The organism is Pseudoalteromonas sp. QJM3NY_22 (genome assembly GCF_056173065.1).
This window is the reverse complement of record NZ_CM149655.1, coordinates 1,842,044-1,899,714: the sequence shown is the minus strand read 5'-3', so window position 1 is coordinate 1,899,714 and position 57,671 is coordinate 1,842,044. Positions and strand designations below refer to the sequence as shown.

Sequence of the window (57,671 nt, the reverse complement as noted above, 5' to 3'; positions counted from 1 at the left end):
TAAGCAGTAAATTGATTTTTATAAAAATAAATAGATTTAATAACGCAAATATGAAAACCTAAATTCGGATAATAAGTGCAATTTCTCAGATTAGATGGCCAGCTGTTATAATTCGGCCATTCTCTCGCCAAAGGAAATTGCTTTAATGAAATATAAACAGCTGACACAAGCAGAAAGATACCAGATTTACGCGTTAATAAAAGCAGGAAATAACCAAAAACAGATAGCTGATGAACTCACTCGTTCACCGTCATCTATCTCTAGAGAGTTAAAACGCAATAAAGGGCTTAAAGGCTATCGACCTAACCAAGCCAATAATTTTGCAGAGCAAAGACGCAAGTCATCTTTCAAAGCAAGTAAGTTAACAGATGATGTTACTGACTGGATTAATAAATTGTTGGTTGACGGACTTTCGCCAGAGCAGGTGGCAGGCCGCTTAGCTTTAGAGAAAAAGGTCGTTTTGCATCATGAAACGATTTATCAATATATTTACAGAGACAAGGCTCGTGGTGGTGAACTACATAAGACACTCACTCGTGCATGTAAAAAGTATAAAAAACGCTATGGAAGCTACGATAAACGTGGACAGATAGTTAATCGAGTCAGTATTGATGAACGCCCAAGTATTGTGGATTCAAAGTCTAGGATTGGTGATTGGGAGGGCGATACAGTGATAGGCAAAGGGCGTAAAAATGCCCTTGTTACAATGGTTGAACGTAAAACGTTATATACAGTCGTTCACAGAATTGAAAGCAAGCATGCGAAAATAACAGCCGATGCGCTGATCAAGTGTATGACACCCTATAAAGGTAAGGTTATTACCGTGACTTTAGATAATGGAAAAGAGTTTGCTCACCATGAGCATATTGCACAAAAATTAGAAGCGGATGTGTATTTCGCTCACCCATATTCATCATGGGAGCGGGGCATAAATGAGAATACCAACGGCTTACTTAGACGCTTCTTCCCCAAGGGAACTGACTTTATGTCGCTAAGTGAAGCAGAAATACAGGCGGCAGTTGATAAGCTCAACCATCGGCCAAGAAAAACAAGAGGGTATAAAACCCCTCATGAGTTATTTACGGGGCAATCAGAAGTTCTGGTGGCTGCATAATGATTGCACTTAATACTTGAATTCAAGAAATAAAATATTGCAAGGTAACCAAATAAAAAATACAAGTTACTCACTGATATAATGACAACATAACATGGATACACATATGCAAGGCATAGAAGAAATAGCTAACGTACCCTCCCATCCAAAAGAACAAGATAATAAACTATTTATTATTTTTATTAGGGGCTGTTGATCTTTGTAGTATATATATTAATCAGCCCATATTGGTAGCCACATCATAGTGAATGCTAAAGCGAGCATGGAATGATAATTCCGCTCAAGCTTTTCATACCGTGTGGCTATCCCTCTATATTGTTTGATCCGACCAAAGGCATTCTCAACTAAGTGCCTATATTTGTACATGCACCAGTCAATATCTTCATTACCCACTAAACTGTTATCCTTGCGTGGAATAACGGGTGTAGCGCTATTGTCACGAATAAACTCTCTTAGTTTTTCACTATCGTAGCCTTTATCTGCGACAACAACATTACTCGTTGGGCAATTGGCTACAAGTGACTCTGCATGGACGATATCATGCGTATTTCCACAGGATAATTCATAATAAACAGGCAATCCTCCGCTATCTACTGCAAGATGAATTTTAGTCGAATTACCACCTCGACTCTTACCGATTGATTCATTGTCAGCGGTTCTTGCACCGCAACTATGCTGGTGAGCCCTGACAATACTGCCATCAATAAAGATCCAATCCATATCAGCATAGTGGGATAACACTCGAAATAATTCATTCAAAATATCTTTTTTGGACCATAAATTAAATCGTCTATAAATAGCACTCCACGAGCCGAAATAAGACGGTAAATCTCGCCAAGGAATACCGGTACGCATCCTATAGAGTATGCCTTCGAGCGTTTTTCTATGCTCAGGCTTATTATAAATTCGACCACTTAAGTGCATTACTTTTGATAAGACATTCCATGTCGCGTCTGTTAACATTAATCTTGGCATGAGGGTTCGGTGTAACGTTTTTTAGCGAATTCAATTATACCTTATCCTTATGCTGTTTGTTTTTTATACCGCAAAGATCAACACGCCCTAGTATTGTTGCATCAATTGGTGGGTTTTTATTTGGGTTCGACTCTGGTGTGATTAACGGCACAGTTGATGGTTTACAAGCTGCTTTTAACTCCGACAGCGTAGGTACTGGTTTTAATATTGCCAGCATGTTACTTGGCTGTGCTGTAGGTGCTTTCTTTGCTGGCCGCTTGGCGGATACTTACGGCAGACGAACTATTTTAATTATTGCTGCGATTTTCTTTATCGTTAGCGCTTGGGGCTCTGGTATTTCAATGACCTCCAACGAGTTTATTTTTTATCGCATATTAGGTGGTTTAGCTGTTGGTGCAGCATCCGTTATGACACCAGCTTATATTAGTGAAGTAGCGCCGGCTCGTTATCGTGGAATACTGACAACGGTTCAACAAGTAGCGATAATTTCAGGTTTATTTTCTGCCTTTGTTTCTAATTACTTATTGGCTAAAACCGCAGGAGTATCGACCGCAGATCTTTGGTTAAATATGCAAGCTTGGCGTTGGATGTTTTGGATTGAACTTATTCCTGCCGCACTGTTTTTTATTACATTAATGTTTATTCCTGAAAGCCCCCGCTTTTTAGTTGCTAAAGGTAAAAATGACAAAGCAGGTAAAGTACTTGAACGCCTTTATGGCAACGTTGACGGAAACACTAAACGCACAGAAATAGAAAGTTCACTATCTGGCGATCATGCCCCTTCATTTTCTGATTTATTGGTTTCAACACCTTCGGGCACAAGAAAAGTAAGAAAAATTGTTTGGGTTGGTATTGGCCTTGCTGTTTTTCAGCAGCTAGTTGGGATCAATGTCGCATTTTATTACGGCGCGATACTTTGGCAAGCGGTTGGTTTCTCTGAAAGTGATGCATTACTTATTAACATAATCAGTGGTGCGGTCAGTATTGCAGCCTGTATTGTAACCATGCTTTTTGTAGACAAGATAGGCCGTAAGCCATTATTAAAATGGGGTTCTATTGGTATGGCCGTGACACTTTCCATTGTCGCTTATTCATTTTTTGGTGCTGATATAGACAATAATGGTAACTTAATAATGGGTGATAAAGGTGTCGTGGCCTTAATTGCTGCTAACGCATATGTATTCTTTTTCAATTTTTCTTGGGGGCCAGTCATGTGGGTTATGCTAGGAGAAATGTATCCAAATCAAATGCGTGGTTCAGGTTTAGCGGTTGCAGGTCTGTTCCAATGGAGTGCTAACTTTGCTATTACTATTACTTTTCCTATTTTACTTACATCTGTAGGGTTAGCTGGTGCTTACGGTTTTTATGCAATTTTCGCTGTTTTATCAATCATTTTTGTGATTAAGTTTGTTCACGAAACGAAAGGCACTGAGCTTGAAAGAATGAAGGGCTGAAACAGCCTTAGCTATAAATTATAATTCTATTACCAGTGACTATTTTTAACGTTAATTACATCGAAAATAGCCACTGGTGAAATTAATTACTTTGACTCACCCCTTCTAATAAAGCCTCAAGCACTTTATGGTCAAAAATACGATTTTCTTTGCGATTAAAAATACCTGAACCATTATTACCAAGCTGCCCATTATCCCAATAAAATGGAATTAAGCCATGATTGAGCGCTTGCTTGACAACGTATTTATGATAATAAGCTCGGCTGCTTAAATGTAGCGCTCGATCTTGCCCAGTGAGTTGAGTGCGTCTAATAGCAGAGAATTCTCCGAGGAGTACCGGTATATTATTGTCTACAAACTTTATTTTCATCAGGTTAAATAATTGATCTACTTTATCTTCTTCATTCCCTTTGGCGTTGCGATTCGGCAAAGTTTGAGAATGGTAGTTTTTACCCCAGTAATAAACGGGCTTGCCCCAGTTTTGTTCTTTTTCCATCAGTGCGAAGTCATAAGGGGTATAAAAATGCACTTCAACCATTAACCGATTCGATACCGAGTCATAAGGCATCGTTGTCCATAAATTGCTTGTTTTTTCAATATCAGTAACAGGTCCTTGCACAACCAATACGCGATAAGCATTTCGTCCCCCCGTTTCTCGTACGGTGTTTACAAATGTTTGATGGTAAGACATTAATACAGCCATTTGCTCTGAATTTTCTACGGCGGGTTCATTTCCACTCGCAAATATTAAGTGCTGATCAAAATCACGAAGTTGCGTGGCTATTTGTTGCCAAAATACTTTTTGTTTTTCATTAACGCGTTTTTTACTTTCTGGGTTGATATTATTTTCTAACCACCCTCCATCCCAATGTATATTAATAACAACATACAACCCGTTATCAATACTTTGTTGAACGACCTCTTTAACTCTATTAAGCCACTTATCACTAATCTCATTACTGCTTTGATCCGCATATTGGTCCCATGAAATAGGAATACGCACAGCATCAAATCCGCTTGCTTTAACAAGTTTGAGTAACGCGTTAGAAACTTGCGGATTTCCCCAAGCGGTTTCACCACCGATCGCCTCCATCGTATTTCCGATATTCCAGCCTAGCTTTATTTTTTTGGCCAGTTGCAGAGCATTAAGCGTCATATCCGTTTTATCTGCAGGTATAGGTTTCACATAAATTTTTCTAAATGAATGACTTAACTGGCTTACATTGCTTTCTGTTTGCAAAACATTAGTGGCTGCATTACTACAACATGACAGTACCAAAAAAATGACAATAAATAGATAAGGTATATGTTTCATTGGGTGTTCTCATGATTATTTAAAAGAGTTATATCTGCGCATAATAAAGCGACATATACAGTATGAAATACCGACTAGAAATCCCCCATTATGTTAATTCACATGGGTGATAAAAATACTCATTTCTCGCTATATAATTAACCTGAATCTCGTTTAATAAATTGAACCTTGGATTTAAGTATTAAGTGCATTCATTTGAAGCTCTCTTCTTGATTCTGTGGTTTGTGTGGTAACAACCATTTGATCATGAATTGAGCTTCAACTCAATTTCTTAAAATCTTACCTATGACACGGATGTAGGTAAGGGCCGTGAGCAGGGCGCGAAAGCTTTGCTCGGTGTTTACTTAGCCCAACATACCTCGCGCCGCGATTAAATAGCCCTAGTTTGAACGAATTTTAATCTGCAAAGGTCAATAGACCCTAATATGCACTTTCTAACAGGGTTGACGAGCACGCTATTTGAACAGGACGAGGTGCTTCAACGTTCCCGCTATTTGGTTCGTCTCTGAACTCTCGTGGTGTTTGATTAAAATGCTTTTTAAATATCGCATACATATATTGTAAAGAAGGGTAACCACAAATATTTGCTATTTCAGCAGTCGGTCGTTCTGTATTTTTTAACATAGAACATGCTTTACGAAGCTTTTCATGATGAATTTCGTTATGAATACTATGGCCACGCTCTTCTTTAAAGCGCTGCTCTAAGTTAGAACGAGATATCCCGACATAATCAAGTACTTGATCAACTTTAATACCACGACAAGCTTTTTGACGAATGAAATGCATGGCTTGCATCACTTGTGCATCTTTAATCGCTTTATAGTCAGTAGATTGCCTTTCTATTACTTTAGCCGGAGGAACAAGATAGGGAGTATGTGAGCAATGTTGTCCATCTAATAATCGGTGTAATTTTTTAGCCGCTTGATAACCCATTTCAAAACAGCCTTGCTTTACAGAGCTTAAACTAACACGATTTAAAAAACGGGCAATTTCATCATCATCAATGCCAATGACAGACAACCTATCCGGTATTAATAAACCACTGTGATCACATACTTGTAACAGATGCCGTGCGCGTGAATCTGTCACGGCGATAACCCCTATTGGATTAGGTAAAGAAATAAGCCAATCAGACAATCGTTTTGTCGTATCTTGCCACGTTTCTGGCTTAACAGGATGTCCTCGGTAAACATGGCATTTATAACCATCAGCTTCAGTAATTTCTAATAACGCATTTTCACGTTCTTGTGACCACCGTTGATGCTTATCTAAAGGCGTACCATAAAAAGCAAATTCTTCTATCCCTTTTTGTTTTAAGTGTTGATAAGCCGCATCAACTAAAGCAAAATTATCAGTAGCCACATAAGGAACATCTGGGTATTCTTCAGGATTAGAGTAAGATCCTCCCACTCCTACCACGGGGACTTTGGTTTTTAAAAGTGCGGCCTGAATTTCTGGGTTATCAAAATCAGCAATAATGCCATCGACGCCCCATTCGTCAATATTATCAAAACGAGCTAAAAAATCTTCTTCAAGATAAAGATCCCAATCAACTTTTGAAGTTTGTAAATAGTTACCAACGCCTTCAATTATTTTCCGATCATACATCTTACTGGCGTTCAAAATTAAAGTAATACTGTGCTTATTCTCAAACATAATGGAGCCTTTAATACTTGTGTGTTGAATCAATGCGTCAGTAGAGTAACTAAATAACATAAAAAAAATTATGTTATTTTATTACTAAAATGAATATTCAATTTACTTTATTTAACACAAATAACAACTAAATCTAAAACTTGAATAAGAACAACATGATGAGAACCTAGGCAGGGCAAGAACATATGCACTTTAAAAATAGTCGATATTGCTTTTCTTCATAATCACGAACTAATGCGAGCCTGTAACGGATTTTGTGTAACTACCCGTTTTTAGATTTTAAATATGTTTACTGAGGCGTTCCTCAAATTCAATGATAAAACGACTCATTGCATTACGCCAGTCTCGAATTGGCATCGTCCATTTTTTCGATGGCTCTTTTATTGCCAAATAAATCATTTTTCTTGCAGAATCTTCATTTGGAAATATCTTACGCTTTTTAATCGCTCGGCGAATAACGCTGTTTAGTGATTCAATGGCATTCGTTGTATAAATAGCTTTCCGTATTGCCTCAGGGTAATTAAATAGTGTATTTAGATTGTCCTAACTCATACGCCGTGACCTAGTTAACCTGAACTCTGGTTAAGAGATTTACTAACATATTGAATCATCGTGATATTTAAATTTATTTTCTCTAGCCAGAGATTTTCAGTGAAAACAAGGAGAATTTACGCGTCAATAGCTGGTCTATTGCAAGTAAATTCAACGCAGTTAGCGCTGAAAATAGCTGCTTGAGATAGATTTATTATCCAGAGCTCATATATGGTCTCCTCCAGTATTGCAAGGTGTCATTCAACGATAGCAGGGACAGGTTTGCTGTCATATATACGGCCTTTTAGTGAAAATTATTACTTCTGACCTTGATGTAATCCGCGCATATTGTCCTGATCAGGTTATCGGTATTTACTACCACTGAACTCTATAGGTTTTCAATATGCAGGTTTGACTTGTTATGTCATCGTTTTAGCCACTTACGCAATTCTTTGAAGCGTATTTATACGGGTGAGTAACTCTCACCTGAAGCGCTAATAGCCCAAGCCATTCTCGCCATCTTGTTGGCATAAGCTACACATGCTCGATTATGCCCTCGAGTTTGAACCAGTCGGTTTATCCATTGACTTAATTTATCATTCTTCGTTTTTGCTCTTGAGACAACCGCTTTTGCTCCTTGGATCAACAGGTACCTTAAGTAGCTATTTCCTCGCTTACTTATCCCAAGTAAAGTATCTTTTCCGCCACTACTGTGTTGACCCGGAACGATACCTAAAGACGCTGAAACATCGCGGCCTCTTTTATAGTTACTGCCATTTCCAACTTCATTGAAATAGGCGCTTGATACCATAGGACCAAATCCAGGTATTGTTTGGAGCCGTTGGCAAATATCATTATTTTTTGCTGTTTCAACTATTAATGTACTGTAAGTTTCAATGCAGCTGTCTAAGTTACTCAATTGTGTTTCTAACTGCTTTAGTACCGCTTTAAATGCGCCTGATAATCCGGTATTTTCATCTTCTAAAATTAGGGGGATACTTTTGCGTATTGTGTTTACACCCTGATTTAAAATAATTCCGTATTCAGCAGTTAAGCCTCGGATTTGATTGCATAGTGCCGTTCTTTGTCTGACCGCTAATTCTCTCGCTTTGTGCTGTGCTTGGTTATCTTGTTGCTCAACTGATTTTATACAGACACTCTTAATATGATGTTGTTTTGAAGCAACGCTAATTGCTAAAGCATCGTTATAATCATTTTTATTGCCAACTAAGAAGACTTTCACATGCTGAGGTGGAATAAGCTTTATCTGATGACCACATTTTCTGATTTCTCGAGCCCAAAAATGAGAAGTTGCACAGGCCTCTAAAGCAACTAAACACGTAGTGTGTTGTTGGAAAAAAGATAACACTTGCGCACGCTTTAACATTTTCTTTTTAACTAAGCGCCCTTGTTCATTGCAGCACACCACATGGAGAAATCTTTTTGCTATGTCTAAACCAATTGTTGTAATCTTCATTTTGGTCTTCTCCCTTTGATTATTGTAACCATTTAAATCATGGCACATAGATGCCGTATAGGGAGGAGACCATTACATCAGGTTAGCTATTTGAGGGTATTGACTGTCCCATTTATCTGCCATTACATATTTGGTCGCCAATGCCTGCCAATGGTAATTACTTCATCTACAGTTCTATCGCCTACAACTTCACGCATAACTGATTCAGACACGTATCGTAAAGTGCCTGCAGGGTCGCGCACCTCAAATAAGTACTTTTGGGGATCGGCTATCCGATATTGAATTACCCATTCAATCAGCGCTGTGTTTAAATCACCAGTTACCATTTGGGTTTCTTCGCGTTGATTTGTTGCAGGTGAAATTTTTGGCGCAAATGCGCGAATATTATTTTCAGGATTAATATTTTGATCTGGGTCGGAGGCTCCAGAAGTAGAAAAACCAAACTCCTGCTTTAATTGCCGCTTGGTAGGCACTATTGTGACGTGATCAACACCTAATGGGATTTTTACATGTAAGCCCGCAGGCAGAATTTCTTGAAACTTACCAAACCTTAATACCAAAGCAACTGAATCACTGGGAACGGTATAGACTGCGCTATAGCCTGTAGCAATCAATCCCAAAAACAGTACTACGGTTAAACTTGTGCTAAATTTTCCACTCAGCAACTTCTTATACTTTTGAAGCGCACCGCTCATCACTTTATCGATATCTGGCGGACCGCTTTTACTTTTAGAATTTGGACTATTTTCGTTTTGTGTAGAAATAATATTCTCCTTTTTAAGAAACCAAAAATATGGAGCCTTATTACTACTTTAGATTGTCATAAGCCCTAGCCTAAAGCGCTAGCGTGCTTCGCAATCTAGGTGATAACTTCCTCTGTATAATTTAAGGGTAATAATTTAGGGGTAATGATTTAAGGAATAGTTTTAAGATTTAAATTCATGCACTTATAGATTAATTCAAAGCCAAAAAACCTTAGTAAGACATTAGCGTATTTATTTTAATTGGTCTGTTCGCTACAACACATAGCGTGTTTTAAACAATAGGTTGACGTGGTCAACTAAATTCAGTCACCCTAGTTAAGAAACCATATCTAATGTTTCGATTCGTTCTTCAAAGTCATTTGGGCTTTGATAATTTAAGTACGAATGTAAGCGACGACTGTTGTACCACATACAGATGTAATTCATTACATCCTGTTGAGCCTCATAACGCGTTGGGTAGTTTTTCCAATGCACGCGCTCTTGCTTCAAACTACCGAAGAAGCTTTCTGCAACAGCATTATCCCAGCAACAGCCTTTCTTACTCATGCTACCAATGAAGTCATTTGACTTGAGCAATTTACGATATTGGTGGCTTGCATATTGAACCCCTTGATCTGAATGGATAATTAACCCTGTTTTGGGCTGGCGTTGCCACATCGCCATAGTCAGTGCGTCACAGACAAGCTGCGCTTTCATTCGTGAGCCCATGCTCCAACCAACGACTTTTCGCGAATATAAATCAATCACTACCGCCAGATACAACCAACCTTCTGCAGTCCAAACATAAGTGATATCTTGTACCCAGGCTTGATCAGCTGCTTCAACGTTGAAGTTTTGCTCAAGTACATTGGGATAAATAGGCTTATTATGCTCACTATTCGTTGTCACTTTGTATCTCTTTTTATAACGCACCCAGACATTTGCCTCTTTCATTAGCTGTGCTGTTTTGTAACGACTCACCGGAAAACCGAGTGCATTTAAGACTTTCTGAATACGCCTTTCACCGTAAGTATTATCACTGAAGTGCGCTATGTCCTTGACACAATCAATCATTTCTTGATGTGTTGGATCCTCTGATTTAGTTGAGAATCGCTTTTGATAACTATAGTAATTGTTACTTTTTACACCCAGTATTCGGCACATTGTCGCCACAGGCCAGGTCTTCTTGTATTGGGTTATGAACGAATATTTCACTTCGTTTCTTTGGCAAAGAAGACCGTCGCTTTTTTTAATATTTCACGCTCCATTTCTAGGCGTTTCACTTGCGCTTTTAGCTCTCTGATCTCTTCTTGCTCAGGGGTTAAATTACCGTTCCCTCTAAAAGCATGCCCATCATCATTTTCAGCTTCTTTTATCCAGCGACCAAGCATGTTGGGATTTACCCCTAAATTTCTAGAGGCTTCTGCTTGTGAGTAGTTTTGCTCAACAACTAATGCGATAGCATCAAGTTTAAATTCTTTGGAATACTTTTTACGTTTTGTCATTATCGATCTCCAGTTAAGTTGATTATCTCTTAACTGGGGTAGTCGAATCCATTAAACCACGTCAGGTTTAATTGATAAATAAAGGTTAAGTACAACTAAGGAGTACACATTATTGAATACCCACTAGCCCCTTCACGCCCTATTATGGCGTTGAATTAATTGATTTATTGCTCTTTTTTGAGGCAACCACTCGAATATATAAAACCCCAAGTATTGCAGAAAGAACCGAAGCCACTAAAACCGATGTTTTTGCGTTATGAAGATGCTCGGCTTGCCCATCAAACCCCAACGTAGCAATAAAGGTAGACATGGTGAATCCAATCCCGGCGATAAGTGAAGCACCAATAACATGCTGAAGATTAATGCCCTCAGGCAAGCAACCTATTTTGTAGCGTAAAGCAAGCCAACACGCACCCGAAATACCAATAAACTTACCAACAACAAGACCACTAATAATACCTAAGCCAACGGGATCACTGAGGCTTTCAACAAATGAACTAAAGTTAAAAACCACACCCGCATTAACTAAAGCAAATAGCGGTAAAATAAACAGTGCGACAGGCAGGTGCAGTACATCTTCCCACCGACGCAAAGGTGTACCTGCATTTTCGGCTAAATCACGAATTTCGAGTACCTGTTTATGATCCTGCCTGCTAGCCAGAACATCTACTTTCTCTATTTCTTTTTGCATAGAGGTAATGGTTGTTTTTGCCTTTTCAAGCGACCTTCCTGAGCCCAACATTGAGCATGCAGGAGCCGTTAAAGCAATAGCAACACCTGCTACAGTAGGATGCACACCTGACTGTAGCATCATCCACCAGGTGGCAAGACCAATGATAATGTAAAAAAGCGGTTGCCTTATTCCGGCATAATTGGCGGCTACTAAAAAAGCAAATAGGACAACGGCGCATGACAAATACATCACCGATATTTCTTGGGTATAAAACACAGCAATAACGAGTATTGCCCCCACATCGTCAACAATCGCAAGACCTACAATAAAAGCCAACAAGCTTGTTGGTATATGTTTTCTTACAATTGTAAGCACACCTAATGCAAACGCAGTATCGGTTGCCATGGGTATACCCCAACCAATCAGTGAATCTTGCCCCCAATTAAACAGCGAATAAATACCAGCCAGCACGACCATTCCGCCTATGGCGCAAAAAATGAGTATGTGTCTATTTTTGGGCTCAGCTAAATCTCCAGCAAGTACCTCTCGTTTTATTTCAAGCCCAAGCAATAAGAAAAATATCACCATCAAACCATCATTAATAATGTGTTTAAGCGAGGTTTGTAGTTCAAAGTTTCCTAATGAGATCCCAATAGGCGTATGCACTAAGTTCAGATAGGTAGCTGAATAAGCTGAATTTGCCCACCATAGTGCAATGATCGTAGATACCAGAAGAAACAAACTAGAAGTGGTTTGAGCACGCATAAAATTAGAAAATGGGGTGTGCATATAGTCTAAGCCACGATTTAGTATGTTTTTAGAATCGTTAGGCATATCAGGTAGCCTTATAAATTGTGAGGATTACCGTGGGTGTTCTTTTTATCAAAACTTTTAAGATTTCAGTTCTCCAGTTTTACTATCAGTCAACAAACACTTCGCCTTAAAATTACTAGTATTAAGACGAAGTGCACACCCCTAATGTAAAATTAGATTAGGGATAGATTTAATCATTCCTAAATTCGGATAATAAGTGCAATTTCTCAGATTAGATGGCCAGCTGTTATAATTCGGCCATTCTCTCGCCAAAGGAAATTGCTTTAATGAAATATAAACAGCTGACACAAGCAGAAAGATACCAGATTTACGCGTTAATAAAAGCAGGAAATAACCAAAAACAGATAGCTGATGAACTCACTCGTTCACCGTCATCTATCTCTAGAGAGTTAAAACGCAATAAAGGGCTTAAAGGCTATCGACCTAACCAAGCCAATAATTTTGCAGAGCAAAGACGCAAGTCATCTTTCAAAGCAAGTAAGTTAACAGATGATGTTACTGACTGGATTAATAAATTGTTGGTTGACGGACTTTCGCCAGAGCAGGTGGCAGGCCGCTTAGCTTTAGAGAAAAAGGTCGTTTTGCATCATGAAACGATTTATCAATATATTTACAGAGACAAGGCTCGTGGTGGTGAACTACATAAGACACTCACTCGTGCATGTAAAAAGTATAAAAAACGCTATGGAAGCTACGATAAACGTGGACAGATAGTTAATCGAGTCAGTATTGATGAACGCCCAAGTATTGTGGATTCAAAGTCTAGGATTGGTGATTGGGAGGGCGATACAGTGATAGGCAAAGGGCGTAAAAATGCCCTTGTTACAATGGTTGAACGTAAAACGTTATATACAGTCGTTCACAGAATTGAAAGCAAGCATGCGAAAATAACAGCCGATGCGCTGATCAAGTGTATGACACCCTATAAAGGTAAGGTTATTACCCTAAGGGATCCCCAAAAATAATCATTAAGTTTCAATTACATCACTCACATCCATATTTTTCCAATTGAGTTGCACTACCACTTGTGCGAAATAGGCGAGCCCTTCTAAATAATCTCGCCGTCGCAGTTTAATGGACTGTTTTTTGAAGTATCGCAACCCAACAAATGCCCATGACACTACTCGCCTGCTTTTGGTTGAGTTAGCTTGAAAAGATCCTGTCTTTCCTGCTTTGTCTATCACTGCACCCAGCATCATTGAGAACCAATGCGCCAGTGTTGCGAGCAGTAAAAGTATGTCTAATCGGTAGAGTTTGTTCGTTCTGTGTAGATCTGAGCCTAAGCCGAACCTAACACTTTTTTGATCTCGAAATCCGGCTTCTATTTGCATTCTCATACCATATAATTTGAGCACTTTTTCGAGAAAGTGGTGCCTTTTTGGAAGTGAAGAAACGAGTAGCCAAGGCTCCTTATAACCACGTTTTTTATCTCTTTTTAATAACTTATGCCCCTTGCCAACCAGCACTGCATGCGTTTGATATTTTGCACTTTTGGTCAACTCGGTCGCGCCAAGATACTGGCTCTTACGTTGATTGCTCTTGAATAGTGACTGGCATGGAACAAACTCATCGCTGCCCTGCGTTTTCAAGTGTGCCGTACCTCGAACTCGGCTAATATAATGCCAGCCATTGTTTCGCACGGCTTTGAGCCAAGGAACTTTAAAGCCCGCATCCGTCACAATGACGGGCCGGCAATCACTCGGCAAGATCAGTTTGAGCATCTTCAAGAACCGTTTTTGTACTTTTGGGCAATGATATTGAAAGCTGAGTGCACTTTCCTGATACAGGGTTAAAGAGCGACCTTCACTGACAATGCTGGCACGCAGAATACAATATTTGGTTTGTGTATCGGCATGACTCCAATCAACCAAAATGACGGGATGCTTTTCAGTGACCACAAAACGGCTTAAGTGAACATAAACCGTTGTTGATTCACGTAAAAGCTCGTGGTTACTGAGCAGTCGATCAATACGTTTAATATCATGTTTTTCAGTGGTTTTTGAATTCAAATTGCGACCGATAGACGTCAAGGTGCATTGCTGACAGTGCAAAAGAGATTTAACGGCAGCGACTAGAGTATTAAATCTGGCTTTATGAATTGATTTAGGGGTGACAGCGCGGAGCATATTGTGCAAAATAGTAAAAGCATTCATGGTGTTTAGCTCTGTTGTTTGTAAGTGATTCATAAGATCACAAAACACCATGAATGTTCCCTCGCTTCCCACATTTTTTAATACTGTTAGTTTATTGATATATAAAGGCTAATTCTGGGGATACTTTAGGTTATTACCGTGACTTTAGATAATGGAAAAGAGTTTGCTCACCATGAGCATGTTGCACAAAAATTAGAAGCGGATGTGTATTTCGCTCACCCATATTCATCATGGGAGCGGGGCATAAATGAGAATACCAACGGCTTACTTAGACGCTTCTTCCCCAAGGGAACTGACTTTATGTCGCTAAGTGAAGCAGAAATACAGGCGGCAGTTGATAAGCTCAACCATCGGCCAAGAAAAACAAGAGGGTATAAAACCCCTCATGAGTTATTTACGGGGCAATCAGAAGTTCTGGTGGCTGCATAATGATTGCACTTAATACTTGAATTCAAGATTGTGTTATTACGTTATAAGGATAAATATTTTCGCGGTTTTGGAATGCCAAAATAGCCGTATTTTGAATTATTCCTTGCTCAATGTTTATTGCACGGCGAATGGTTTCATCTTTTTGCCACTGTAAAGCACCTTTGAGTATCGTTTGTAAATATACAATGAGCGCCGCAGAAATTGAACGCGTCGCGCTTTCCCATAAATAGCTCGGTGTATGATCAACGCCATAATAATCCGTGTTGTTATATCGAAATAAAGGGTTTTTAAACGTTGTCGGCTTTGCAAAAAAGAATCCCATCCCCTCATCACAGCTAACATCAATAATTAAGCTGTTTGGTTTTAAGCAGTCGGCTTCTGATTCAATGACAAAGTTAACCGGATGAGCTGTTTCTTGATAAGTCCCGTTCACGATAATATCGGCTTCGCTAATAAGATCGCTAAGTGGTCGATTAGTCCCATCATGCTCAACAACCATCATGCGCGCCTCTCCTTCAATACCCTCTCGTACCTTAACATAATGGCAATCTAATATTTCTTCACGCACTTCGTGATCAGGACGCTGAATACAAATTGTAATATCTCTAAAGCCATGCGCTTTAAGGGCGTAAATAGCGCCTCTACTCACTGCACCAAAACTAAATATAATCGTTTTACGTTGATCGCCATAATGACCATCAATACCCTTAAGTTGCAAAGCATGTATTACAGCGCAATACCCTGCCATTTCATTGTTTTTATAAAAAGTATGGCGCCCTACATTTCCGTTTGGTGACCACACATACATATCTTCAAAAGCAATTAAGGTAAGTTTACGCTCAATTGCCGCTTGTGTTATTTCATGCTGTTGAACGCAGTGGGCATAGCCCCAAATAGTGCCTCCTTCGCGCATTTCTTCTAAGTCAGCAAGTACAGGCTTTGCGATAATGGCAGTGCCAATATGGGTAAGTATTTCGCTGCGCGATGCAATGCCACCCGTTAACGTTGCAATATATTCATCGCTAACATTAAAAGCGGTGCCATAGCCTTGTTCAAACACCATTTGTTTTCTAAGATTTTCGGGAATTCGTAATAAATGCTCTGGGTGAATAGGATACCGTCTTTCATCTGTCTTGCGGGATGTTCCGATAACGCCGATAGTTAATTCACTCATGCTAAGTCCTGTTTATAAAGTAAGTACGCTTGAGTTCATCAACGAATAATCATACTTCGCCAATAAACTTAGGCGGTGTTTGTTCTGTACATTTATGGCTCGGATGAACCAACTCTATTTTACAAAGGTGTAATTTTGACAATAAATAATGAAGAGCAGTGAGTTAACTTGCATTGAGTTGCAAGCTGAAGACTATTACCTTTTGAGTAAAAGTGCTGACTGAGTATATCAGAAATAAGTATTGCTAACTTGGGTATCTCATACTTAAATAAAGGGAGCACTACTCTGTAGAGCAGGTTTAATTCGCTTTGTATTGGGTTAACTGTATGTTCAGCTTTTATATCAACTTCGGCTATGTCCATGAGCGGTTATTACTAATTTTTTGTATGGAATCAAGATTTGGCTGCTTTGGTTTTCTTGTAAAGGCCAACTTATATGTATTCTTTTTTAACCTTTCATGGGGTCCTGTAAGGTGGGTAATGCTCGGCGAGATATTTCCAAATAACATGAGAGGATTAGGCTTAGGAGTTGCAGGGCTTGCTCAATGACTGGCTAATTTTTAATCACTATTACCTTTCCCATATTGCTAGCCGGTGGAGGGCTTGTACTCGCATATTCGCCCTATGCATTTTTCGCATTAATATCGGTGCTTTTTGTTATTTACTTAGTAACAGAAACCAAAGGAACGAAACTAGAAAACGTGTAACTTTATCGTCCTAAATAGCTAAATTTAGGACGATAATTTTTAGTGCCTACCCAACTAATCTATAACCTACCGCTGGCTCAGTTAAGATATGAATAGGACTTGCAGGGTTTACCTCAAGCTTTTGCCTTAGTTGCGCTACATGTACACGAATATACTCAGGTCTATTAATGTATTGCTCCCCCCATACCTGACTTAAAATAGCATTATGAGTAAGCACTTTATCTTTATTTTGAAACAACATAAGTAAAATTTTATATTCTTTATTAGTGAGCTTTACATCGCTGCTGTTAAGCGTAACTGTGTGCTTATGTGGATCTATAATGATGTTACCGCATTGCAGTGACAAACTGGGCTGTGTATTTACTCTTAGTAGCACACGCATTCTTGCCAGAAGTTCGTTTGCACTAAAAGGTTTGGTTATATAATCGTTTGCCCCATTATCAAGGGCTGTAACCTTTTCCACCTCGCCATCGCGAGCCGAAAGCACTAATATTGGTATTTGGCTCCATTGTCGTACTTCAAGTAACCAAGCCTGTCCATCCATATCAAGCAATCCCAAATCAAGTAACACTAAGTCAAAGCTTTGCTCACTCATTAATGAAAAACCATCAAGCCCTTTCGCACTAATTGATACGTTGTAGCCACTGGCACCTAGGGGCTGTTGATCTTTCACATTGGTAGCCAAATCATTGCACATGCCAGCGCTAACATACTCTCAAACTGTAATTTCAATTTATCGTACCTTGTCGCTATAGCACGGAAGTGCTTTAGCCTTGCAAAGGCATTTTCAACTAAATGCCTATATTTATATAAGCACCAATCAATATCACCATTACCTGTTTTTGAATTTTTCTTTCTAGGGATCACTGGGCTTGAGTTTCTCTCTCGAACCTTATTTCTAATGACTTCACTATCATAGCCTTTGTCTGCGATAACAAAATCGCCTTGGGGCAATAATTCAATCAGTTCATTTGCCACTTTACTATCATGAACATCGCCGCCTGTAATAATAAATTCAATTGGTAAGCCATAACTATCAACAGCTAAATGAATTTTACTTGTATTACCGCCACGACTTAATGCTATCGCTTGTTCTTGTTGAGACGCAGCACCTGTACTGTGTTGATGTGCTTTAACATAACTGCCATCAATGAATTCCCACTCAGTGTCACTATTGGCGGATAATGATTTGAACAACCTTATTAATATTCCTTTTTTAGACCAAAGTAGAAATCGGCGGTAAATAGTATTCCATAAACCAAAACACTCAGGGAGGTCACGCCATGGGCAACCAACACGTAAGCGATATAAAATTCCTTCCATCGTTTGTCTGTGTTCAAGCTTGTTATAAACTCTATCTTCAAGCAAAATTGATTTTAGCTTCGACCACAACTTATCAGTGAGCATTAATCGGGGCATGGTAATCTCGTAAGGTTTGTTTTTGGCGAAGTAAATTATACGAAATTACCGCTTACGCACAAAATTCAAACAAAGATCAACAGCCCCTAGTAATGTTTTTAAAAAACTTTGCAGTGCGGGTGAGTCTTCTAGCACCAATACATTAATCATTCTTTGCACTCCAGCTAAGTATTGCTGTGGCTACTTGGGTCAGCTCATCAATAGCTAATACAAATTCGCCTTGATGAAACTGAGCAACTACATCGCAAATTACGCTACCAAGCCCAACTCCTTCATCCGAACTGCTTGGATGAGTAACTATGAGATTGCTTACGGCTATTTTATAGTGTGTTATATTACCAATTCGTTCAGTATTAAAGTCCACTGTCGCCACTCCATCACCGTAACGTGCCGCGTTTTCGAATATATTCGCAAGCGCGATTTCTAAAAGAGTTATATCACCTATACAACAAGTGGCTTTATCAAAGACTAACGCTAAGTTAAAACCACTTAATTGCTGCTGCCTGCGTGCTTTAGCCTCAGTAACAAGTGTATGTACGTTTATAGCTTGCCATGCTAGCTGCTCTCCTATTTTATTTACCCGGCTAAGCTCCATCACTTTATTAAAATGCTGATTTAAGATTTCACTTTGCTCATAAATATTTTTTGCTTGTTCTGTAATTGATGCCTTACTCAGCTCAATATTCTCGTCAGCTAACATGCTTGATGAGCCCATAATAGTAGCCAAAGGCGTGCGTAGATCATGAGATAAACTACGTAGCAATGCATTTTTAGCACGTTCTAACTCTGCTTGTACTTTCATCGATGCCGACTGGTTTCTAAGATTTGAGTTTTCGTGGACCTGAAACAACAAAGACAGTGCCGTGTCTATAAATGCACGGTTTTCAGGACTAAGTTCAACATCTGAACTAAAGCCGCCCCATTGTGTGCTTTGTTCGATATTGAAGTACTCTCCATTATCCATTCTATTATTGTTCCAACGAAGTGTAATACCTAGATGGTTTTTAATCGATGTTGTAAATACCTGGCGCTGAGCGTTTATATCATCAAGCCCATTAAGCGTCTTAGCTAACTCATATAAACATCGTGTATTACTGGCATGTAACTGGGTATCACGAACGTTTTTACTTAGCTCACCCGCCAATTTGCTTATCATCAAGCCAACTATAAGCATGACAGTAAAAGTGACTAAGTATTCAATTTTTTCGATATGAAATGTAAAGTACGGCAGTACAAAAAACCAGTCGGTACATGCCACACTAACTAACGTTGTAATCCCCGCTAAGGCGGCATTTTGACGCACCGCAACCCATGCCACCCAAAGTAATTGCAACATGACAATGTCGGTGGTCGTTAGCCACTCTCGAACTGGAAAAATAGCCAGCACAATAAAAATAGGCGCAATTGTTGTTAATAAAAGCGGCTTAAGCCATTTATTAATACCCATTTTTGCACTCCCATAAAATTCTCTTTTTATAGGTTACTGCTTTTTAATACGTTGTGTATAAAGTTTTTATAAAGATTTTTGGCTGTAGTGTTAAATGTTTATAAAGCTTAATTGATATGGGGTGACTCTTTTTTAAAATTCCATAGTCTTTGCTATGTCGTATTTTTTAATAGGAACACACATGGCACAGTTTGCAGTAATTGGATTAGGTAGTTTTGGTGTTACCGCCTCGCTTGAGCTTGCTAATCAGGGGCATCACGTTTGCGCAGCCGATATAAGCGAAAGCACCATTAACACGTTTGCTAATCAGTTAAATTACACTGTCATTTTAGATGCTAGTGATGAAACACAACTTGCTCGACTCGACTTAACCAGCTGCCAAGCTGTATTAGTTGCAATTGGTGAAAATATAGAAGCGAGTATTTTATGCGTGCTGCATTTAAAAAACCTTGGTGTTAAACAAATATGGGTCAAGGCGTGCTCTAAAAGTCACCATCAAATTTTAAGTAAACTTGGCGTATCCCGTATTATTCACCCCGAAGAAGAAATGGGTATCAGAGTAGCACATGCACTTAACTACCCTATGGTTAACCAATACTTTGCGCTTACACAATCTACATTTATTGTTGAGCTTGCCATAGATTTACATTTATCAGGGCGCAATATTGGCTGGCTTTTAAAAGACCGTAACTCAGATATAAAACCGCTCACCTTACGCCGAGATGATAATTTTAATACAGACCTAACACTCGACACCGAGTTACGCCATGGTGATAGCCTTGTATTACTGGGCTCGAAACATTACCTAACAAAACTCACCAAACGGTTTAAAGCTTTATGATCAACTGGCAAGCACACGTACTTCCAAAGCAATTTAATCGCCGTTTAAAAAATTTCAAAAGGCCTGTTAACCCAGGGCAAGAGCATGAAAAAAGTCTATGCGTTCAGTACCTTTTCAAGGTAGGCTGTACTGCGCATAGCTTTTTTCTGTTTTGCGGGCATGCCTTTACTAAAACTTTTTTCTGCTTTTAGCTGATTAAATGCGATGTGTCTCAGCCCCGCAAATACAGGTGCTGCACCTTCGCGCCTAATTCGACACTCATCTTCTTTAAATCCTACATCTAAACGCCAATGTAATCCATTTTCTATTTGCCAATGTTGTCGTGCTCCTCTCGCGAGTTCTTCCGCTGTTAAATTCGCTGAACTAATATAGTATCTATAGCATAACTCATTGCTTAATTTACCTTTTTCTTTTCTATAAGAAACAATAACACCCACTGTTTTTACACCTTCCCAGTGTATCGTTTCTGATAAACCGCTCACGTTATGGCTCACTGCACAGCACCTAAATTCTTCTCTATTTTTTTGATAATCGACTTCGTTAAACAAGAGCCCATCAGATGCTTGTCGTGCTACCTCAGGTAATAACACATCTTCTATTTGTGACAGTAGCCTTTTATGGTTTGCTTTTACCGCAAGTAAGTAATCGGCTTCTTTACCAACTATTTTTTTTGCAATTGATTTTTGACACCCCATAGCGTCAATCGTTACTAAGCAGCCTTTTATCTCTAATAATTCAAGCAGCTCTGGCAACGCTTTTATTTCATTCGACTTTTTATCAACAGGGCATTGTGCCAAAACAACACCATTTTCGCATGCAAATGCACTGATCATATAAAGCGCATCGCGTCTATCTGACTGATTAAATGAACCTTTCAATCGTTTACCGTCAATAGCAACTACACCGCCTTGAGTTAATTTGGAGCAGGCTTTCATCCAAGAAGAAAAGGAATCTTGGAATTGCGTCATGTCAATACGGCTCATTACACGAGCAATTGTGTCATGGCGAGGGATCCCTTGTTCAAGAAGAACATATTTTCTGAGCCAATCTAGTCTATCATGACCAAAATCTTCAATCTCTTCCCAGCCCTGACAGCCTGAAACAACAGCGCTAACAGCTAAGAATATGATATCAAATAGTTTATGAACAACTTTACCTTGTTGGCGAGGGTCGTCGATTGATTCGAAATATTTAAATAGCTGAATGTTAGACATGGGGATGCTCCTTAAAAAAGGAGTATAAGATCATACTTTTAAGTCAAGGTAAAGTTCGTGATCTTGCCCTGCCTGTTAACCCCCCTTTAATTTTAACTGCTGGTTTTTTTGCTCTCATTATTTTAGGCACTTGCTTATTACTATTACCTTTTGCAAGTGTTGAATCGCTTAGCTTTATTCAAGCTTTTTTTACTGCATCCTCTGCGGTTACAGTTACAGGCTTAGTTGTTATTGATACAGGCACTGCGCTAACCACATTTGGGCAATGTGTTGTTATGGTACTTATTCAAATTGGAGGAATCGGTTTTATGACCGTGGCCGTTATTTCATTTTTAAGTATTGGTAAAAATTTAGGATTAAAACAACGTTTACTTGCAAGCCAAGCATTCGATACAAGCGATTTAAATGGAGTGATCCATGTAGCTAGATGTGTAATAACTTACTCGCTAATAATTCAGACTATAGCATTTTGCTTACTTTTTATTAGCTGGGTAGATGACTATGGTATTTCGGGTAGCGCCTATCAAAGTCTATTTTATACTATTTCGGCTTTTAACAATGCCGGGTTTGCACTCGATAGTAATAGCTTAATGGCTTTTAAAAGTGATGTATCTGTTAATCTTATTATCAGTGCATTATTTATAATCGGTGGCTTAGGGTTTACCGTTTTAATAGATATATATCAACAACGTCGCTGGCATAAATTAGCAACTAATACACGTATTGTATTAATTGCAAGTGCTGTAATAAATTGCAGTGCATTTTTGCTTATTTTTTTATTTGAATATTCAAATCCAGCCACACTTGCCAACCTACCTATTAACGAGCAAGTAATTGCTGCTTGGTTTCAAGCAGTTACACCACGTACTGCAGGCTTTAATACTTTACCTATTAGCCAGCTCAGTTCCGACTCGACATTGCTTACATTATTATTAATGGTAATCGGTGGCGGTTCGGTAAGTACAGCAAGCGGCATTAAAATAGGAACTTTTGTTATTTTACTACTTGCTATGTATAGTTATTTACGCCAAAAACCACAGGTAACCATATTTAACAGAGAGCTAAGCGACAAACTTATGATAAAAGCATTGAGTGTTGTAATTTTGTACTTATTTACGGCTTTTTTAAGCATCATGATTATGAGTAAAATCGAGCAAGCGTCTCTTTTAGATATTACTTTTGAAGTAATTTCGGCATTGAGCACTGTAGGGCTATCTCGTGATTTTACTAGTAATTTAAGTATGCCAAGCCAGCTAATAATAATTTTACTTATGCTGATTGGCAGAGTAGGTCCATTGACATTTGCTTATTGTTTTGCAAAACCTAAATTACAACCTCTTAAATTTGCTAAAACAACCATACAAATAGGGTAACTATTATTAAGACCACTTAGCCAGCATAATTTATGTAAGGTATTATTGCGGTGCAAGATAGAAAATTAATGACTCCTAAATATAACTTTATCTATTAGGAGTCTTTTATAGAAAAATAAAAATGAATATAAGCACTCTTTTTCATGGTAGGTATGAAAATAAATAAAATAAGCGCCAAACCATTACAGTAGTTTTGGCGCTTATTAAAGGGGTAATATTTACCCTTTCATTTGTTCAAGCTCTTTGCCTTTGGTTTCGTGTAAAAACTTAAATACAAATATAACTGAAACAAACGCGCAAAATGCGTAAAAACCATACGCCCCAGCTAAACCAATGCCTGTGAGCATAACAGGGAACGACCATGTAATTAAAAAGTTAGCTATCCACTGGGCAAAGCCAGTAACTGCAAGGCCAGAGCCACGAATTTGGTTAGGGAACATTTCACCTAACATAACCCACATTACAGGGCCCCACGATAAGTTAAAAAAGAACACATACGCATTAGCGGCTATTAAAGCAACTATGCCCTGCTCTCCTAATTCTAAGTTGCCTGTTGAGCCAATATCTGCATTTAAAAAGGCATAAACAATAACCGAAAGCGTCACCGTCATACCAATTGAGCCGGTTAACAAAAAAGGTTTTCTGCCAATTTTGTCTATAAAATACATGGTAATAAACACCGCTAAAATACTTACAAAGCCGCTTATTATATTAATGAGTAACGCGTCAGATTCAGTAAAACCAGCGGCTTGCCAAAGTACCGCGCCGTAGTAAAAAACAACGTTAATGCCTACTAATTGCTGAAATGTAGCTAAGCCAATTCCTATCCAAACAATGGGGCGTAAACGTTTTTCAGATTTATCAATAAGATCAGATAATTTAGGTTGGTGTTTATCGTCAGCAAGCGACTGTGCTATTTCATTTAATTTATGAGCGGCTGTTTCATCACCATATAATTTAGATAAAACACGTGCAGCAGCGTCTTTTTTACCAGCCATAATTAAGTATCGCGGGCTTTCGGGGATAAAAAACAAAGCAATTAAAAACAAGCATGCAGGTAATAACTCAACCCAAAACATCCAACGCCATGTTTCAAAGTCGAGCCAAAATAACGCCGTAGAGCCTCCAGCTGTATTGGCTAAAAGGTAGTTACTGACAAATGCGCTAAACAAACCAAAAATAATAGCCACTTGTTGCAGTGTGGAGAGCGTGCCTCTGTATCGCGCGGGGGCAATTTCGCTAATATAAGCTGGGGTCATAACCGATGCAGCCCCTACAGCTAAACCGCCTAAAATGCGATAAATCACAAATTCAAACGATGTGACTGACACACCCGAGCCCCAAGCACTTATAATAAATAAAGCAGCGGCAAAAAGTAAAATTGGACGCCGACCAAATTTATCAGCCAATCGACCTGCGCAAAACGCACCAATGGCACAGCCAATCAGCATACTCGATACGTTAAACCCCGTACCCGCACTACTGGAGTCAAACGCCGTTTGAAGCCCATCAACAGTGCCGTTAATTACACCGCTGTCAAAGCCAAATAAAAACCCGCCAATGGTCGCAACAAAGCAAACCAGTACTATTAAAAGTACATTTTCTTTCTCGTTCATAAGTATCCATATTGTGTGTTGTTGTTATTTTATATAGATTTTGAAGCTCAAAAGAGTATGCGTTTTAGCTTATACCAACCTGCATAAATTTTTGATCAATTTAACGAATTAAATTTCACTATAACGTCGTTAAAAATTTTTGATTTAGAACAACTAGATACAAAAACTTTTGCCTAGTTCTAGCGTAATTTTCTTAACGTTAAATAGACCCCATATATAAGCAGATTGGTATTATTTAGTTATTTTTATTGGTTGAGCTTGATTCTCTTTCTATTAATTCAAAATCTAAAATATATCTTAAGCCTAAGCTTTTTACATTACTTAAATCGTTATACTGACCCGATGCGAGCATGGTGATCGCAAGCTCAGCCATCTCATTTATAGGCTGTTTTACCGTTGAAATATTTGGCCAAACTATGGTTGCAAGTTGCGTGTCATCAAAGCCCACAACCGACAGGTCGCTTGGAATATTAATACCTTGTTTTTGAGCTATTGAGATTACAGCGGCAGCCATATCATCGTTAGCTGCAAAAATAGCCGTTGGTTTATCATCAAGCGAAAGTAATTTTATTGCCGCTTCCATGCCCGATTGATAAGTAAAACTGCCCTGCTCTATATACTCAGGTGGCGTTATTATTTTATTAGAGCGCAGCGCATCTAAATAACCTTGGTAACGTAAACGGCTTACACCCTGTTTAGTGTCGCCAATAATATGTGCAATTTTGCTATGCCCTTGATTTATTAAATGCTCTGTCACATCAAAGGCCGCTTGGTAATCGTCCATGCATATATAAGGGGAGCGATTTAATTTTGTGTCTGGCGTTATTCTTACAAATGGTACTTGAGCTTTAGTAAGCACATCTAAAACCTGTTCGTTGTCGCACATAGGAGGCAGTAAAATCATGCCATCAACCTGTGTAACATCAATAAGTTGCTTTACCGATTCAATTGTTTTGTCAATATCGGTGTGCGCTTCATCAACAACAAGGTGGTAGCCTAATGCGCGGCATTTTTTAAGCGCTGCCAACAAAAACTGGCTTATGTAAGAGTCACTTGGGTTATCGTATAAAAGTCCTAAAAAGAATGACTTAGTGCTTGCAAGGCGCCTAGCAGACACATTTGGCCGGTAGTTTAATTGCTCAACAACTGCCATTACTTTTTCGCGGGTTTTGTCGCTCACTTTTTTGTCTTGGTTGAGTACGCGCGAAACTGTCATCATTGATACACCAGCCTGCTCAGCTACATCTTGTATTCTTGCTCTTTTAGGATTGGCCATTACTGTTATTACCTACTCACAATCAGTGGATTGTTATAATTAACTTTCTTAATTTTCATTATACATAATTGTAAAGCTTGATATTGTTTACAGCGCGTTTTAAATGATTACTTATTGACAAAGTTATATACTACAACAAAAATGTTAGCGCTAACAGCGATTTTATACATGAAAAATAAAATACACAAAAGGCCTATATTATAAGCATGCTGCAAAACCCAATTCTGAGAGGCTTTAACCCAGACCCAAATATTGTCAAGGTTAATAACGATTACTACATAGCTACCTCAACTTTTGAATAGTTTGGCGGTGTGCAAATTCACCACTCTAACGATTTAGTTAATTGGCGAGTTATAGGCCAAGCGCTTAACACCGTAGAGCAACTCGATATGCGAGGAGTGCCCGACTCTTGCGGCGTATGGACACCGCAACTTAGCTACAACAATGGGCGTTTTTATTTGGTGTACACCAACATAAAAAGCTTTGATGGCCCCTACAAAGACAAGCCAAACTATTTTGTATCAACCACTGATATTACCGGTAACTGGTCACAAGCGAATTACTTAAACTCTAGCGGTTTTGAACCGTCTATTTTTCACGATGATGACGGTAAAAGCTATTTGCTAAACATGTTGGTTGATCACCGTAATAACGCACTCTTTGGCGGCATAGTAATGCAAGAGCTTTGCCTAAAAGCCAATAAGTTAATAGGCGATGTTAAACCTATACTTTCAGGCACAGAACTTGGTTGCACTGAAGGCCCACATATTTTAAAACGCGGTGATTACTACTAATAAACATCCCCGGGGCAAGCCCTTCTGCTAACGCAGAACTCACTTCGTGAGCGGGGTATTTGGTTAGAACATAGTTAATTGATGATCCGAATGAAGTTGGTCATAATTATTTCCTTGGTTTTTCACATACTTTCTTATCATTGATTCGTCACCATGTTTTCCTACCGTACTTGCAAAATAACCATCAGACCAAAACTCTCCACCCCATAACTGCTTTTTAACATGAGGGCACTTTTTAAAAACCTCTCTTGCCGTTAAACTTTTAATCATCGTTACCAACTTTGTAATGCTGTAGTTGGAACTGACTGAACTAAAAAATGAATATGCTCTTCATCTTCATCCGTCCCAATTTCTAAAGATTTGATTTCGTAACGTTTTTCTATTTCGACACAAATTTCTGTGATTGCCCTATCAACTCCCACATCAAGAACTGCTCTTCTCTATTTTGCTGGGAAAACTAAGTGATAAAGTAAAACTGTCACATTATGGCTTTTATGTATAAATTCGCTCATTACTCAATACTACGCCGCAAGCGGCGGGGAATAAACCCGAAGAGATTTAATTACCGCTGAAGGTGGCACTGGGTATGAACACTGCATTAGTGTTGCGCGCTCTAAAAACGTATTTGGCCCTTACCAAGTGCACCCACATAACCCCGTAATAACAACAGTTCATGCACCGAGTAATGCGCTGCAAAAATGCGGCCATGGGGATTTTTTCAAACGCAAAACGGTGATTGGTACACGGTATTTTTAACATCAAGGCCACTGACTGAGCGCGGCCGCTGTATTACAGGGCGTGAAACAGGGATTGAGCAAATAATCTGGAAAGACGATGACTGGCCTTATGCAAAACACACAAATAAAGCCCCGAGAATACACGTACCCGTTGCAGGTTTAACGCTAAACCCACAGCCGCAACCCTCAACAAATATTAATTTTAGTAAAGATGATCTGACTGTTGATTTTCAGTCATTGCGTATACCTATGTGCAAAAGTTGGGTGTATAAAAATACTCAAAAAGCATCGCTCACCCTAGTAGGAAAAGAGTCTTTAAGCTCATTGCATCAGCAAAGTTTTATTGCACGGCGTGTACAAGCTCATCATACGGTTAGCAGCACATGCGTTGATTTTGCGCCAAGCAGTTTTCAACAAATGGTGGGGTAGTATGTTATTACAACACCGCGCATTACTACTATTTGCATATAAGCGGCGGCGATGTAGGCGATGAAACCACACCGCATTATTTAAATATAATAAGCTGCGATAAATACCAAACAAGCACGCCTGTTGCACCGCTTTTGCTTAAAACAAACCTGTTTACTTAAAAGCTTATTTTAATGGCGCTCAGCTGCAGTTTTACTACGCCACCGAGAAAAACTTCTGGATAAAGTTTGGCCCAGTGCTCGATGGGAGCATTTTATCTGATGATTATGTGCAGCAATCACCGCAAGGGTATCGCCCGTGTTTTACCGGTGCTTTTGTGGGTATGGCGTGCCAAGATTTATCGGGGCAAAATAAAGAAGCTCACTTTTCATTTTTTAATTATGATGAACCTAGCGGCGAATAAATCGCCGCTAGTTAAGTTTATTAGTTGATTTAGAGCTGATATAAAAATTTTTAAAGCTCTTTTAAAGTTCTCTTAAAACAGGGCTTTAATACGTTCCATTGGCGATTGTAAAAGTAAACTTTGAGAGTGGCTCATAATGTCACTCTCTCGTTTGTTTTCGCTCAGTAAGCGCCCTATTTCTTGCGCTTCATAGCTGTAACCTTGTGACTGCCTGCCATCTTAAAATGCTCAATTAATTCATCAAGCTCATACAAAGAGCACTCATAAGCTCTAAATGCATCGGGTATTTTATATAGCCTTTGTCGCCAATAATATACGCGCCATTCCCTAATCGACATTGAAATGACGTGGCCAAGCTCACCATGACATCGCCACAATTAGCAGTAATAAGTACATCGTCTTCCACGCCTTTGTAGCGAATATTTGCTCTTACATGTAAATTTTCTAGGTCGTTATTTAAAAAGTAATTAGCGATAGCCAGCGATAAATCCCCATATCAAGTAAACAACCGCCCGCTAAATCTGGGTTGTATTCACGCCCGTCGGGCTGACGAATCCCCAAAACGTGACAGGCACAGCAATTTATGATCTTATGTAAATCACCACAACCCACATAAGTCACAACTGCTATGCCTGACACATCAGTTTGCCATAAGTACTTTAAACATGCATTAGCGCCATTCAATAATGCCAGAGTAAAAACATTACTAAGCTGCAGTAATGCATTAATTTCGGGCAATAAACTTACCTTAACTGAAATCGGCAGAAATTTGTCTGGCGCTGTGGATGTAAAACATAAAATAAAACGCGTTGATCGCTTCTTAAAAAATACTCACCTCTACAATGAAAGGGTCGCTATCTATAAAGCATTAGCTCATCCTATTATCGACTCTTTACCAATGCTTGCAATTGCCGTTGACTGGAGCCGTGCCTGTGGTCACGACTATCACTTACTGCGAGCAAGCTTACTTGTGGATGGGCGCTCTATCGTGATTTATAACATGATTGTTGAGCAGAAGAATTTTGATAGCCCAGCAACCAACAGCCTGTTTTTAGATGAACTTTATGAAGTGCTTGGACGACATCCTAGTGTCTATATTGTAACAGACGGCGGCTTTCTTACGCCTTGGTATAGTAAAGTACGCGAACTTGGTTGGCATATGATAGGTCGATTAAGAGGCTCAATGAAGTGTAAACTAGCCATGCAATCACAATGGCATACATTAAAACAACTTAGGGCTGGTGCCAGCGATATACCAAAGGCGTTAGGTCAAGCACGACTAACTCAGTCCAGCCCGATAGCATGCGATGCATTTTTACACGTATATCATGGAAAAAATAAAGGAAGAAAAGGAAAAAGCAGATTTACGAAAGATACAAAAATGTATCAAAACTTAGCGAAAGAGCCATGGTTACTCGCGACATCAGACAATACAATGACGAGTAAGCGAGTAGTTGGTTTATATAGTAAAAGAATGCAAATAGAGCAAAATTTCCGCGATGACAAAAGTTTGAGATATGGTTTTTCGTGGCGTTTTAGTAAAAGCACCGGCATAAATAGAATAGGAATATTATGCTTGATAGCCACAATAGCGAGCACTGCGTTATGGTTTATAGGGTGTGAAGCAGAAAAAAGAAAGTGGCATATAAAATTTCAAGCAAATAGTGTTAAGAATCGCCGAGTTCTTTCATTTTTAACCTTAGCCAAGCAAGTCATAAAGCTATGTAAGAGACGTATTACACAAAGCTATATAGAAAAAAGTTTAAAAAACTTTATTTTTAATTATCAAAAAGAGGCCGCTGGATAAAGTGGGGATCCCTCAGCCCGTCGGGATTAAAAGGCACAGGGTAACCAAAGTCAGCTTTAACATGTTTAATAGTGCCAATTCGCCCTTGCCTACCCATTGTTTTGCTTTTTGTATTGCAGGTAGAAAATACATCCACATGGCTTCCATTAAAAATACGTCGTGCTTTTTAGCTAGTAAATACAACTACTTACACTCTTCAACCGAAACCGTAATGGGCTTTTCGCACAATACATGCTTACCTACTTTAATAGCATCGCTGGCATTTTAAAGTGAAAGTTATGCGGGGTCGCAATGTAAACCACATCAACGTTTTTATCATCAAATAGTGCCTGATACCCTTCGTAGGCATTGGCCGCACCATACTTAATAGCAAAAGCGGTTGCATCATCCCCACTTCTAGCTGCAACCGCGTACGCTACACCATTATTTGTATGTACTAAGTCTTCACAAAATTGTGCAGTAATTCGGCCACAATCAACAATACCCCAATTTATTTTTTAATTGTGTTTCCTTATGATCTTAAAAAGAAATTTAAGTGACCTCCAACAATCAAGCAAAAAACTTGCAAATTAATTGCTAAACATAGCTTAAAACTAGCTTGACTTAACAATATCAAATCACTAGTGTTAGCGCTAACACTAAAACAACATTAAGTATCACATTCATGTTTCTTGGTATCGATTTAGGCACTTCAGGTGTAAAAGTAATTATTTTAGACGAGCAAGACCAGTTGCTTGCTCAAGCAACTGGATCTTTAAGCGTTTCACGCCCAGCCCCTCTTTTTTCAGAGCAAAACCCTGAAGATTGGTGGCTTGCTACCTGTAGTGCAATCGAGGAGCTTAAAAATACTCACCCTGCATTATTAAAATCGATAAAGGCAGTGGGCCTTTCTGGGCAAATGCATGGCGCAACGCTGCTTGATAAAAACAATAATATTATTCGCCCAGTCATTTTATGGAATGACGGGCGCAGTGCAGCACAATGCGTAGAGCTTGAAAAACGCGAACCAAATTCTCGTAACATTACCGGCAACATAGCAATGCCAGGTTTTACTGCGCCTAAATTGGTGTGGCTAAAAGAGTTTGAACCAGAAAATTTTGCAAAAGTAGCCAAAGTATTACTACCAAAAGACTACCTACGCTTTTTAATGACCGGCGATTTTGCATCAGACATGTCTGACTCTGCAGGCACACTGTGGCTAGACGTAGAAAAAAGAGCATGGTCGCAAAAAATGCTTAGCGCCTGCGACTTAACAGAGCAACACATGCCTACCCTTTTTGAGGGCACACAAATTACTGGCAAATTAACAGCCCTAGTTGCTGCTAAATGGGGAATGGAGCAAGTACCCGTTGTGGCAGGTGGTGGCGATAATGCCGCAGGCGCTGCCGGTGTTGGCGTAGTAAGGCCTAAACAAGCGTTTTTGTCATTAGGTACTTCGGGCGTTTACTTTGTTGCTAACGAAAAATACCTGCCTAACCCAGAAGGTGCAGTACATACTTTTTGTCATTGTATTGAAAACACCTGGCACCAAATGTCAGTGGTGTTAAGCGCAGCAAGCTGTTTAACCTGGGTTACTCAATTAACCGGTTTTGAAAACGAAGGTGCACTCCTTGAACAAGTAAGTAAATGCGACTTTAGCAAACCAAGCTCAGTGATATTTTTGCCTTATTTAACCGGTGAGCGCACGCCGCACAATAACCCCAACGCAAAAGGCGTGTTTTTTGGTTTAGACAGCGACACCGACGCAGCAACCCTTGGCCGTGCAGTACTCGAGGGCGTTGCCTTTGCTTTTGCCGATGGCCAACAAGTACTACTTGATGCTGGCGCACAAATTGACGATGTAACCGTTATTGGTGGTGGCGCTAAAAGCTCACTGTGGGGAGAAATCCTCGCAAGTGTACTCAACCGCCCCCTAATTTACAGAGAAGGCTCAGAAGTTGGCCCTGCATTTGGCGCAGCACGATTGGCCAGAGTAGCCACAGAGCAATGCCCAGCACAACAGGTATGCGTTAACGGTAAAGCTACGCAAACCATTGAACCAAATCCAGTTATGCAAGATTTTTACGCACAGCAATACACAACATACAAAGCACTTTATCAAAGTGTAAAAACATACTTTTAAAACACTATTATAAAATTAATGGAGCACAATATGAGCGAGCAATTTTTTACAAACGTTGAAAAAATCAAATTTGAGGGTGAAGACTCTAAAAACCCATTTGCATTTCGTTACTACGACGAAAACCAAGTAGTGTTTGGCAAAACAATGAAAGAACATTTACGTTTTGCAGCCTGTTACTGGCATAACTTTTGTTCTACAGGGTTTGATATTTTTGGTGAAGGTACGTTTGACCGCCCTTGGATCCAACCTGTAGGCAATCAATTAGAACTTGCTGAACAAAAAGTAAAAGTAGCCTTTGAATTTTATGAAAAATTAGGCGTTCCTTACTTTTGTTTTCATGATGTTGATATTGCCCCCGAAGGCAAAACACTACAAGAAAGCCACGATAACGTAACGCACATAGCTAACATTATCGAAAAAGAAATGCAGCGCACAGGTGTAAAACTACTGTGGGGTACTGCTAACTTATTCTCAAATCAGCGTTTTTGTGCCGGTGGTGCAACAAACCCTAATCCTAATACGTATGCATATGCAGCAGCACAAGTTAAACATGCAATGGAAATTACGCATCGTTTAGGCGGAGAAAACTACGTACTTTGGGGTGGTCGTGAAGGTTACGACACGCTACTAAATACAGACCTTGCACAAGAAAGCGAACAGTACGCACGCTTTTTGAAAATGGTTGTAGAGCACAAGAAAAAAATTGGTTTTAAAGGCACATTATTAATTGAGCCAAAACCACAAGAGCCAACTAAGCACCAGTACGATTACGATACAGCAACAGTTGCAGGCTTTTTACACAAGCACGACTTACAAGACGAAATTAAAGTAAACATTGAAGCAAACCACGCAACACTTGCAGGTCATAGCTTCCACCACGAAATTGCCGTTGCTTGCGCTGAAGGTATTATGGGTAGTATTGATGCTAACCGTGGTGATATGCAAAACGGATGGGATACAGATCAATTCCCTAACGATGTAGCTGAGTGCACACTTGTCGTTTACGAAATTTTAAAGAATGGCGGTTTTACAACCGGTGGCTTTAACTTTGATACTAAACTTCGCCGTCAATCGTGTGAACGCGATGATTTATTCATCGGTCACATTGGTGGTATGGATACGATGGCAAAAGCATTACTCAATGCAGCAGCAATGATTGAAGGCGGCGAGCTTTCTGACTTTGTAGAAAAACGTTACGCAGGTTGGAAAGAAGACCTAGGCCGAAGCATTTTAAAAGGTGAACAATCACTTGAGAGCCTTGCCGCGTTAGTACACGAAAACAACATCGATCCTAAGCAAGTTTCTGGCCGCCAAGAGCTGCTTGAGAATATTGTTAACCGCTACGTATAAGGGCATCGCCTCGGTTTTAAAGCCGAGGCGTACATCATTATGAACTTGTTAACCACGGTCGTTGCCGACAGTGGCGATGTAGAGTCAATCAAGGCCCTACAACCGGTTGATGCAACAACCAACCCTTCATTAATTTTACAAGCTGCAAAATTACCTCAATATAAACATTTAAATAAGTTTTTCACATATATAAGATTGTTATATCTGATAGTTTTTAAATTGCTCCCACACAGCCTCTGCTACAGGCCCCAACACTTCTCCCCTTTTCTTAATAATGTAATATTTTAGAGGCGTTATATTTTGCACATCACTAAGTGACAGCATTTGCAGAGTATTATTTGCAATACCTTCATCAGCTAAATAGCCTGGTAATTTGCCCCAACCCATTGCACTTTCGATAAGCATTTTTTTAGTTGGAAAGTCATTTACATACCATCGTCGCTGACCTTGCTGTACACCCCACTCTATGTTTTTTGAACCAGTGCCTGAGTCCTGCACAATTATTTGGTATTCGTTCAACAAATCACTGGCTTGCCTAAGGTTTGGATTTCGCTTTAACAACACTGGGGAAGCTACATTGATTAATGAGCCGCTATTTAACAAATGCTTTTCAATTTTCTCTTCTTGTGCAGAAAATTCCATTGTTGGTGTTATACACAGATCAGCACCGCCATCAAGTAAGGCTTCAATTGCACCTGTTATGTACTCTTGCCTGATTATTATTTGAGTTTCAGGGAACTGATTTTGCATATTTTTTAGTAATGGTAAAATACCTTTTAAATTAAATGATGCTTCAATTGCAATCGTTATACTTACCTCGTTCCCTTGTGCTATGTGGTGTGCAACTTGTTTAAGTTGTGCTGCATCATCTAACAATTTCATAGCCTTATGAAACATAGTTTTTCCTGCACTGGTAAGCTCTAACCGATAACCATTTCGACTAAATAAGGAAAAGTTAAGGGTATTTTCTAGTTGCTTAATACCTTGGCTTATAGCTGGTTGAGTTTTGTGTAAAAGAGCACTTGCTTCACTCAATGATCCAACCTGAGCAACAGTAACAAACATACTAAGCTGTTCTAATTTCATAATTTTCGCCAAACATGTAAAGCTAAAGTTTATATCTTATAAAAAAACATTCAATATTAATTAATAAGAAATGTGGTTATTCTAACGTCAAAAGCTAAGCATCTGCTTAAATCACTCTTATTAAAGTTGGGAATAACATGAGCACAAAAGTAAAAAGAATTTTTATGTATACATCACTAGGATTAACAACACTTGCGTTTATAGCTGCAGGCTCTGCAAAACTAGCAGGAGTTGAGCAAATGCACTTATCGTTTGCACTCATGGGTTTACCTGCTTGGTTTGGCTATTTTATTGGTGCAAGTGAACTTGCAGGTGCTATTGCTATTTGGATAAAAAAAATAAGCATTTTAGCTGCAAGTGGTTTGTTAGTTATTATGGCTGGTGCAATATTTTTTCATGTAGTTTACGACAGTGTTGCCAATGCAATACCTGCCGTTATTTTATGTGCTTTTTTAATTAATATCATAATTAACCGAGTCAATGATATAAAGGCCTTGGATAATAAGTAACCTAGAGCTATTTTCAATACAATGAATAACGATATATTCGCTTCTATCGTTATTCAAACCCTCTTTTACAAAATGACTAATGCTTTCGCATCTCTAATTTAGCCTAAAGATAACAAACTCGATCTCTAAACAAACAAAGCCTAAAGTTGTTTTATCCATTAAATTTTAATTTTGAGTTCATACCCTGTATTTAATAATTGAATAAACGACGTATTAAAGTTTATTACTTGGGCTTTTAATATGCCTAATTAACTAAGGTGTAAAATATGAAAAAAACATTTTTAGGCATTTTCTCTATTACAGTAATAACTTACTTACTGAGCGGCTGCACAACATCAAATAATGGCAATATTACAAAGTTAAGTGAAGATAAAATAAATACTAGATTAAATAAATTACCTTCCTCGCTAACCTCTAGTGATTTGTTCAATACCACTGTTCTTGAACCCACTCAGCTATTTGATAACCTTTATTTTGTAGGATATGTCAGCGTAGGCAGTTTTGTTATCATTACAACTGAGGGCATTATTTTAATCGATACCATGTGGACCCCGCACGACGCCAAACATGTAATTGTTCCTGGACTGAGAGAGTTAGGCTTAAATCCTGAAGATATTAAATACGTGATAGTTACTCACGGCCACAGCGACCATTATGGTGGCGCTCACTACTTTGAATCACGTTATGGCGCTAAAATTTTAATGAGAAAAAATGAGTGGGACTACATCCATAATCCAAATGCACCTGTATTAACTGATCCTTTCGGTAACTTTTCTACCGAAATACCATTACCTAGCACTTACACTCAAGTTATCGATGGTGAAAAAATAAGTTTAGGTAAAACTAATTTAACGGTACTTGCTACACCTGGACATACGCCTGGTGGGTTGTCATTAATAATACCTGTTACAGATAATGGCATACCTCATACAGTTGCACTTTGGGGAGGTACCGGTTTACCGGATACTAAAGAAGCAAATCAAACTTATTTGCACTCTTTAAATTATTTTCAAAAAATTGCGTAACTATTCACCATGGTAAATTATTTTCAAAGGAACTTTTTTAACTATTGACCGATCCCGCCAGTATGCCAAGATAGGGCTATGACCTAATAGCCCTAGCTTCAATGAATTTAAACAGCATCAACATCGACGAAATCGTTGAGAAAACCAAAGCTCAATTACAAGAAGGTAAAACTCTCACGCCTGCGCTGAAGATGTCTATTGAACTCATTCTGGTTGTCGTTGTTATGTTGGCAAGTAAATTAGGACTTAACAGTAACAATAGCAGTATCCCGCCATCAAAAGACATCAACCGAAAAAAACAAGACAAAGAGAAATCAGCCAACTCAGCGGGTGGTCAAAAAGGCCGAGCAGGTAAAACACTAACCCAAACACAGACGCCTGATGAGATCAAAGTCATCCTAGTTGAACGTGATTTTTTACCGAAAGGTCACTACCGTGAAATTGGCTTTCAAAAACGACAGGTTGTCGATATAGATATCAGAAAAGTGGTCACTGAATACCAAGCACAAATTCTGGAAAATGAGCAAGGTAAGCGTTTTATTGGTGAATTTCCAGAAGACGTTAACAGTCCTATTCAATATGGGGTTGGTGTAAAAGCCCATGCAGTTTACCTATCCCAATATCAATTACTCCCTTACAACCGCATTGAAGAATATTTTTGTGATCAACTCGGTATTCCAATCAGTGCGGGTAGTTTATTTAACTTTAATGAACAAGCAGCGGCCTTGGTAAAGTCCTCCGGCGCAGAAGCCGCGCTCAAGAAAGCCCTGAAAACGACTTATCAAGCCTTACACGTTGATGAAACGGGGATTAATATAGGTGGTAAACGACGATGGCTTCATGGTGCATCAACGACGTGGTGGACGTATTTTTACCCGCATGAGAAAAGAGGGAAAATAGCGATGGATGACGCCGATATTTTACCTCACTTTACTGGGGTACTATGCCACGACCACTGGAAACCGTATTATCAATATACACAGTGCCAACATGCCTTGTGTAATGCACATCATATCCGAGAGTTAGAAAGGGCATGGGAGCAAGACGGTATGCAATGGGCAAAGGATTTGCAAACCCTACTGACTGAAATCAATAAACATCAAATAGATAACCCCGAGCTAGATGCAGACACAAAAGCTCACTATATAGAGAAATATCAACAAATATTGGCTCAAGGTGACATTAAATGCCCTCCACCGGATAAAAACAGCCGAGTAAAAGGCCAGCGAGGCAGATTGAAACGAACAAAGTCTAGAGCGTTGTTAGAGCGGTTAAGAGATTATCAAGATGATGTCTTACGGTTCATGACGGAAACGGCGGTGCCTTTTAGCAACAACCAGGGTGAGAATGATATTAGGATGACCAAGGTTCATCAAAAGATATCTGGGTGCTTCAGAAGCATGCAAGGTGCAGAGATGTTTTGTTTAATCAGAAGCTACCTCTCGACTTGCAGAAAACAGCATGTATCAGCAAGCCTAGCCCTTGAGTTACTCTTCAAAAATCAGTTACCTGATATATTTATTGAAAATGTGGCTGAATAGTTACAAAATTGCAAACAAAAACGATGTTGATGGAAGTATCTCAAACCACCCATTTTCACATGATCTGATTAATCAAATTAATACATTAAAAAATCGTAAATCTGATCAGCTAAACCCCGTGGTAACCGGTAATAAGGCTTTTAATGAGTACATAGACGATGTATTACGAAATAACGTTCAAAAGAAACTTTCGTCATTTGAGTCAAACTAATATAGCTTTCACGCACCGGCGTTATCGCGCTAATGCATTTATAATGACGGTATATGTCGCTTTAAGGCGATACCTATTACTAATATAAAAGCATAGTGCACTTCTTTTTGTGAAAGCCCTCAAAAAAATAGTTGTATAAAAATACAGACTATCAAATGTGGGGTTAATTACTTTCAGTTTGGTTTACTGTTCTACCAAAGTGACCGATACGTCGTCTACATAAAAATCAGCAGTCAGTTCGTTTGACTCCACATAAAGTAAAGCCGCACTTTCCTCGATTATTATTGAATGGGTATAAGTGCCCGAAAGCTTTACCCAATCGCCTGCTACTACAGTGCCCGAAGGGCTGACGAATCCCCAAAACGTGACAGGCACAGCAATTTATGATCTTATGTAAATCACCACAACCCACATAAGTCACAACTGCTATGCCTGACACATCAGTTTGCCATAAGTACTTTAAACATGCATTAGCGCCATTCAATAATGCCAGAGTAAAAACATTACTAAGCTGCAGTAATGCATTAATTTCGGGCAATAAACTTACCTTAACTGAAATCGGCAGAAATTTGTCTGGCGCTGTGGATGTAAAACATAAAATAAAACGCGTTGATCGCTTCTTAAAAAATACTCACCTCTACAATGAAAGGGTCGCTATCTATAAAGCATTAGCTCATCCTATTATCGACTCTTTACCAATGCTTGCAATTGCCGTTGACTGGAGCCGTGCCTGTGGTCACGACTATCACTTACTGCGAGCAAGCTTACTTGTGGATGGGCGCTCTATCGTGATTTATAACATGATTGTTGAGCAGAAGAATTTTGATAGCCCAGCAACCAACAGCCTGTTTTTAGATGAACTTTATGAAGTGCTTGGACGACATCCTAGTGTCTATATTGTAACAGACGGCGGCTTTCTTACGCCTTGGTATAGTAAAGTACGCGAACTTGGTTGGCATATGATAGGTCGATTAAGAGGCTCAATGAAGTGTAAACTAGCCATGCAATCACAATGGCATACATTAAAACAACTTAGGGCTGGTGCCAGCGATATACCAAAGGCGTTAGGTCAAGCAAGACTAACTCAGTCCAGCCCGACAGCATGCGATGCATTTTTACACGTATATCATGGAAAAAATAAAGGAAGAAAAGGAAAAAGCAGATTTACGAAAGATACAAAAATGTATCAAAACTTAGCGAAAGAGCCATGGTTACTCGCGACATCAGACAATACAATGAGGAGTAAGCGAGTAGTTGGTTTATATAGTAAAAGAATGCAAATAGAGCAAAATTTCCGCGATGACAAAAGTTTGAGATATGGTTTTTCGTGGCGTTTTAGTAAAAGCACCGGCATAAATAGAATAGGAATATTATGCTTGATAGCCACAATAGCGAGCACTGCGTTATGGTTTATAGGGAGTGAAGCAGAAAAAAGAAAGTGGCATATAAAATTTCAAGCAAATAGTGTTAAGAATCGCCGAGTTCTTTCATTTTTAACCTTAGCCAAGCAAGTCATAAAGCTATGTAAGAGACGTATTACACAAAGCTATATAGAAAAAAGTTTAAAAAACTTTATTTTTAATTATCAAAAAGAGGCCGCTGGATAAAGTGGGGATCCCTCAGCCCGAAGGGTTCTGCCTAGGTGCAATTTACTCTGTGTTACCTAAATGGATTTAGGTAAGGGGCGTGAGCAGGACACGGAAGCTTTGCTCGGTTCTTACATAGATGTAAGTCATTAGGGTAACGCAGGAGCAGTTACCGAGCCCACTAGGTTACAAACCTCACGCCGCGATTAAATCGCCCCTAGATTGAACACCTTCCATACCTATATTTGAATGACTCTGTATTGTAGTTTTTCTCATCAAAATGCATTGCACTTTGCAAAAAAGAGCAATAACAACCGGACTCTTTTCTTTTAGAACTCATTAAATAATTATAAATCAATAGATTATAAATTTATGTGTCTTGGAATAATTCCTGCTATATCAAGTTAGGAAAATAAAACACAAAGGCATAACAATGAAAATAGTGTGTATAGGCGGCGGTCATGGATTAGCGCAGGTTTTAAGCGCAATTAAACCAATGTGTAATAATTTAACAGCAATTGTCGCAACAACTGATAACGGGGGAAGTACGGGAAAAATAAGGGAATCTCAAGAATGCATTGCTCTGGGTGATATTAGGCGCTGTTGTCTGCAACTTGCAGAAAATAGAAAGGCACTTAACTCAATTTATGAACACCGGTTTTCAGAAGGTGTGTTAGATGGCCATTGTTTAGGCAACTTAACGTTGTTGGGCTTAACTGAGCTCACCAAATCTCCCACCAAAGCTGTTGCTTACTTTAATGCAATACTTGGTAATTCAGAAACTGTTTTGCCTATGACAGAGATCCCTACAGATCTAATCGCCACCCTTAAAAATAATAAAGAGGTCTTTGGTGAGTGTGCTATTGATGCGTTAGACACATTACCAACAAAAGTGCATTTGTCCAAAAATGTGCCCGCAGCGCCAGGGTGCGTAAGTGCTATTTTGGAAGCCGATTTAATCATAATTGGTCCAGGCAGTATTATTACAAGTGTTATGCCTGCCTTTTTAGTAGAAGAGATCTCTTTAGCTATTCAAGAAACATCTGCCTGTCGTATTTTCATTGAGAACACAACACTAGAAAATAGCGTCATGAAACACACGTCAACTACTGGGATCGACTGGCTACAAGAGCACCTAGGTTTTAAAATATACGATTTAAGTATTTCACCTTCTGCAATTGAAGAGATTTTTAATGACAATAAAAATGCACTACAGTCCAGAGAACATTTGCATGATATTGACGAACTAAAAAACATATTCTCGGAGTTACTTAAAGTACCAATTCAGCTTTGTGAGCAATCTTGATTGCTTGCAATAATAAATGCCATTTTGTTGAATGTTTGCTTGCTTTGCACTTCGACTATTTCTAGAAGATTATGTAAATCCTTTTTTGAGTGCTCGGTTTTTATAAGTTCCTCAATATATTTACATGTATCACCTAGCGCTATCGCACCAAAGCTATAACAACTACTTTTGAGACTATGTGCGTTAATTTCTATCTCATCACGCTCATTTGAATTAAGTATTATCGCCATTGTTTTTTTTGATTCGTTGACAAAAAATTTTAGTAGTTCAACAGCTGTGTCGTCGCCAATATCATTCTTGAGCTGTTCTATTACCGCTAAATCTATCATATCTACCTTTTGGAGTTTATTATGAATTACCAAGTTATTTTGTTTGTTGACTCTTCCATGTTGGGGGGGATTGAAACCCACATCGTTGAATTATCAAAACTACTGAGTAAAAATAATGTTCGTAGCTCAATTTTATTTTATAAAAATCATGGCAATCAAAAATTTTATGATTTATTGATTAAAGAAAACATAAGGTATGACTTTTTACAAGGGAAAATTAAAAACCTCGCTAATAAACTACTCAGTTATGATAACAACACTGTCGTTCATACGCATGGCTATAAGGCAGGTATATTAGGCCGATTAGTATGTAACATTATGAACAAACGCTGTATTAGCACATACCATGCTGGCGAAGTTGGGAATGGAAAAGTTAAATTTTATAATAAACTAGATCAATGGCTTTCATCGTTATCTATAAATTTTGCGGTCTCAAACAAAATAAAAAATACAATTAGCAATGTAAAATTACTTGAAAATTTTATCTCTTTACCAGCGCCTTCAAAACCGGTTATTCATACATCAACTATCAAGATTGGGTTTGTTGGCAGGCTTTCTTATGAAAAAGGACCAGATATATTTTTTCAATTAGCTGAAAACATGAAACAGTCTAACAATGTTGAATTTCACATTTTTGGTGACGGTCCTCTAAAAAATAAAATACCTGTTATAAATAACCTACATTATCATGGCTTAACTGAACGCAATAATATATGGAATCAAATAGATGTCTTACTTATTTGTTCTAGAGAAGAAGGCTTGCCTATGACATTATTAGAAGCAATGTCTCAGCATAAACTGGTTATAAGCAGTGCTGTTGGCGCTATACCAAGTATCATTAAAAATAACAAAACTGGTTTTTTAATGAGTGTTGGTGATGCTAAAGATTGTCAAAAAAGCATAGAGCAATTAATTGATTTCCCTCCCCAAGCAAAAGTTAACTTATTAAATGACGCATATAACATGCTAGAGGAGCGTTTCTCTGGTAAAAAACAATTTTTATTGCTTCACCAAGCGTATACAGGAAAATAAACTATTCATTTTCTTCCCAGCTTTTAATCTTTCGATAAAGTGTCGATGGGCTAACATCAAGTAGTGAAGCGGCTTTAGGTATATTTGATGAACATATTTTTATTACACGTTCAATATATTCTTTTTCAGCTAACCATAATGCTTTAACATCATTTTGTGTATTTGGTAAATCGTCAATTAATATATTCGCAGGTTTAGTTTGAATACTCATTGGCGCTGGTTCAATCGCTTTTTTTGAATTTTCAGGTAAAGCGGGAAGCATATCAATATCTATAAATGCCTCAGGATGGAGTACCAATACATTACGAATCACATTTTCTAACTGCCTTACATTACCAGGCCAACTATATTGCATAAGTAATTGCTTAACCCCCCCTGCCATGCCTTTATATGGATGACCTTCGTCTTTCGCTATTTTAACAAATAAAGCTTCAGCAATTTCTATAATATCTTGGCCGCGCTCTCTTAGTGGCGGTAATTCAATAGGTATAACATGTAATCTATAATATAAATCTTCTCTAAACCGGCCACTTTCCACTTCAACTAATGGATCTCTATTTGTTGCACACACAAATCTAACATCTACTTTTACAACTTTCTCACTGCCAACTTGTTGATAGCTACCTGTTTGTATAAAGCGAAGTAATTTACTTTGTAGGTTAATGTCCATTTCACAAAGTTCATCTAAAAATAATGTTCCACCATCGGCTTGACCTGCAGCGCCAACGCGATTCGCAATTGCCCCCGTAAAAGCACCTTTTAAATGACCAAAAATTTCACTCTCAATTAAATCTTTAGGGATAGCCGCGCAGTTTAGTGCAACAAAAGGTTTATCAGCGCGATTTGAAGCTTGATGAACTGCACGAGCACATAGCTCTTTTCCCGTACCACTTTCACCTGTAATAAATGCAGTGGCTTTACTGGCGGAAGCAGAACTTATAATTTGATAAACAGATTGCATCTGTTTTGAACTACCAATCAAATCAAAGTATTTTCCGTTTTCGTATTTGTTTTTGTATTGGCTAACCGTTTGTTTTAAGTTTTTAATTTTTAACGCATTATTAACTGTAATCCGAAAACGGTCGGCTTCTATTGGTTTTTCTAGGAAGTCACATGCACCTAGCTTTATTGACTGAATCGCTATTTCTTTTGTAGCATGCCCTGTTAATACAACAACTTGTGGACAGTTTTCTGGATCAAATGTAGCAAGGATGTCTAATCCATTCATATCCGGTAGCATTACGTCGAGCACGATTAGATCAGGCTGAACCTTATTAATAATCGCTATTGCAGTTGCACCATCACTTGCCACGAGTGTATTTACTCCTGTCGGTAATAAATATGATTGGTACATCATTGCAAGAGATTGAGTATCTTCGACAATTAACACTGTTGGTGGCATAGTTAATTCCTTGTTAGCAAGCCAAAAAGAAGCGGTGAATCTGTAATGATTTAACTATAAAAGGTTAATTAAAGCAAATTCAATTAATTACAATAAGCGAAGCATCATCAATTTCTTTTGAAAGCGTAACCTGTGAGTTTTCCCATAACGTGTTAGCAAACTCAGCATGAGCGTGTTTATCTAACGGTATAATTTTAGTTAATTCACATATTTCATCTTTATCGGTAAAGCGGTTTTCAGTCCAGCCATCCGTGTATAGTAAAATATGTTCAACGTTATCAAGCGCTGCTTCATAAAGTGTATAATTATGATCTTGAGCGAGACCAAGCAGCGGACCGGTGCCTTTTAATTGACAGATTTCGCCTGTTTTTCGCAAAACGACAGGTGGTGGATGACCTGCATTTAACCAATATATTTTATTATTTTTTAAAAAAAATATGACAAGCGTAACTAAACTAGATTTACATAGCTGTTGTTTATATATCGCGTTATTTAAAGCCACTAACATTTTTTGATAAGGAAGACCGGTTGCCAAAAAGCCACTTATAAAACCCTTAATAGCAAAGCTTTCTTTTAATGCTTGTAATCCGTGTCCCATCATATCACCTAGAATAAAAGCACTGCATTCATCATTAATGGGCATAAAAAAATCGCCGCCGTTACCCAAACTAATTGAACCAAAAATATGAGCGGTTTTCTCATCTTGTAAATGAATTTTAGAAGGCGCTGACTCAAAAGTAGTTTGATAAGACAAGTAAGCAAAACGATGAGTTACACGTTCGATGCTTTGTAGTAACTTATTTTTTTTAATCGGTTTAATTAAATAATCGTCAACACCTAAGCGGTTTATTTTATGTATCACTTCATCACTGTCATCGCCAGTTAACATAACAACTGATAGTTGCGACTTTAAATTAGACTTATTAAGTTTTTCTAATAAAGGCTCACATGTCCCATTTTTTAATTTATGATCCAGTAATAAAATACTTGCGTCAGCGGTTAAAATTGCCTGCCATCCTGATTCTATACTTTCACAGGCGATCACTTGAAATTTATCATTTAGATAAGCGCTCATGAGGGTAAGCTGAGTGACATCATCATCAACGTAGATAATGGTTGGACGCCTATCTATTTGCTCTAAAGGGAATGAAAAAAAGTTTTTGCTATTTTTTGTTATATAATCTGCGTCCTTAAAATAATAACGAATTAACTCAACTCCCATTCCTCCTTCAACGAGTTTTCCAGAGTCTATTTTCCACGATGAATTGTTGTTTTTAAAAAGGTTATATGGGGCTAGCTCATCAATGAATGTTAATATGTAGCTGTCGCTACTAGGCTGGCTAATACGCAATAAGATTTGATGCTCAGAACCTTGGTTGTGTCTAATTAGATTTGTTAAGTACTCTGTAGTAACTAAGCCCGCAGCATCCACCTCATCCTTTTTTACATTGAGCGCTCTTAAAACGTGCTTTAGAATGAGGCGAATCTCAGTCAATGTTGGCCATAGTAGTTCAAAGCGTCTTTCAAATAATATATCCATTGCACCCTCAATGATGTTCAAACAACCATCTTTGTTTATTAATTCTTGCTTTAAGAGTAGTACATATCTTTGGCCATTTTGTCGTATGCTTTTCTAAAAGTTTAACTATACGCTCACCTAATGGCGCAAAATTATGTTGGCTTATCAATATTTTGATATTGCTATGCCCTGCTTGCTTTAATTCTCTCACACCTTTGCAAAGCGACTCTTCATCGTTAACCCCTAGCCCCACGGTAACGAAGGTTAATTCACTACATAAACTTAAGGAATGCAGTGGCACATTATTTCTGTTCAATTTTAACACCGGTGACATGTCAATTAATATATAATCGTATTCCTGCTTTAGCCGAACAACTGCGTCATTTAGTACATGTTTGTTCTTCGCTGGTTCAATCCTAGCTAGGTTTTTGATGGTTAATAAACTGATACCTTCATAATTAGTCACACCTAATTGACAAGAAATATCATCAAAGCACCATGGTTTAGAAATTGTTGGTAACTTATCATCTGAGCAAAATGTATTTATTGGGTTTAAATCAATTATTAGTACTGATTTAAGTTGGCTTTGTAATCGCTTAGCAACACTAACACATGCACTAGATGACCCTTCTGAACCTGATAAAGAGATAAAAGTGATACAACGAGCTGAATTATCAATCATCATGTTACATATAACTTCCAGCTCATAATACTGTTTTGGTATTAATTTCATAAGCCCACCACTAATGCAAGAATAGTAATAACATCTAGGAAGTTATCTTTAAATTGACTAAGTAAATCCTGCCCTTTCTCAGGTATGTAAAGCGTATCACCCGCTCTTAATACAGGAATATTTACTGAGTTTGGTGATTTAATAAACGCCTCTAAATCAAATACACGAGACTGTTCTTTACAACATGAATGATTAACAACAACTATTTTATCTATCAATGCTGAGTTAGAAGGGCCGCCTGCTTCAGCTAATACATCTAAAATAGACATTGTATCGTCAAAATTATATCGACCCGGTTTTTGCACAGCCCCCATTATACGTACTACCCGTTCTTTAGGTGTACGGAGCCAATCTTTGTCTTTTTCAGGTACAAAAATGGTGTCTCCTGGTAATACATTAGGAAACAAAGTTTCATCGCCTGTTTCAAAGTACATGGCGAGATCTAATTTACTTACTTTAGCTCGATTACCATTACGATGAGTGATTCTAATATTACGGATATCTGCTGTCGCTGTTGGGCCGTCTGCTGCAGCTAAAATATCAATGAAGTGCATGTTTTCGTTAAATGAATAACGACCTGGCGAACCTATTTGCCCCATAATATAAATAGACTTACTCGACTCTTGGCGGATCCATTGGGATTTATTATCAGACGGATCAACTGGTAGCTCTTCAAATATAACTGTATCACCCGCAACTAAATTTGGCAGCGGTGTGTCACCATTAGTAATAGTGTACTTTTCAAGATCAAAACGTTGTGTAACATCACCATTACGCAGTATTTTTATATCATTGATATTAGCGCTTTTTGTAGGCCCCCCTGCATGAGCTATTAAGTCTGTAAAATCCATTTCATTACTCCATTCGTATCGACCTGGAGAATGTATGGCACCAATTATTTTGATAGCTCGTTTAGTTGGAATTTTAAGCCAGCTTTTTTCGTTAACATCTGTTTTTTCAGGTACAAAGATTACATCGCCAGGGTTTAAATCTGGTACTTTGGTCGCTACACTGCCTTCGCTATACCGCTGTAAATCAAATAAAATACTGTCACCTTCTGGTGTTAATATTTTGATATGGCGAGTTTCAGCAAATCGTGTAGGTCCGCCTGCATTGGCTAAAATATCTAAAAAGTTTGTACTATCGGCCGCTTCGTACGCGCCTGGCTTTTGAACTTCTCCCATAATATAAACCGTACGTGACGTTGTGTTTACGTCATCAACCATAATAGGCACATACACAGTAGAACCAGGTTGTAGCAGTTGCATAGTGCTATTTGAGGGTTTATCTAGGTACCCTTTCAAATCAAAAATAATAGGTGTTTTATCAACAATGACTCTTATTTTAGTCACATCCGCATAACGAGTGACTCCTTCTGCGCGCATAAGTGCATCTAAAATACTCATATTTTCTTTAAAGGAAAAACTCCCTGGATTATGTACTTCACCTAAAATAGTTATCGCGCTGCTATCACTGGCATCCCCTGTTGCACTGAGTGTTTGCGCATCAAAGTCTATTTGCACATTACCAAGCAAAGGTGATACCGGCACAAACACAGTATCTTTGCTTTTTAGAGAAGGTAACAAGCTAATATTTCCTGTATCTAAATATGATTTATAATCAAATTCAATTACCTCATTTCCACGCCTTATCTGTATTCTATCTAGCTGAGCACCGGGTTTTAAACCGTTTGCTTTAGAAATAACCATTTGAATATTGCCATCATCAGGAATACTCACTTGCGATGGTGTCACTACATAACCGAGTACATTAATAAGAATATCTCTGCTGTGGATCGCTACATAAAAATCATCCATTGCAACAAATAGTTCAGCAAGTACAGGGGTTAACTCACTTTCAATTTGCATAATCGTTTTGTCAGCCACATTAAATTGGCCTATTTCAGGGAGGTTAATTTGTCCTCTTTTATCCACTTCAAACGTTGTATCAAATTCTGCTTCACCTGGAATATATAGAAAAAGCTTATTTCCCACTTGCACTATGGCATTACTTTCATCAGAAGCTGAGTAAACATTGAATGATAAAATAAACACCGCAATCGCGAATATATATTTCATAGTTTACTCCTCTTTGCTTTTAATAATTTTTGTCCAATTAACAAGTGCTTTAGCGTTATCATCTTGCATATTATTATTGCTTGCATTGAGAACTATCGCTTCAACTCGCCTATCGGAATGACGGACACTTTCCGTTGGGGATTGCTTGCTATAGGGCTTTAAGCTTCCTTGTGTAAGTGTTGTGATACTTTGAGTTTTAACACCATAAACGACGAGCCAATATTTTACTGTTTCAGCTCTTTTTAATGCAAGCTCATAATTACTATTCCCTTCACCAATTGAATCAGTATGACCCACTAACAAAATTGAAATACTATCTAGTTGCTTAGCTAAATCAGCCGCTTGAGCAAGCCTTGCTCCATATTTAGGGGTTATTTCAAACGCATTAAATGCAAATTGATTATCACTATTTAGTAAATCCGCTACTTGTTTTTTAACACTAGACACCGTCGTTTCTGAAGCGGTATTAACTGCACAATGAGTGAGTTTTTGAACCGTGTCAAAATGGTTCGTTAGTTGATTGAGCCCATGGTAGTGAATCAGTAAGTCATGCTCTGCATCTTCCCACATTTGCGCAGCTATAAGCCTTCGAATACGGTTTTCGTAAATTTGAGCTTTTAAAAGCTGTGCTGGCATACATGCTTTTATATCTTGTGACTTTAAAAGTTCTAATTTGAAAACAAGGTGTTCAAATTCACTTCTCACTACATCTTCGGGTTGTGTAAAGTTATTATCTGTTTGCTCATCATTTAATGGATAGTTTTGATATTTTTCGGCCCAACCCCCTTGCCCCTCATCAGGCCAAGAAGCACACCCACTTAAAAGCAAGGTTATGATAAAAAAAATGTGTGCTTTCATATCGCTCTCCTTATCGTTAAAGCGAATCAATAAATGGAATGGTTTTATCTACTCTTAGAAGATTCATTAGCTTAAACGGCTGCCCTGTTACATTGAGTAATGACAATTTATGGCTTCTTTTTTCTATTCTTTTATAAAGAAAGACAATCGCGCCAATACCCGAAGAGTCAATAAACTCAGTCTTTGAAAAATCCAAGATAATAAAGTCTGTACCTGTATCAACTAGCTCTTCAAATTCATCTTTAAATCCATCGACAGTAAAACCTGAAAAGTCATTTGGAAGCGATACTATTTTATGTTCATTTTCATTGGTTAAATTTATCATCGTAGTTACCTATTAAATATTAAATTCAATATAACTATTACAAGAAACGAACCAACTTTAAGGTATTGATAATTAATGATTTTTAATTTTGCAGTGGGATTACTTGAGGATAGTAAAGCATAATGCAATTTCCTTTTAAAAGTAGGATTGCATTATGCAAAAATAATTATTGCCCTTTTCCAGTAAATATAACAACGAGTGTTTTCAAAAAAATAGTCAATTCCATATAAAACCAACTACGTGGAGATGATGTACTTAACATATAAGCATAATCCCAACCTATTTTTTTTCTTGCATCATCAATACTTTCATCATATCCATTCATTACTTGAGCAAGCCCCGATATACCTGGTTTTATACCGTAGGTACGCTGAGAGAAATAAGGAATATCTTTTTCAAGCTTGGAGTAAAATACAGGTCGCTCTGGCCGAGGACCAATGAGTGACATATCGCCTACCAGCACATTCCATAATTGAGGTAATTCATCTAAACGCGTTTTACGAATGAAACGCCCTATAGGTGTTATTCTAGGGTCGTCCTTACTTGCCCATACCGCGCCACTTGCTACTTCAGCATCAACCACCATCGAGCGAAATTTAAGAACATTAAAAAGGGCAACAAAGTTATCATTACTCTCTCCCACTCTAAGTTGATTAAACAGTACCGGTCCACGTGAACTTACTTTAATTGTTGCAGCCACTAAAAGCATGATCGGAGACAGTAAAGTTAGTCCTACCACAGAGCCAACAATATCAATTATGCGTTTTATAACTTTAATGCTGACGTTTGGTTCAGCTTCTCTATCATGAACCCTTTCCCAGTGTTTTTTATAATCACCACGTTCAAATTTAATAATGCCCCATAACGCTAAAAAATAAGCATTAAGAATATAATTAACTTTATCAACGATAGGGATCTTGGCCTTAATGTTGAGGGTACTTTTAATCACAAAGAGACTATGGACGGCTACAATCACGCAACACAACAACTTAACTAGCAATAAGTTCGAGAAAAATGCCATTGAAAACAGTAAAATATAAATTAAAGCAAGCAATATTGGCATTACGCCACGCAAAACTTTATGTGAAATGAAGTTAAAACTAACCCACCCTAATCTAGGATTGAATAGCTCAAATAATATTTTAATTTGTTGCCAATTGCCTGCTCCTAATCTCACTCTTCTAGCATAGTCATGGTTTTGCTCATCGCACTCTCTTTCAATAATGTTAATATCGCTATTTACGACCGCTTTGCCGCCATTTTTTAAGGCTTTCATAGACAATATAAAATCATCATTTATTGTATTTTCATCCAATATATCTGTGTATTTTGAACGAATAGCAAACATGGCTCCTGGCACACCAATCACCGCACCAAGTGATGATTCCATGCTTTTTACATTATTTTGATATTGCCAATAGTGCTGTTGCTCTGGGGTTGCCTGTTCATCTAGAACATAAACACCTGTAATGACCTTAATATCAGGATCTTTAAAATCAGTATCAATTTTATTTAATACATCAATACTTAATAAGGCACTCACATCGGTAAACAGCAACACGTCATAATTTGATTTAGTTAGTGTAATTAACTCGTTAATACCATGTGCTTTGCCTTGGTTTTGTTTATTATAATGCAAGTGGCACACTACGTTTTGCTTAGCAAGATGTGATTGAGCCAACATCGCTTCTTCGTATGTGTTATCTGTACATCCATCTAAATAAACATGAATGGCATAAAGCTCAGTGTCATAGAGCATAGCGCCGAGGTTATGTAATTTTTCTTTAATGTGCTCTTGCTCATTAAAAGCACACACCAAAATACCAAATCGATTATTTTTCCTTGTATCCCCCTCTGGGAATATACGTTTATGAGCCCGTCAACTAACCAATTTTAACAGCGCTAAATAACCAACGTGGTGGTACAAAACGGTTACAATCAACACCATGAGAACAATTATTAAATAAGTCATGATTTTCCCCTTACGATGGTAAGCCATTATAAAAATGGTCGTACTCTTTACTCATTTTATTAGCATCAGCGATTGAAAAAATATGCTCTCTTATACATTCTCCCTGTTTCATATTAATCGCTTTAATAACCGCAAGTTTAAGCCCCATTTCATCGCCTGGTTTAACCAATACACCTTGCTTATGGGTTAATACTTCGCTGATCCCCCCCACATCAGTGGCAACAATAGCTTTACCACACGCCATAGATTCCAAAATTGATAGCGGTAATCCCTCTCTTTGTGAGTAAAGACACATTACATTAATTGCAGAGTAAAATAATTGCATGCTTTGTACATTGCCTAAAAAATGTACGCGCTCTGAAATACCCAATGAGCTAGCATAATCAACAAGTTTGCTGTGTAAGCTACCACTGCCAGCAAACACTAATTCGATGTTTGCAGGCAATGAAGATAAAACCCTTATAAGCGGAAAATGCCCTTTCCCAGGCTCTAAACGAGCAGAACAACCAATCAAACTCACCTTTTTAGGTAAATTTAATTCATGCCGAGCGTCCAACTCATTGGTACTAAAAAACTGTTTAAAATCGACTCCATTTAGGATTGTTCTATCGGTTCTAATTGCTGTCTCGTTATAAAAATCCTTCGCCACAACTTGTGCATCCGCGACCCAGTGTATTTTTGTTAGCTTATTTAATAATTTAGTCATTAAACGTTGCTTAAAACTTTTTAAATACCACGCGTCATGGATAGTCGAAACGTGCTTTATCTGGCGATTTTTTAAACATGCAATACTTGCATAAAGCATTGGCCCTATATGATGGCTATGGATAACATCTATATTATGTTTTTTTAAAAGAGCTGACAGTTTTCGAACTGTATTTAAATCAAATTTTTCAGCCTTATTTAGACAAATTAATCTGTGCTCAAACGCAGCTAGCTGCGGCCAGTCTTTAACTGCTTCACTAAAACTTCCTTCGAGTGAAACAAAAACACTCGTATTAGAAAATTGACTTTTTTGCATTAGTGTCGCGGCCATTTTCTCAAGGCCACCTATTTTGAAATGTTGAACCAAATGTAATACATTCATGTTATTTCCTCTGATCAATAGAGTTCACTGATGAATTGAAAACCAAATCCACAGGAGTATTTCTAACAATGGGTAAAATAGTCACGACCTCAAGAGCTGAGAGCTTCTCTATGGTTTGAATATCCTTAAGGTGGCTATCGAATAAAGTCGCAACAAACACTATTGTGCTACTTGTAAAGATACCTAAAATGATGCCTACAATAATTGATACGGCAAAAGATGTGTTGATAGGTTGTGTCGGGCTATATGCACGCTCGATGTTTTTTACTTTATCTGGGCCTTCATATTTAACTAACTTTCCTGTTACCTTCGCCATTTCGTAACGGCTTAACATATCTTTATATAATGATTGCTTAACATCGTAATCACGTTCTAATTTTCTTAATTGCTTTTCAATATCACTTGTCACTAAAAGTCTTTCACTTACTGTATTAACTTGCTGTTCGAGCATGCTGTATTCTTGCTGGTGCTGAGTAACTGAGTTTTTTGCTTCTTCTAAATTAAGAATTTGAGAGACAAGTACACTGCTGTCGTTATCCCCGCCACTGGGTAAGGTATTGGCCATCTGCCAAAGCTGATCAAGGTTAGTAAGATCAAGCTCCTTGCTACTTTCAATTAATGACTGTTGACGATTTCTTATACTTTGCATCTCTCTTTTTTTTGAAATTACCTTACTGTGCTTTTCTGTATAACGTGTTTTTAAAAAGCTAAGTTCAGACTCTACTGCAATAATTTTTTCTTCAATACGTCCTAGGATTGGATTGGCTTGTCCCATTTTTGTTGTCAGAGCTTTAAGTTTGGCTTGCGCACCCGATAAAACGATAGATTTTTTCTGTTGGTCACTCAATAACTTATCGAATGTTTGTCGGTTACTGTGTAAAACGGCAGGCAGAGTATTACTATTTTTAGCTTTGAACATAGCCAGTGATTCTTCCGATACCTCAAGCTCATCCCGAAGACTGACTAGTTGCTGATAAAAAAACTGTTCCGATGTATCAAGTGATGCTCTTGTTGGGGCTAATAAACTTTCAATAAATTTTTCGACCACTTTCTCCAACACCATCTTCATTTTTGTCTGGTCATGCCATATGAAGTTCACACGAACAAGTTCGTCGCCAACAAGTGATAAAGAAAGTGCTTGAGAAAGCTCTTGATGGATTTTTTCTATCTCAGCTGAGGTAGCCGTTTCAGAAATTAAGCCTGTTTCTTTTGCTACAGCTATTAGTACTTTTCGGCTAATTACAAGTGTTCTAAGTGCCGCCATTCGATTTGATAAATCGAAAGAAAAAGATAAATCATCTAGATATGGATTAAGTAACGAAGACTCTTCAATTAAAATAGTTGCATGGTTTGTGTATTTTTTTTGCGCAGTCACAGCCAAGATAATCACGACTGAAGGAACAATCAAAAGTGGTAAAATGAATAGCTTTGCCCTTGTATAAACACTATACAAGGTTAAATAAAGTAACCTTTTTATTTGCTCTCTTACTAACATAAACCCTACCTATACATTTGCATATTGCTATGCGAAATTTAGCTGCTATTTGCATAATAAAAATTTAAGCTGCAAATAGCGTACTTTAATAAGGTAGTTGCACAGGCTGCGCCAAGATTATCGTTTACTGCCTAAGGCGCTTTATTTAACATTAAAATATCATGTTGAACGAGCAATGCTTTTGACTCCCAACTATGATCTTTAGCGATGTCCTGTTGCGCTGACTTAAGAGAGCTTAACTGTTCTTTATCTAAGGCAATTGCCTGATCTATTTTATTTATAAAATCGAATTGATTTTTTGCTATGTAAATATTCGACTTATAACGTGTTACGGCTGGAAAGTCCGTGGCTACAATCGGGCTTCCTGCGGCTAAATACTCTTTTAACTTTAACGGATCACATGCTCTAATTTGCTCATTATTTACAAATGGTAAAATAGACACATCCCAATGTGCCGAAAACTCCACTAAACGCTCGTGATCAACAGCTGGCACATGTGTAACGTTTTTAAACTGCATAAGCTCAGATGTGCAAGCAACAATATCTCCTACCAAAACCAGTTGATAATTTGGTCGCTCCGTAACAAGTGCTGTTAATAAACTGATATCTAACCACTGATTAATACTTCCATAAAACCCAATTACTGGTCCATTTAAAACATCTATTTCTGGGGCTCTCTTTACATCAGACGTAAATAAATCATAACTCACACCATGGGGAAGTAGCTTTGTTTTATGAGCCGGCATTTTATTGTTTAAAAAATCACTCACAACATAAATTAGGTCGGCTTTCTTGATTAAATTTTTCTCAAAGGATGACACTAGATTAGGATCGACACCTGCCAATGCATTAAAATCGTCACCACAGTAGTAAATAAGGGGGTCTTGTGCTTTTTTAGTGAAAAAGTATTCTGCGGTAGGCACACTTAACCAATACGTTAACGGGCCATTACTTTGAATATCTTTAAAATAAAAATAAAAAACCCATCTATTATAACGCCTCACAAAGCGATTATCGTGCCATGGCAAGACTGGTAATCGGTAAACTTGCATCGTCGAAGGTGTTTTAATTGCCGTGTTTTCAGGTTTACTAAAAAGCTGCTTAAACTTTCCCAAAACTCGTTTTATATCGTGTAATTTAAAGCGAGGTTTTCGCATACCTATTGAGTTAATCCAATGTATTTCATGATTTTTAGCCAATTGAGAAAATAAATGTTGGGTACTACTCGGGTGGCTTGCCCAATCTTCGCCAAAAACGATAAATTTCATATTATTATTCCTTGATGTGTTTGACCACTTTAGCCGGATTACCTGCTGCAATAGTAAAAGGAGGAATGTTTTTCGTAACAACGCTTCCTGCGCCTATAATTGCCCCCTCGCCTATAGTAACGCCAGCAAGAACAGTTACTCCAGTACCAAGCCACGCACCACGTTTAATCGTAATGTCGCCAATTTGAGACTCATCATCACTCTCCCCAAGTGCTCTTCGTTCACAATCAACTGGATGGCCAGGAAAACCGGCTAAAAAAATACGTCCCGCAAGCCGCACATCATCTTCTAACGTAATATTTCGACCTACCGAAAATGCATTCTGCCAACCTATATCTACATTATTACCAATAACTAAAGTGGGCGTGGTAACGCTACCCACCCGCCCACAAAAAGTCGATATACCCGACATCCGTACATTATCGCTGCACTCAATTTTAAGCTCCCCCAAAACTTGTGGCATACCTGAGTAAAGAAACAACTGTTTTTTACTCCCTTTTATCTGACTTTTAAACAGTGGGGTGTAATAAAGTATTCTTAGTAATTCGTGGGAAAATGTTTTTAAAAATTGATGTAGGTAATAGAATCCAGAGTGAAATAACGGAATAACCACCATTTGTGGATTGCGAAGATAAGTTGCAAAATAAAACAGCGATTTCGCAACAGGGTGAGGGCTATTCTTAAGCCAGTATTTAAAATGTATTAACATACTACGATTCCTTATTGCTTTGTATTGTGAGCTTTTCTAGCGCAATTGTTAGTGCCAGAATAATATATAAAGGCCAAGTAAATGCTTGTGTTAGGAATGTACCAGCAACCATAAACCCAATAATGCCAGCCTTTAATGCATTAGCATTAACAACAACTTGGTGGTTGTAGTTAAGTTTATTAATGCAATAAACTCTCGAAAGACTTCGGTAAATACTGGCAATTAAAACCAGAAATATACATATTCCAACAAAACCTGTTTCACCTAAAACCTGAAACCAGGTGCTATGTACTGCATGATTCTTGCCATCCCAATGAGGACTGTAAAAGTAATAATTTACAAAAAAGTTATCTACACCAACGCCTGTTAAGGGGTTCGACAGCGCCATATTAATTGCCGCTTGCCACGCGTATATTCGACCCATTGCAGATTCATCAACCCCATCTTCTGCAGCTCCACCGCTTTGCCTATCGCTTATACCAGCAAAAACCATCATAGCTAACATCGCAACACCTGCACACATTGCAACAACGACAGGATTTTTTACTTTTTGATATAAAAAGAAGCTTAAGATAGCCGCAATTCCGAGTACCCCACCGCGACTTTGCGTAGCAATAACACCGGAAATAGTAAAAATTAAACCGATTCCTGCAAATATTCGACGGTATTTATTAACTTGTGAATTGAATAACTCAGCGGCTAAAAAAGAAACGGGAAACATTAACACTAAAGATAAATCGTTTGGATCACCCAGTTGTGAGCGATACTCACGAGAAATAGTCACCCGAGTACCTTCAATTAGACCAATGCCATTAATTTTGTTGTTTAAAGCAACCAATGCAACAGCAACACCAGAGATCATGATCCCCATGCGAACAAAACTAAAATGAGAGAACCGTGTTAGCCACCAGCTGATAGCAAACACCATAATAAATACCTTAACCAGTACCCCTATCCAATACTCTATTGCCAGCCCTTTGTTTGTTGCACTAAACACACACACCGTAAGCCAAGCAAACCAAATAACAAAAATCAGATGTGTTGAGCTCCAATGCGGCTTTAAGGTTTTTGAAATAAACAAATGCCATGTAATTCCTAACAGCGAGGCGAGCGCCAACATTTTAGGTATTTTGAGGGGCATTAAAAAAACAAAGGCTTCGTGTAATCTAAAATAACTAAATAGAATAAAAAAAATAATAAATACAGTACTTATCTTAACCGCTAAGTATCCTGCAAATGGCAGCAGTAATAATGCAAATGCAGCAATAGGACCAAATAAAATATACAGCACAAGCGTTAGCGCTGTAATAAGCATCCCATTTATAATTAAACAATGTTTTTTATACCAATTAATCATGCACTCTGCCCTTCAATATGTGATGAATGACATTGCTAATTATTTGATTATATTTATGACAAAGGATCATTAAAAAACAGATAAATGTGATGAGTTGGCAGATTACATATTGTGGAAAGTCAAAAGCACTCATCATATAAATGACTAAAAAACATCCCCAGCTCGGCACAAGGTTTTTTACACTCAACGATAAATATTCAAGCTTTTGACTTATAACAAAAAAAAGTATTGCTTTTAATAACTGGGCTGCCATTAAAGCAATAACAGCACCCAGTACAGCTAATTCAGACACCAAAAAGAAAAGCAGTATCAGTGCTGTTAAAGCACTAATAACATTCACTACAGTGACAAAAAAACCGTTGAATTTGATATAACAACCAATATTTAATAAATCACTGTGGTGTCTTAGTACTACAATCACAATTAAACTCGGTAACAGCCATATATTTAATTGATAGCTATCGGGTAATACTACGGCTAAAAGATGAGGCGCCACTATCGTCATAAACGCACAAAGTAATATGCCAATATCCAAACTAAGTTCGCATAAAAACACATAACGAGTACGATCTTGTGCTAACTCATTAAAACGACGAGAAAACCACCACATTCTAATCGGTTCAAAAGTAAACGACGCCATTAATGCAAACTGCACTGCAACGTAGTATTGAGCTAG

Annotated in this window: 45 protein-coding genes and 10 pseudogenes (1 of these 55 cut by a window edge); 20 read left to right on the top strand and 35 right to left on the bottom strand. The window is 38.2% G+C overall.

What is annotated here, in order from left to right; all coding sequences use genetic code 11:
* Nucleotides 1-145 precede the first annotated feature (145 nt).
* A complete protein-coding gene (locus AC0VZ4_RS08445; protein ID WP_475441477.1) occupies nucleotides 146-1,114 on the top strand; it encodes an IS30 family transposase in 969 nt (322 codons plus the stop codon).
* A gap of 213 nt (nucleotides 1,115-1,327) precedes the next feature.
* Here AC0VZ4_RS08445 and AC0VZ4_RS08440 read toward each other — a convergent pair whose 3' ends face one another.
* Nucleotides 1,328-2,089, bottom strand: coding sequence for an IS5 family transposase (locus tag AC0VZ4_RS08440; protein WP_475439680.1), 762 nt, complete (start codon nucleotides 2,087-2,089; stop codon nucleotides 1,328-1,330).
* 56 nt (nucleotides 2,090-2,145) lie between these two features.
* Here AC0VZ4_RS08440 and AC0VZ4_RS08435 point away from each other — a divergent pair, with 56 nt between their 5' ends.
* Nucleotides 2,146-3,543, top strand: a complete 1,398-nt coding sequence (locus AC0VZ4_RS08435) for a sugar porter family MFS transporter (RefSeq protein ID WP_475441444.1) — start codon at nucleotides 2,146-2,148, stop codon at nucleotides 3,541-3,543.
* A gap of 82 nt (nucleotides 3,544-3,625) precedes the next feature.
* Here AC0VZ4_RS08435 and AC0VZ4_RS08430 read toward each other — a convergent pair whose 3' ends face one another.
* From AC0VZ4_RS08430 to nhaA, 7 genes and pseudogenes are all read right to left on the bottom strand, one after another.
* On the bottom strand, nucleotides 3,626-4,858 hold the full coding sequence (locus tag AC0VZ4_RS08430) for a glycoside hydrolase family 5 protein (RefSeq protein WP_475441443.1): 1,233 nt from the start codon (nucleotides 4,856-4,858) through the stop codon (nucleotides 3,626-3,628).
* A gap of 420 nt (nucleotides 4,859-5,278) precedes the next feature.
* Nucleotides 5,279-6,514 (bottom strand): XylR family transcriptional regulator, encoded by a 1,236-nt coding sequence (locus AC0VZ4_RS08425; RefSeq protein WP_475441442.1) that lies wholly within the window; start codon nucleotides 6,512-6,514, stop codon nucleotides 5,279-5,281.
* A 279-nt stretch (nucleotides 6,515-6,793) separates the two neighbouring features.
* Nucleotides 6,794-7,057: pseudogene (locus AC0VZ4_RS08420) on the bottom strand (transposase); the annotation flags it as partial.
* Nucleotides 7,058-7,508: 451 nt separating this feature from the next.
* Entirely contained in the window at nucleotides 7,509-8,522 is a 1,014-nt protein-coding gene (locus AC0VZ4_RS08415) for an IS110 family RNA-guided transposase (RefSeq protein WP_475441441.1), read from the bottom strand.
* A gap of 143 nt (nucleotides 8,523-8,665) precedes the next feature.
* Nucleotides 8,666-9,136: pseudogene (locus AC0VZ4_RS08410) on the bottom strand (SPFH domain-containing protein); the annotation flags it as partial.
* A gap of 465 nt (nucleotides 9,137-9,601) precedes the next feature.
* A protein-coding gene (locus tag AC0VZ4_RS08405) for an IS3 family transposase (protein ID WP_420713787.1) occupies nucleotides 9,602-10,770 on the bottom strand; the annotation gives its coding sequence in 2 pieces (ribosomal slippage) (nucleotides 9,602-10,524 and nucleotides 10,524-10,770; 1,170 coding nt in all).
* Nucleotides 10,771-10,912: 142 nt separating this feature from the next.
* Nucleotides 10,913-12,277 (bottom strand): Na+/H+ antiporter NhaA, encoded by a 1,365-nt coding sequence (nhaA, locus tag AC0VZ4_RS08400; RefSeq protein ID WP_475441440.1) that lies wholly within the window; start codon nucleotides 12,275-12,277, stop codon nucleotides 10,913-10,915.
* Nucleotides 12,278-12,492: 215 nt separating this feature from the next.
* Here nhaA and AC0VZ4_RS08395 point away from each other — a divergent pair, with 215 nt between their 5' ends.
* Nucleotides 12,493-13,242: an IS30 family transposase gene (locus AC0VZ4_RS08395; protein ID WP_475441439.1), complete on the top strand. Its 750-nt coding sequence runs from the start codon at nucleotides 12,493-12,495 to the stop codon at nucleotides 13,240-13,242.
* A gap of 3 nt (nucleotides 13,243-13,245) precedes the next feature.
* Here the strand turns inward: AC0VZ4_RS08395 and AC0VZ4_RS08390 are convergent, their stop codons facing one another.
* Nucleotides 13,246-14,463 (bottom strand): IS4 family transposase, encoded by a 1,218-nt coding sequence (locus tag AC0VZ4_RS08390; protein WP_475439682.1) that lies wholly within the window; start codon nucleotides 14,461-14,463, stop codon nucleotides 13,246-13,248.
* A gap of 96 nt (nucleotides 14,464-14,559) precedes the next feature.
* On the opposite strand from AC0VZ4_RS08390, the pseudogene AC0VZ4_RS08385 reads away from it, so the two are divergent.
* A pseudogene (locus AC0VZ4_RS08385) lies at nucleotides 14,560-14,859 on the top strand (IS30 family transposase); the annotation flags it as partial.
* 22 nt (nucleotides 14,860-14,881) lie between these two features.
* Here the strand turns inward: AC0VZ4_RS08385 and AC0VZ4_RS08380 are convergent.
* Nucleotides 14,882-16,033 carry a N(5)-(carboxyethyl)ornithine synthase gene (locus AC0VZ4_RS08380; protein WP_475441438.1) on the bottom strand — a complete coding sequence of 384 codons (1,152 nt, stop codon included), beginning with the start codon at nucleotides 16,031-16,033 and terminating at the stop codon, nucleotides 14,882-14,884.
* 416 nt (nucleotides 16,034-16,449) lie between these two features.
* Between AC0VZ4_RS08380 and AC0VZ4_RS08375 the strand changes: the two are divergent.
* Nucleotides 16,450-16,739 (top strand): annotated as a pseudogene (locus tag AC0VZ4_RS08375) (MFS transporter); the annotation flags it as partial.
* Between the two features lie 46 nt (nucleotides 16,740-16,785).
* On the opposite strand, the gene AC0VZ4_RS08370 reads toward AC0VZ4_RS08375, so the two are convergent.
* The 3 genes from AC0VZ4_RS08370 to AC0VZ4_RS08360 all read right to left on the bottom strand — a co-directional run bounded on the left by AC0VZ4_RS08370 (nucleotide 16,786) and on the right by AC0VZ4_RS08360 (nucleotide 19,605).
* A complete protein-coding gene (locus tag AC0VZ4_RS08370; RefSeq protein ID WP_475441437.1) occupies nucleotides 16,786-17,412 on the bottom strand; it encodes a winged helix-turn-helix domain-containing protein in 627 nt (208 codons plus the stop codon).
* Complete coding sequence (locus AC0VZ4_RS08365) at nucleotides 17,409-18,158, bottom strand: IS5 family transposase (RefSeq protein WP_475439649.1); 750 nt, start codon at nucleotides 18,156-18,158, stop codon at nucleotides 17,409-17,411. Before AC0VZ4_RS08365 ends, AC0VZ4_RS08370 begins: the two co-directional genes overlap by 4 nt.
* A gap of 142 nt (nucleotides 18,159-18,300) precedes the next feature.
* Nucleotides 18,301-19,605, bottom strand: a complete 1,305-nt coding sequence (locus AC0VZ4_RS08360) for a DUF4118 domain-containing protein (protein WP_475441436.1) — start codon at nucleotides 19,603-19,605, stop codon at nucleotides 18,301-18,303.
* A gap of 181 nt (nucleotides 19,606-19,786) precedes the next feature.
* Here AC0VZ4_RS08360 and AC0VZ4_RS08355 point away from each other — a divergent pair, with 181 nt between their 5' ends.
* The gene (locus AC0VZ4_RS08355) at nucleotides 19,787-20,446 is read left to right on the top strand and encodes a potassium channel family protein (RefSeq protein WP_182672167.1); all 660 of its coding nucleotides are present in this window, start codon (nucleotides 19,787-19,789) and stop codon (nucleotides 20,444-20,446) included.
* Nucleotides 20,447-20,541: 95 nt separating this feature from the next.
* Here AC0VZ4_RS08355 and AC0VZ4_RS08350 read toward each other — a convergent pair whose 3' ends face one another.
* Nucleotides 20,542-21,660, bottom strand: a complete 1,119-nt coding sequence (locus tag AC0VZ4_RS08350) for an ISAs1 family transposase (RefSeq protein WP_475441435.1) — start codon at nucleotides 21,658-21,660, stop codon at nucleotides 20,542-20,544.
* 29 nt (nucleotides 21,661-21,689) lie between these two features.
* Here AC0VZ4_RS08350 and AC0VZ4_RS08345 point away from each other — a divergent pair, with 29 nt between their 5' ends.
* The gene (locus AC0VZ4_RS08345) at nucleotides 21,690-23,033 is read left to right on the top strand and encodes a TrkH family potassium uptake protein (RefSeq protein ID WP_475441632.1); all 1,344 of its coding nucleotides are present in this window, start codon (nucleotides 21,690-21,692) and stop codon (nucleotides 23,031-23,033) included.
* Between the two features lie 218 nt (nucleotides 23,034-23,251).
* On the opposite strand, the gene AC0VZ4_RS08340 is transcribed toward AC0VZ4_RS08345, so the two are convergent.
* Nucleotides 23,252-24,655 (bottom strand): sugar porter family MFS transporter, encoded by a 1,404-nt coding sequence (locus AC0VZ4_RS08340; protein WP_475441631.1) that lies wholly within the window; start codon nucleotides 24,653-24,655, stop codon nucleotides 23,252-23,254.
* 229 nt (nucleotides 24,656-24,884) lie between these two features.
* The gene (locus AC0VZ4_RS08335; protein WP_475441434.1) at nucleotides 24,885-25,925 is read right to left on the bottom strand and encodes a LacI family DNA-binding transcriptional regulator; all 1,041 of its coding nucleotides are present in this window, start codon (nucleotides 25,923-25,925) and stop codon (nucleotides 24,885-24,887) included.
* A gap of 206 nt (nucleotides 25,926-26,131) precedes the next feature.
* On the opposite strand from AC0VZ4_RS08335, the pseudogene AC0VZ4_RS08330 reads away from it, so the two are divergent.
* A pseudogene (locus tag AC0VZ4_RS08330) lies at nucleotides 26,132-26,719 on the top strand (family 43 glycosylhydrolase).
* A 63-nt stretch (nucleotides 26,720-26,782) separates the two neighbouring features.
* Here AC0VZ4_RS08330 and tnpA read toward each other — a convergent pair.
* A pseudogene (gene tnpA, locus AC0VZ4_RS08325) lies at nucleotides 26,783-27,141 on the bottom strand (IS200/IS605 family transposase).
* Nucleotides 27,142-27,280: 139 nt separating this feature from the next.
* On the opposite strand from tnpA, the pseudogene AC0VZ4_RS08320 reads away from it, so the two are divergent.
* Nucleotides 27,281-28,046 (top strand): annotated as a pseudogene (locus AC0VZ4_RS08320) (family 43 glycosylhydrolase).
* Nucleotides 28,043-28,288, top strand: a pseudogene (locus tag AC0VZ4_RS08315) (beta-xylosidase family glycoside hydrolase); the annotation flags it as partial. The pseudogenes AC0VZ4_RS08320 and AC0VZ4_RS08315, both read left to right, overlap by 4 nt.
* Before the next feature lie 232 nt (nucleotides 28,289-28,520).
* Here the strand turns inward: AC0VZ4_RS08315 and AC0VZ4_RS08310 are convergent.
* A complete protein-coding gene (locus tag AC0VZ4_RS08310; RefSeq protein WP_475441433.1) occupies nucleotides 28,521-28,694 on the bottom strand; it encodes a hypothetical protein in 174 nt (57 codons plus the stop codon).
* A gap of 50 nt (nucleotides 28,695-28,744) precedes the next feature.
* On the bottom strand, nucleotides 28,745-28,927 hold the full coding sequence (locus AC0VZ4_RS08305) for a hypothetical protein (protein WP_475441432.1): 183 nt from the start codon (nucleotides 28,925-28,927) through the stop codon (nucleotides 28,745-28,747).
* On the opposite strand from AC0VZ4_RS08305, the gene AC0VZ4_RS08300 reads away from it, so the two are divergent.
* Complete coding sequence (locus AC0VZ4_RS08300; protein ID WP_475441431.1) at nucleotides 28,917-30,095, top strand: IS4 family transposase; 1,179 nt, start codon at nucleotides 28,917-28,919, stop codon at nucleotides 30,093-30,095. The two genes, AC0VZ4_RS08305 and AC0VZ4_RS08300, sit on opposite strands and share 11 nt — an antisense overlap.
* Before the next feature lie 183 nt (nucleotides 30,096-30,278).
* On the opposite strand, the pseudogene AC0VZ4_RS08295 reads toward AC0VZ4_RS08300, so the two are convergent.
* Nucleotides 30,279-30,559: pseudogene (locus AC0VZ4_RS08295) on the bottom strand (Gfo/Idh/MocA family protein).
* A gap of 200 nt (nucleotides 30,560-30,759) precedes the next feature.
* Between AC0VZ4_RS08295 and xylB the strand changes: the two are divergent.
* The 3 genes and pseudogenes from xylB to AC0VZ4_RS08280 form a co-directional block, all read left to right on the top strand.
* Nucleotides 30,760-32,217 carry a xylulokinase gene (gene xylB / locus AC0VZ4_RS08290; RefSeq protein WP_475441429.1) on the top strand — a complete coding sequence of 486 codons (1,458 nt, stop codon included), beginning with the start codon at nucleotides 30,760-30,762 and terminating at the stop codon, nucleotides 32,215-32,217.
* A 30-nt stretch (nucleotides 32,218-32,247) separates the two neighbouring features.
* A complete protein-coding gene (gene xylA / locus AC0VZ4_RS08285) occupies nucleotides 32,248-33,567 on the top strand; it encodes a xylose isomerase (protein WP_475441427.1) in 1,320 nt (439 codons plus the stop codon).
* A gap of 39 nt (nucleotides 33,568-33,606) precedes the next feature.
* Nucleotides 33,607-33,744: pseudogene (locus AC0VZ4_RS08280) on the top strand (transaldolase family protein); the annotation flags it as partial.
* Nucleotides 33,745-33,765: 21 nt separating this feature from the next.
* Here the strand turns inward: AC0VZ4_RS08280 and AC0VZ4_RS08275 are convergent.
* A complete protein-coding gene (locus AC0VZ4_RS08275; protein ID WP_475441426.1) occupies nucleotides 33,766-34,653 on the bottom strand; it encodes a LysR family transcriptional regulator in 888 nt (295 codons plus the stop codon).
* Nucleotides 34,654-34,790: 137 nt separating this feature from the next.
* Between AC0VZ4_RS08275 and AC0VZ4_RS08270 the strand changes: the two genes are divergently transcribed.
* The 5 genes from AC0VZ4_RS08270 (at nucleotide 34,791) to AC0VZ4_RS08250 (ending at nucleotide 40,831) form a co-directional block, all read left to right on the top strand.
* Nucleotides 34,791-35,162 (top strand): DoxX family protein, encoded by a 372-nt coding sequence (locus AC0VZ4_RS08270; RefSeq protein WP_475441425.1) that lies wholly within the window; start codon nucleotides 34,791-34,793, stop codon nucleotides 35,160-35,162.
* Nucleotides 35,163-35,428: 266 nt separating this feature from the next.
* Nucleotides 35,429-36,187, top strand: coding sequence for an MBL fold metallo-hydrolase (locus AC0VZ4_RS08265; protein WP_475441424.1), 759 nt, complete (start codon nucleotides 35,429-35,431; stop codon nucleotides 36,185-36,187).
* Nucleotides 36,188-36,288: 101 nt separating this feature from the next.
* On the top strand, nucleotides 36,289-37,728 hold the full coding sequence (tnpC, locus tag AC0VZ4_RS08260) for an IS66 family transposase (RefSeq protein ID WP_475439782.1): 1,440 nt from the start codon (nucleotides 36,289-36,291) through the stop codon (nucleotides 37,726-37,728).
* Between the two features lie 639 nt (nucleotides 37,729-38,367).
* Nucleotides 38,368-39,546, top strand: coding sequence for an IS4 family transposase (locus AC0VZ4_RS08255; protein WP_475441423.1), 1,179 nt, complete (start codon nucleotides 38,368-38,370; stop codon nucleotides 39,544-39,546).
* 412 nt (nucleotides 39,547-39,958) lie between these two features.
* Entirely contained in the window at nucleotides 39,959-40,831 is an 873-nt protein-coding gene (locus tag AC0VZ4_RS08250; protein ID WP_033037793.1) for a gluconeogenesis factor YvcK family protein, read from the top strand.
* Here AC0VZ4_RS08250 and AC0VZ4_RS08245 read toward each other — a convergent pair.
* Complete coding sequence (locus tag AC0VZ4_RS08245; RefSeq protein WP_475441422.1) at nucleotides 40,810-41,160, bottom strand: Hpt domain-containing protein; 351 nt, start codon at nucleotides 41,158-41,160, stop codon at nucleotides 40,810-40,812. The genes AC0VZ4_RS08250 and AC0VZ4_RS08245 overlap by 22 nt on opposite strands.
* A gap of 21 nt (nucleotides 41,161-41,181) precedes the next feature.
* Between AC0VZ4_RS08245 and AC0VZ4_RS08240 the strand changes: the two genes are divergently transcribed.
* Complete coding sequence (locus AC0VZ4_RS08240; protein ID WP_475441421.1) at nucleotides 41,182-42,192, top strand: glycosyltransferase family 4 protein; 1,011 nt, start codon at nucleotides 41,182-41,184, stop codon at nucleotides 42,190-42,192.
* A gap of 1 nt (nucleotide 42,193) precedes the next feature.
* Here the strand turns inward: AC0VZ4_RS08240 and AC0VZ4_RS08235 are convergent, their stop codons facing one another.
* From AC0VZ4_RS08235 to AC0VZ4_RS08175, 13 genes are all read right to left on the bottom strand, one after another.
* Nucleotides 42,194-43,594, bottom strand: coding sequence for a sigma-54-dependent transcriptional regulator (locus AC0VZ4_RS08235; RefSeq protein ID WP_096793277.1), 1,401 nt, complete (start codon nucleotides 43,592-43,594; stop codon nucleotides 42,194-42,196).
* A gap of 79 nt (nucleotides 43,595-43,673) precedes the next feature.
* Entirely contained in the window at nucleotides 43,674-45,134 is a 1,461-nt protein-coding gene (locus AC0VZ4_RS08230) for a SpoIIE family protein phosphatase (RefSeq protein WP_475441630.1), read from the bottom strand.
* 7 nt (nucleotides 45,135-45,141) lie between these two features.
* Entirely contained in the window at nucleotides 45,142-45,846 is a 705-nt protein-coding gene (locus tag AC0VZ4_RS08225; RefSeq protein ID WP_475441420.1) for a ParA family protein, read from the bottom strand.
* Nucleotides 45,843-47,924, bottom strand: a complete 2,082-nt coding sequence (locus AC0VZ4_RS08220) for an SLBB domain-containing protein (protein WP_475441419.1) — start codon at nucleotides 47,922-47,924, stop codon at nucleotides 45,843-45,845. Before AC0VZ4_RS08220 ends, AC0VZ4_RS08225 begins: the two co-directional genes overlap by 4 nt.
* 3 nt (nucleotides 47,925-47,927) lie before the next feature.
* Nucleotides 47,928-48,782, bottom strand: a complete 855-nt coding sequence (locus AC0VZ4_RS08215; protein ID WP_475441418.1) for an OmpA family protein — start codon at nucleotides 48,780-48,782, stop codon at nucleotides 47,928-47,930.
* A gap of 16 nt (nucleotides 48,783-48,798) precedes the next feature.
* Nucleotides 48,799-49,107, bottom strand: a complete 309-nt coding sequence (locus AC0VZ4_RS08210) for an STAS domain-containing protein (protein WP_475441417.1) — start codon at nucleotides 49,105-49,107, stop codon at nucleotides 48,799-48,801.
* A gap of 166 nt (nucleotides 49,108-49,273) precedes the next feature.
* Nucleotides 49,274-50,971: a sugar transferase gene (locus AC0VZ4_RS08205; RefSeq protein ID WP_475441629.1), complete on the bottom strand. Its 1,698-nt coding sequence runs from the start codon at nucleotides 50,969-50,971 to the stop codon at nucleotides 49,274-49,276.
* A 118-nt stretch (nucleotides 50,972-51,089) separates the two neighbouring features.
* Nucleotides 51,090-52,166, bottom strand: a complete 1,077-nt coding sequence (locus AC0VZ4_RS08200; protein WP_475441416.1) for a glycosyltransferase — start codon at nucleotides 52,164-52,166, stop codon at nucleotides 51,090-51,092.
* A 1-nt stretch (nucleotide 52,167) separates the two neighbouring features.
* Nucleotides 52,168-53,661: a GumC family protein gene (locus AC0VZ4_RS08195; RefSeq protein ID WP_475441415.1), complete on the bottom strand. Its 1,494-nt coding sequence runs from the start codon at nucleotides 53,659-53,661 to the stop codon at nucleotides 52,168-52,170.
* 131 nt (nucleotides 53,662-53,792) lie between these two features.
* Entirely contained in the window at nucleotides 53,793-54,929 is a 1,137-nt protein-coding gene (locus tag AC0VZ4_RS08190) for a glycosyltransferase (RefSeq protein WP_475441414.1), read from the bottom strand.
* Nucleotides 54,930-54,933: 4 nt separating this feature from the next.
* Nucleotides 54,934-55,638: an acyltransferase gene (locus AC0VZ4_RS08185; protein ID WP_475441413.1), complete on the bottom strand. Its 705-nt coding sequence runs from the start codon at nucleotides 55,636-55,638 to the stop codon at nucleotides 54,934-54,936.
* 1 nt (nucleotide 55,639) lies between these two features.
* A complete protein-coding gene (locus AC0VZ4_RS08180) occupies nucleotides 55,640-56,995 on the bottom strand; it encodes an O-antigen ligase family protein (protein WP_008135502.1) in 1,356 nt (451 codons plus the stop codon).
* Nucleotides 56,988-57,671, bottom strand: partial view of a lipopolysaccharide biosynthesis protein gene (locus tag AC0VZ4_RS08175; RefSeq protein ID WP_475441412.1) — the 3' end only. Its footprint extends 729 nt past the window's final position; the window shows 684 of its 1,413 coding nt (coding positions 730-1,413); its start codon lies off the right edge, out of view; it ends in the stop codon at nucleotides 56,988-56,990. The genes AC0VZ4_RS08180 and AC0VZ4_RS08175 overlap by 8 nt, the downstream gene beginning before the upstream one ends.

Bases quoted from the DNA above. Each gene is read 5' to 3' on its own strand.
- AC0VZ4_RS08335 (WP_475441434.1), bottom strand. From the start codon at position 25,925: ATGGCCAATCCTAAAAGAGCAAGAATACAAGATGTAGCTGAGCAGGCT.
- AC0VZ4_RS08265 (WP_475441424.1), top strand. From the start codon at position 35,429: ATGAAAAAAACATTTTTAGGCATTTTCTCTATTACAGTAATAACTTAC.
- AC0VZ4_RS08220 (WP_475441419.1), bottom strand. From the start codon at position 47,924: ATGAAATATATATTCGCGATTGCGGTGTTTATTTTATCATTCAATGTT.
- AC0VZ4_RS08355 (WP_182672167.1), top strand. From the start codon at position 19,787: ATGGCACAGTTTGCAGTAATTGGATTAGGTAGTTTTGGTGTTACCGCC.
- AC0VZ4_RS08245 (WP_475441422.1), bottom strand. From the start codon at position 41,160: ATGATAGATTTAGCGGTAATAGAACAGCTCAAGAATGATATTGGCGAC.
- AC0VZ4_RS08270 (WP_475441425.1), top strand. From the start codon at position 34,791: ATGAGCACAAAAGTAAAAAGAATTTTTATGTATACATCACTAGGATTA.
- xylB (WP_475441429.1), top strand. From the start codon at position 30,760: ATGTTTCTTGGTATCGATTTAGGCACTTCAGGTGTAAAAGTAATTATT.
- AC0VZ4_RS08180 (WP_008135502.1), bottom strand. From the start codon at position 56,995: ATGATTAATTGGTATAAAAAACATTGTTTAATTATAAATGGGATGCTT.
- AC0VZ4_RS08445 (WP_475441477.1), top strand. From the start codon at position 146: ATGAAATATAAACAGCTGACACAAGCAGAAAGATACCAGATTTACGCG.
- AC0VZ4_RS08390 (WP_475439682.1), bottom strand. From the start codon at position 14,463: ATGAATCACTTACAAACAACAGAGCTAAACACCATGAATGCTTTTACT.
- AC0VZ4_RS08415 (WP_475441441.1), bottom strand. From the start codon at position 8,522: ATGAAGATTACAACAATTGGTTTAGACATAGCAAAAAGATTTCTCCAT.
- AC0VZ4_RS08300 (WP_475441431.1), top strand. From the start codon at position 28,917: ATGCCTGACACATCAGTTTGCCATAAGTACTTTAAACATGCATTAGCG.
- AC0VZ4_RS08225 (WP_475441420.1), bottom strand. From the start codon at position 45,846: ATGAAATTAATACCAAAACAGTATTATGAGCTGGAAGTTATATGTAAC.
- AC0VZ4_RS08235 (WP_096793277.1), bottom strand. From the start codon at position 43,594: ATGCCACCAACAGTGTTAATTGTCGAAGATACTCAATCTCTTGCAATG.
- AC0VZ4_RS08395 (WP_475441439.1), top strand. From the start codon at position 12,493: ATGGCCAGCTGTTATAATTCGGCCATTCTCTCGCCAAAGGAAATTGCT.
- nhaA (WP_475441440.1), bottom strand. From the start codon at position 12,277: ATGCCTAACGATTCTAAAAACATACTAAATCGTGGCTTAGACTATATG.
- AC0VZ4_RS08195 (WP_475441415.1), bottom strand. From the start codon at position 53,661: ATGTTAGTAAGAGAGCAAATAAAAAGGTTACTTTATTTAACCTTGTAT.
- xylA (WP_475441427.1), top strand. From the start codon at position 32,248: ATGAGCGAGCAATTTTTTACAAACGTTGAAAAAATCAAATTTGAGGGT.
- AC0VZ4_RS08215 (WP_475441418.1), bottom strand. From the start codon at position 48,782: ATGAAAGCACACATTTTTTTTATCATAACCTTGCTTTTAAGTGGGTGT.
- AC0VZ4_RS08250 (WP_033037793.1), top strand. From the start codon at position 39,959: ATGAAAATAGTGTGTATAGGCGGCGGTCATGGATTAGCGCAGGTTTTA.
- AC0VZ4_RS08200 (WP_475441416.1), bottom strand. From the start codon at position 52,166: ATGAATGTATTACATTTGGTTCAACATTTCAAAATAGGTGGCCTTGAG.
- AC0VZ4_RS08380 (WP_475441438.1), bottom strand. From the start codon at position 16,033: ATGAGTGAATTAACTATCGGCGTTATCGGAACATCCCGCAAGACAGAT.
- AC0VZ4_RS08210 (WP_475441417.1), bottom strand. From the start codon at position 49,107: ATGATAAATTTAACCAATGAAAATGAACATAAAATAGTATCGCTTCCA.
- AC0VZ4_RS08240 (WP_475441421.1), top strand. From the start codon at position 41,182: ATGAATTACCAAGTTATTTTGTTTGTTGACTCTTCCATGTTGGGGGGG.
- AC0VZ4_RS08255 (WP_475441423.1), top strand. From the start codon at position 38,368: ATGCCTGACACATCAGTTTGCCATAAGTACTTTAAACATGCATTAGCG.
- AC0VZ4_RS08430 (WP_475441443.1), bottom strand. From the start codon at position 4,858: ATGAAACATATACCTTATCTATTTATTGTCATTTTTTTGGTACTGTCA.
- AC0VZ4_RS08230 (WP_475441630.1), bottom strand. From the start codon at position 45,134: ATGGATATATTATTTGAAAGACGCTTTGAACTACTATGGCCAACATTG.
- AC0VZ4_RS08365 (WP_475439649.1), bottom strand. From the start codon at position 18,158: ATGCCCCGATTAATGCTCACTGATAAGTTGTGGTCGAAGCTAAAATCA.
- tnpC (WP_475439782.1), top strand. From the start codon at position 36,289: ATGAATTTAAACAGCATCAACATCGACGAAATCGTTGAGAAAACCAAA.
- AC0VZ4_RS08360 (WP_475441436.1), bottom strand. From the start codon at position 19,605: ATGGGTATTAATAAATGGCTTAAGCCGCTTTTATTAACAACAATTGCG.
- AC0VZ4_RS08185 (WP_475441413.1), bottom strand. From the start codon at position 55,638: ATGTTAATACATTTTAAATACTGGCTTAAGAATAGCCCTCACCCTGTT.
- AC0VZ4_RS08275 (WP_475441426.1), bottom strand. From the start codon at position 34,653: ATGAAATTAGAACAGCTTAGTATGTTTGTTACTGTTGCTCAGGTTGGA.
- AC0VZ4_RS08440 (WP_475439680.1), bottom strand. From the start codon at position 2,089: ATGCCAAGATTAATGTTAACAGACGCGACATGGAATGTCTTATCAAAA.
- AC0VZ4_RS08350 (WP_475441435.1), bottom strand. From the start codon at position 21,660: ATGTCTAACATTCAGCTATTTAAATATTTCGAATCAATCGACGACCCT.
- AC0VZ4_RS08425 (WP_475441442.1), bottom strand. From the start codon at position 6,514: ATGTTTGAGAATAAGCACAGTATTACTTTAATTTTGAACGCCAGTAAG.
- AC0VZ4_RS08190 (WP_475441414.1), bottom strand. From the start codon at position 54,929: ATGAAATTTATCGTTTTTGGCGAAGATTGGGCAAGCCACCCGAGTAGT.